Source organism: Limosilactobacillus portuensis (assembly GCF_014838735.1).
GTDB classification, from domain to species: domain Bacteria; phylum Bacillota; class Bacilli; order Lactobacillales; family Lactobacillaceae; genus Limosilactobacillus; species Limosilactobacillus portuensis.
This window is the reverse complement of record NZ_JABUXQ010000004.1, coordinates 1-57,671: the sequence shown is the minus strand read 5'-3', so window position 1 is coordinate 57,671 and position 57,671 is coordinate 1. Positions and strand designations below refer to the sequence as shown.

Genomic DNA, 57,671 nt, shown 5'->3' with positions numbered 1-57,671 from the left:
TAATCAAAGTCAATAACTTTTTAAAATTTTTTTGGATTTTTTGATACTCCACACTTGTGTTATACCACAAATGTGATATAATTATTAATGTAAAGGAAGTGAAAATATGCGGATTAATATTAAACAGTACTTGGAAGTCCATAACTTAACGATTTATCAGGTATCAAAACGTTCCGGATACGGTTACACCACTTTACATAAATCCTTTAATAAGCCACAGTCGAGCGCAACGCCACTGAATTTAAGGGATTTGGATGCTTTAGCTCAGGCACAGCATAAACATATGTGGGAGGTCCTGAAAGAATTAGAGGAACACTATTTAACATAGATAATGCGTTATATTAGCTTCGAGATATGAAAGCACCTATAATAAACATAACAATAAATTTTTTATTAATTTGATTAAAGGAAATTAAGGGAGGAATGTACTTATGGCACAAAATCCAATGAACCCATTTGACGGAGACATGAACGACATTTTTAACCAATTAATGGGTGGAATGAATGGTCTCAATTCTGATAACCGCCGCTACCTCATTAATGGTAGAGAAGTTACTCCTGAAGAATTTGCTCAATATCGTCAGACCGGCAAGCTACCTGGTGGGGCTGCTCCACAACAACCAGGGCCACAACCTAATGAAGGTAAGGAAAGCATCTTATATAAGTTAGGACGGAACCTAACTGAAGAAGCTCGTCGTCACGAACTTGATCCAGTTATTGGACGGAATAAAGAAATTCAAGAAACTGCTGAAATTTTAAGTCGGCGGACTAAGAATAATCCAGTATTAGTTGGTGATGCTGGTGTTGGTAAGACTGCTGTTGTAGAAGGACTTGCTCAAGCAATCGTATCTGGTGATGTTCCAGCAGCCATTAAGGATAAGGAAATTATTAGTATCGATGTTTCTAGTCTTGAAGCTGGTACTCAATATCGTGGTAGTTTCGAAGAGAACATGCAAAAGTTGATTGATGAAGTGAAGAAGGCTGGCAATATTATCCTCTTCTTCGATGAAATTCACCAAATCATTGGCGCTGGTTCTGCTGGTGATGCTGATGGCTCTAAGGGTATGTCTGATATCATGAAGCCAGCACTATCACGAGGTGAAATTACCGTTATTGGTGCAACTACTCAGGATGAATACCGAAACACAATTATGAAGGATGCAGCTTTGGCACGGCGGTTTAACCCAGTAACAGTTAACGCTCCAAGCAAGGCTGATACAATTGCTATCCTAAAGGGAATTCGTGACTTGTATGAACGTCACCACAACGTTAAGTTGCCAGATGATGTTCTTCAAGCTGCAGTTGACTACTCAGTTCAATACATGCCACAACGGTCATTACCTGACAAGGCAATTGACTTAGTAGATATGACTGCTGCTCACTTAGCTGCTAAGCACCCAGCACACGATGCAAAGCAAATTGAAAAAGACATCGAAAACGAAAAGAAGAAGCAAAAGGAAGCAGCCAAGAAGGAAGACTACAAGACTGCTCAAGCTGCTAAGGAGAAGATTGCTGATCTCGAAAAGCAATTAAAGGAAGGCTCCGAAAATGACAAGGTTACTGCAACCCCTGAAGATATTGCTAACGCTGTAGAACAAATGACTGGTATTCCAGTTTCTAAGATTGGTGCTAGCGATGTTGAACGGTTGAAGGACATGGACAAGCGGCTTGAAGGCAAAGTCATTGGTCAAGATAAGGCTGTTGAAGCAGTAGCTAGAGCTATTCGTCGTAACCGTGCTGGATTTGATGAAGGCGACTCACCAATTGGCAGTTTCCTCTTCGTTGGTCCTACTGGTGTTGGTAAGACTGAACTTGCAAAGCAATTAGCTCTCGACATGTTTGGTAGCAAGAATGACATTATTCGTTTGGATATGTCAGAATACTCAGACCGGACAGCCGTTTCTAAGTTAATCGGTGCAACTGCTGGTTATGTTGGTTATGATGACAATGGCAATACCTTAACTGAAAAAGTTCGTCGTCACCCTTACTCAATCATCTTGTTAGATGAAATTGAAAAGGCTAACCCTCAAGTTATTACCCTCTTGCTCCAAGTTCTTGATGATGGTCGTTTAACTGATGGTCAAGGAAACACTATCGACTTCAAGAACACGGTAATTATCGCAACCTCAAACGCTGGATACTCCAATGATGCTCCAGTTAAGTTAGGTAACGACAACGATGAAGAAGACTTGATTAAGAAGTTAACTAATTACTTCCGTCCAGAATTCTTGAACCGGTTCAACGCAATTGTTGAATTCCACAGTTTAACTAAAGAAGACTTGAAGAAGATTGTTGACTTGATGTTAGCAGATGTTAACAAGACTTTGGCTAAGAAGGGAATGGACGTTAAGGTTACCCCAACTGCAAAGCAATACCTTATTGATGAAGGTTATGATGAAGCAATGGGTGCTCGTCCACTTCGCCGGGTTATCGAACGTGAAATTCGTGACAAGGTAACTGATTACTACCTTGACCACCTTGATGCAAAGCACTTGGTTGCTGAAATGAAGGATGGTAAGTTAGTAATCGTTGATGCTAAGGATGCTGCCAAGGATGACAGTGACCAATACAAGTCAGAAAAAGCTGACAAAGACGAAGATAACGATAAAAAAGCTGAAGACGACAAGTAGTCATTAGGCTTTGATGAGGAAAGAAGATAGGGAACTTGTTTCCTATCTTTTTTCTTTTTAAAATGAAACTATAACGATGATAAACCTAAGGAGAAATTTACCGAATGAAGGCAAAAGAAGTAAAACGAGGGGACATTTTTTATGCCGATCTTTCACCGGTAGTGGGTTCGGAACAAGGAGGGCAACGACCGGTTTTGATTGTTCAAAATGATATCGGCAACCACTTTAGCACGACCGTTATTGTGGCACCAATCACCACGCATTCACAAAAGAAGCCAATGCCGACACACGTTCCACTGACGGCTGAAGTAACCGGGATTCCCCGAAATTCAGTTGTTTTGCTGGAACAAGTTCGGACGATTGATAAGCAACGACTAATGGATCGGATTGATCACCTTGATGCTTTGGTAATGAAAAAGGTTAATCATGGATTGCGAGTGAGTCTTTCTTTGTAATTAAAATGACGGGGTTAGAAAAGTATATCATTTTCTAGCCCCGTCGTTTTATTCTTTTATTATTTTAAGTGCTAATTAAGCAGCGTTCTTTTTTAGTTGGTTGATCTTAATTTCAATCAATCCAGCTCGTTCACCGAGATCAAAAAATTCTTTTTGAAGCCTAAAGAGGCGACTTTGGATTGCTGTACTAGTAGGCAGCCATTGTTGGTTTAAGTACATCTTCCAGAAGTCATCATCTGGCTTTAAGCCAATCCGCTTACTAAGTTGTTCGATTTCTGGATGAATCTTTTGGATCTTATTGACTAGTTCATTGTGTTGGCGAACTAAATGACCAAGATCATTTTTTGCGTACTGCATAAAATCCCTCCTATAAGTAAAGTTATATCTTACACTTTCTATTTTAGCAGTCCTTTCATAAAGTCGTTAGTAATTCTTGTAACTTTGTAGCCATGATTGAGATTTAGTTCAAAGGCAAGCCGTCTTGGGTCGTTTTTGTCATTAACAGTAACGTTGCCACAACGAACGAAGCCCAAATTGCGAGCCAACCTTTGCATTTGTTTATTCTTTTCGTGTGTATCAAGGCGGAAGTCATTACGTCCTTGGAGTTGACCAACAGTAATTAAATTACTAAACAGAAACTTAGCAAGGCCTTGACCGCGATAGCTACTGGAAATAGCGACCCGATGAATTGTGGCGTATGGAGCGTGAGGATGGCTCCACTGACCGTTACTAATATTCTGGTATGAAGGTTCAGGAGCAAGTTGGAGAACCGCGGTTCCAGCAATTCGATTGTTTACGATGAGAACCCAACTTATTTCCTGGGAAATATCACGACTAATCATTGCCCGATCAGGATGGCCATCTTGCCATTGTGGATTATCTGCTTCTTTAAGCGCTATACGAGCCTCTTCGATAATTTCCATAATGGTGTTTAAATCTGCTAATTTAGCGCGTCGAAGATAAATTGTTGACATAGTTAGGTTAACCTCAATTCATTAATAAATTGGCTATATTATAAAACAAAAAGAAAATCTTTGGAGTGGCCATTGGTTATCTAATTTTAATGAGTTAGAATTAAGGAGACAAAAAGGGGGTGCCGTAATTGATACTAACGTGGAGTGTTATTAAATGGCTGTTGCTAGCAATCGTTGTTATTAACGAAATTGCGGCACTATTTACAGTTTTTAGAGAAAAACGGGATATTGCTGCAACTTGGGCATGGTTGCTTGTGCTGCTTTTACTACCGGTAGTTGGTTTCATTATTTATGCGTTTCTTGGTCGAAAGTTGCCACAGCGGCGGTTAGAGAGGATTAAATCGCAGACACAGTTAAAACTAAAGCAGGCAGTTGATCGGCAAAAGGTTCAGTTTCAAAACATGCCGAAGCCTAAGCATTCAACTGCTCAGATGTATCGACGGACGGTAATGCTTTTTCAAAGTTTAGATAATGCCTTCTTAACTCGTCACAATAATGTCAAAGTTTATGTAGATGGTGATAAACTATTCCAACAACTTTTTGCTGACATTGAAGCAGCCCAAAAGAGCATTAATATTGAATTTTATACAATCTATAATGACCAGATCGGAAATGAATTGCGAACCTTGTTAGAGCAGAAAGCAGCAGAGGGTGTAGAGGTTCGTGTGCTTTATGATTCATGGGGTTCGATGGGGGTTCGTGCTGATTTCTATAACGGCCTTCGTAAGCGTGGTGGCTATGCAACACCATTCTTGATGACCCATAGCAACTTTATTGATTTTCGGTTGAATTACCGTGATCACCGAAAAATTGTTGTAATCGACGGCAAGATTGGCTATGTTGGTGGTTTTAATGTTGGTGATCAATATCTCGGGCGGGTGAAGAAGTTCGGCCCGTGGCGTGATACTCATCTCCGAATTATTGGTGGTGGCGTATATAGCCTGCAACAACGGTTTATTCGTGACTGGAATGCTTCAGTCAAACATCAAGAAAGCCGAATTAAGCATTTTCGGCGGTTCTTCCCTGAAATTAAATTAGATAAGAATCAACTTAAGAATGAAACATCGCTGCAGATTGTTTCTAGTGGTCCAGAATCACCACAGGAAAACATTAAATTAGGTTATCTGCGGTTAATTAACGCGGCGACTGATCATATTTGGATCCAAACACCATATTTAATTCCAGATGATAGTGTGATCGATGCGCTTCAAGTGGCTGCTCATTCGGGAGTAGATGTCAGGATAATGATTCCATGTAAACCAGATCATCCATTTGTTTACCGAGCAACCCAATATTACGCTCGGGTATTAGCAAATCATGGTATTACTATTTACTTTTACGAAAAAGGCTTTTTGCATGCCAAAACGATTATGATTGATGGCAGAATGGCAAGTGTTGGGTCTGCAAACCTTGATTTCAGAAGTTTTAAGTTAAATTTCGAGATTAATTCCTTTATTTACGATCGCGATATGACGGATAAGCTAGAGCAAATCTTTGTCAATGATATCCGTAGTTCAAGGGTGATTACTCCAGAAATGTTTGCTAGCCAATCGCGGTGGCTGCGGTTTAAACAGACGTTTTCACGACTGCTATCGCCGATTCTGTAAGATTTTATAAGTTAGTTTGATAGGGAGAGAAAAATGGCAGGAATTCCATCGATTGGAACGTTAATTTACTTATTACTTGGCGGTGTTGTTGCGGGAATCTTAGCTTCAGCAGCTTCTTTTGCTTCGCTGGCATCATATCCACTCCTTTTGAGTGTTGGTGTAGCCCCAGTTTATGCCAATGTGACAAATGATGCAGCACTGATTTGGAATAGTCTTGGCGCAGTATTTGCGTCTGGAAGGGAACTTCATGGCCACTGGCGTCAGGTATGGATCTATGGTTCCTTTACTGTGATCGGTTCAATTATTGGCTGCTTCCTTTTACTTGCTTTTCCGGGGAAGGTTTTTGAACGGGTGGTTCCGTTCTTTATCTTAATTGCGGGTGCAATGATTTTAATTTCAGGGAAGCACCAACCCGACTTAACTAAACAGAAACCCCAATGGCTAAAGAGTTTGTACATTTTTCTTCTGGTAGTTGTTGGAGGGTATGCAGGCTACTTTGGTGCCGCAAGTGGAATTGTGATTCTAGTATTATTAACATACCTGAGTGATGAGGACTTTCTAGTAGCAAACGCAATCAAAAATGCAGTTTGTGGTTTTACTAATCTTGTTGCCTTGATTATCTATTCGTTTACATCAAAAATTTATTGGTGGGACGCAATTCCAATGGCGGTGGGAATGTTTATTGGTGGTTATTTAGGACCAATTGTTTTACGTTATATCCCTGCTAAGCTGATGCGCTGGGTGATTGCATTACTTGCCTTAATTCAAGCGGTCATCTTCTTTAAGCAGGCATACTTATAAAAATTTTGGAGTGGGACCTTGCTACTAATATGGACTGCTCCTTTTTTAAATAACTTACCTAAACATTTGTTCGATGTCTATGGTAAAATAAAATCTGAATTTATGCGAAAAGGATGGATCATCATGGGAACTCTAGGCTTTGTTTTAGGCACTCGTGCAATGGATCATGAACAGGTAATGATCGATCAACTGGCTGACCAAATGAAGAAGGTCTCAGCTGAAGACCGGTTTTTCTACTTGGTTCCTAACCATATTAAATTTGAAACGGAAATAAATATTTTAGCAGGGTTACGAAAGCGGATGGGCCTTGATAATGACCAACGCTTTGCCTCAGAAAAGCTTCAGGTACTATCCTTTAGTCGATTAGCATGGTTCCTCTTACGTGATACACCAGCATTTCAAACGCCACGGATCTCTAAGATTGGAATGACTATGTTGACATCCCAAGTAGCCCAGGAGTATGCAAAAGAACTACACCTTTATGCAAGTGAAATTAAGCGACCGGGTTTTGGTTTTATTCAGAAACTGACGGAGCAATTAGAAGAATTAAAGGGTGCCAATATTTCAGCAGATGATTTTTCAATGATACTGGGTCAAATTCAGCAAGATCAATCATCAGGAGCTAACCGCGTCTGGTTAACCAAGATGCATGATATTGAGATTATTTACCATGCTTATGAGAAACAACTTCAGCAAAATTTCCTGGGAAATAATGAACTTTATTCGCAGTTGGTTAAGTATTTGCAAACTAATAAAGAAGTCCGTCACATGCACTTCTTTATTGATCGATTTGCACAATTTACTGCAAGCGAACAACAAATAGTTGATGCTTTAGTAGAAAATGGGGCAGCCACAATGGTTTCACTAGTTCTCGACCGGGGTTATCCTGATCAGAATCATCCTAGTCCGAGTGAAATTCCTGCTGAAAATGATTTGTTTTATTCCTCAGCGATGGTTTATCGACGTCTCTGGAAGCTGGCTCAGCAGGCTCCACAACAGATTAAACTCCAGCCGAATGTGTGGTTTGCAACACACCCGCGAGTTAATGATGATCTTCAAGAAGTTGACCATTACTTTAAGCGATATGCAGCAGGACCAATTTCAACAACAGAAATCAGCCGGTTAACAGTTCCTTCGACGGTTCAGTTTTATACAATGGCAAATCGTCGTGAAGAATTAGAAAAAGTTGCTACCAAAATTAGGCAGATGGTTGCTACTGGCAAGTATCGGTACCGAGATTTCTTAGTTTTGACTCGTCACCTTGACGGTTATCAAAACATGATCGCACCGATCTTTGCACAAAATCAGGTACCGGTTTTTGATGATCATGAGCGCAAAATGGATCAGCATCCGCTTGTAATCCTATTAAGCACGTTGCTTAGTATTGACAAACGAGGATATCAATTAGGGGATATTATGCAGCTGCTGAAGACGTGGTTATTGGTACCACGATTAGCGACTGGTGATTTAATGCCAATTAAGATTTTCCAAGAAGCAGTCTTTACCACCGAAAATTGGTGTTTAAAGCAGGCAATTCGCGGGAAACAGGATTGGATAAAACCAGATCTATGGACTGTTAAAGATGCCGATGATCAGCGAGAAAAAGCAACCGCATCACGAGTAGAACAATTAAACCAGCAATTATCGATTGTTCATAATTATGTTACTGAAATAATTGTGCCGTTCTTAAGCCAACTAAAGAAAGTAGAATCAGGCCAAGAGTTAGCAACGACGCTGTTTAACTTCTTGCAACAAAATGGGGTTACTGAACGACTATATCAATGGCAACAATACCAGAGTACTCGTGATCTTGATTTGGCACGTCAGCCGCAACAAGTTTGGGAAAAATTTTGTCAGATTCTCCAAGAATATGTTGAGATTCTTGGAAAAGATCGTCTGGACAAGGATAATATCAACGATTATCTTGAAAAATTTAATGAGATTATCCAAGCCGGATTTTCAGCAGCTCAATACTCCCAAATTCCAGCAACGCTTGACCAAGTGGTTGTTTCCGAAACTGGAATTGTGCAAAGTCAAAACAAAAAGGTTGTCTTTATGATTGGCTCGACTGATGATGTGATGCCAGAAGTGCGCGAAAACGATGGATTATTGACTGACCAAGATAAGCAGATCTTAGCTCCATATTTAGACGATGATTTTCAGTACTTACCGGCTGACATGATAACAGAGTTGAATAATGAACCATTTGTGCATTATTTAGGGATGCTTTCCGCAAAGCAACAGTTAATTTTCACAGCGCCACAAGCAACCAATGATGATAAAGAGTTAACAATTTCACCATACATGCGCGATTTGGCTGCCTATCTCCAGCGGCCGATTATCAATTCGCCACTAGTAACTAGTAAGGTTGGCAGAGAAAACGCCCAGCAGTTTATCAGCAGTCCGGAAGCTAGCTTAAGTCAATTGGTGCGTGTAGGTCGTCAAGTACGGGATGATCAAAAATCAATTGCTACTCCAGTCCAGATGCCACCAGCTTGGAAAAAAGTTGAACAGGATTTGATTTTATTAGCAAAGCAGTGGCAACTAAGTCCAGATGCTGTTGATAATGCTTTAGGAAAGAAGCTTCAACAGCGCCTAGAAATGGTAAATCAAGGATTTAATTACCATAACATTGTGGATGATATTGGAGCAACGTTAGCCCAAGCCTTATATCTTCATGCTACTCCAAATAAGAGTGGGCAACGGGTTTTGTATGCTTCGATCTCACAGTTGCAAAACTTCTACATTAATCAGTACGAATATTTCTTAAAGTACGGTTTACAACTTCAAAAACGGGATCGTCTTGAGATGTCCGCTGATCGGATCGGAACCTTTTTCCATAAAGCAATGGAGACGTTTATTAATAATACCCGTCAACAACAAGTTGAATTAAAGGAGTTAGTATCTAATTCACAGGAACTGAGAAGATTTATTGATGAAGCGTTGCGGACGGCTGAAAAAAGCCAGCCTGATTTAGTCCGACTAACAGAATCATCAGCCCAAGCGAAGTTTCAGTATCATCAGTTACGAACTATTGTGACGACGATGCTTGAAACAATGTGTCAACAAGCCCAATATACTGAGGCACGACCCTTTAAGACTGAAGCACAATTTGGCCGAATTGGCAGTCCAAACCAAGTTAATCTGAAAGCGCTAGACTACCCATTAGCTTCTGGAAACCGGATCTATTTGCGTGGCCGAATTGACAGAATTGATCGTTTGCCTAAGGAGCAGCTAACTGATCTCTTGCAGCCGAGTGATTTTCTTACCGTTGTTGATTACAAATCAAGCAACCATACCTTTGACCTTACATCAGCATACTATGGTATTTCTTTGCAGCTATTAACCTACTTAAACGGTCTACAAAACAATCTTCAAGAACTAGACGAGCCAACAGCACGGCTTGCTGGGGCATTATACTTGCACTTAAGTAATCCCAAATTTGATTGGAAACGAAACCAACATAAGGAATTAGAAGAGTTACAGTTAAGTGCTCATGAATACAAGGGAATCCTCTTGAATGAGCCAGCGATCCTCGACTCGCTCGATCAGAAACTTCAAGATAATCAGTCAGCCTTATATCCACTAAAAGTTACTAAAAAGGGTGGCATTTCTGCTAAAAAAGATGCGCTCCTAGTTACTTCCGATCAGTTGCAATGGCTTCAGGAATGGAACAAACAATTAATTGTTGACGCGGGGGACAAAATCCTTGAGGGACAAGTTAAACTAAATCCTTATCGGTTGATTGAGGGAAGTAAACGGGCAACGGGACTAGACTATAGCGACTTTAAAGATATTTACCAATTTGACAATATGTTAGATCAGCAACGTTATCGTCAGCTTGATCCGCAGAAAGCAAAGGAAGACTTTGATAATGCGAAGAAAGAAGGAAGGACTAAAGAGTAATGGCAACATTTAATCCAACACCGAGTCAACAACGGGCAATAGATGATCGCGGAAAGAATATTCTTGTTTCTGCCTCAGCAGGGTCAGGAAAAACAGCGGTCCTAGTTGAACGTGCTATTAAATTGATCAGAGAGGGAATTCATGTTGATCGAATGTTGATGGTGACCTTTACGGACGCCGCGGCAAAGAGTATGCGGGATAAAATTCGTGAAGCACTTCAAGAAGCGGTGCGTCAGCCAGTGCATAACGCGGAAGAACAGCAACAGCAGCGCCAAATGGTTAATGAAATTAATCGGTTAGCCACAGCTGATATTAGTACTATTCACGCTTTTTGCCTAAAGCTAATTAAACGCTACTATTACTTAATCCATTTAGATCCCCAGTTCCGATTATTAACAGATGACACTGAGCGGCTCCTCCTTCAAGAAGAAATTTGGCAACAAGTTAGTGAAAAACTATATGAATCATCACTTGAGCAAGCTAGTGACGAGCGGGCAAGTTTTAGTGAACTGGTGACTAATTTTTCTAATGACCGTGACGCACGGGGGTTAGATGATCTAGTTTTGAAGTTATATGAAACAGCAAATGCTCAACCAGAACCGGAGAACTGGTTACAAGGACTAGCTGATAATTATTTCCTGGGAAATGATTCAATTACGGATACCAAATTTTATCAGGAACAGTTAAAACCAGTTGTTAAGAATAATTTGGAACAGTTAGTGAATGACTACGCCGAGTTGAGTATCCGAATGGCAGACCTCGGTTATGATAAACCAGCTGAAATTATCAAAGGTGACCAGGAACACATCAGTAATTTGATCACAAGTTTGGATCAAGACCAGTGGGGAGACATCAGAGCCGCGTTTCAAGGAGTTAAATATGCCCGGATGAGTGGTGGCGCAAAGAAGAAAGATCCTGAATATGAGACTTACCAATCCTTAATAAAGACACGAAACGGACTTAAAGAACAACTGAAATCCTTAGTGACGGATTATTTTGAATACGATGAGCAACGGTTCCGACAAATTGCTAATCATGCGGCCGGGATTCTAAATGAATTATCAGCGGTTACAATTGAATTTTCACGAGCTTATCAACAAGCAAAATTGAACCGTCATGTTTTAGAATTTAGCGATTTGGAGCACTATGCTTACCAAATTTTAACGCCACCGGCAGATCAGCCAGATTGGGTTACCCTTGTTAATGAATTACGTGAACACTATCAAGAAATCATGATTGATGAGTATCAGGATACGAACCCACTTCAAGAAAAGATCTTGATGCAGTTAGCTAATCCAGATCAGCAAAACTTATTCATGGTTGGTGATGTGAAGCAGTCAATCTACCGTTTTCGTGAAGCAGATCCGACTCTTTTCCTTACAAAATATGAAAATTACCGTAAAGGAAAGGGTGGCGAATCAATTGTTCTAGCAGAGAACTTCCGGTCAATGCAAAATGTGACTGGTTTTACAAATGTTTTATTTGAACAATTGATGGATCGTCAGGTTGGTGAGATTGATTATGATAAGGATGCTCACTTAAAGTATGCCGCAACTTACTATGATGAAAATCCAGATAATCGAGTTACTCCTGCTGAGGTACTACTTTACGATGCTAATGTTAATCCTAAGCTTCCCCAAGAAGACGATAAGCTAACTGGAGAACTACGAATGGTTGCCATGCGAATTAAGCAGATGGTAGCTAATAAAGAATTAATTTACGATAAAAAGACACAGCAAATGCGGCCGGTTCAATATGGGGATATTGTTCTCCTCGAGCGAACAAAGAACATTAATAATACTTTAATGGAGCAATTTAACGAGCTGGAAGTTCCGTTGACAGTCCATGATGTTGAAAGCTATTTTCAAGCAACGGAAGTTAGGGTAATGATGGCATTGTTAAAGATTATTGATAATCCTAAGCAGGACATTCCATTAGTTGCAGTTCTTCGTTCACCGATTGTTGGCCTTAGTAATAAAGAGTTAGCTTTCATTCGTCTTCAAAACCGTCGAGCAGACTTTTATACGGCATTAATGACGTGTCAGAGTAACTTTGAAAATCACAGTCTTCAGCAATCATCAGCGTTGAATCCAGATCAATTAACACGTCTTCAGCAAAAAATAACTACTTTCATTGAGCAGTTAACCGAATTTCGGCAAGTAGCCCAACAACAAACTTTAGTTAACTTAATTTGGCACATTTATCAGGAAACTGGTTACTTAGACTATGTTGGTGCAATGCCTGGTGGGCAACAACGACAGGCCAATCTTCATGCACTATATGAACGGGCGCATACTTATGAGCAAAGTAGTTTTAAGGGGCTTTATCAGTTCACGCGCTTTATTGAAAAAATGCAGGAACATGATCAGGATCTCGGGGTGGCGCCAACACAATTAGACACGAATACCGTTAATGTAATGACGATTCATGGAAGTAAGGGCCTTCAATTTCCGGTTGTTTTCTTGATTAATACAAGCCACCATTTTAATAATGCGGCAGTTCGGGAAAATGCGGTTGTTGACCCGAATTCTGGAGTTGGTATTAAGGTAATGGATCAACAACGGCTGGTTTATGATACGCCCCAGCGACAAATTATTTTAAATAGTATTCAGCAGGGAGAACGAGCAGAAGACTTACGGGTCCTTTACGTTGCACTAACCCGAGCTGAACAGCGACTAGTCATTACGGCATCGTTTAACGAAACGCGAGGGGGCCAAAAACTAGTTGAAGCATGGAATAGTTGGCAAAAGGCATTTCAAAGCAGCCAGCAATTGCTTGGCTCGCAGTTACGGATAAACGCAAAGTCTTTTATGGACTGGATTGGTTTAGCTCTTGCACGGTATTCTAACCAGTTTAATGCCGCTAAGTTAAGCATTTCAGGGGATGACATAACAGATAAGGGAATTGTTCTGGAAGAGAGTCCTCTTAATACAGGGAAAAAGTTTACCGGGATGGCGACAGAACCATTTTTCATTGCCAAAACTTTCACCGCAACTGATGTTGATCAACAACTGGAAAAGTTAACTAGTCCAATCAACGTAACGGGTGATGAAGATTTGCAATCACTCAAGTCCCTGTCAGCAGAAGAAATTGATCAGATCCTTGCCTTTCGTTATCCACATGAAGTTGCAACCAAAACGACGGCCTACCAATCAGTTACGGATGTAAAACGGGTGTTTGAAGATCCGGATAATCGTGAAATGGGCCAGTGGGATTATGAACAACAACGAAAGGCGAAGAACCGTGGACTATATTTAAGAAACGATTTTGCGACACCACAGTTTATCCAACAGGGTGATCGGTCGCCAGCAGCAACAGAGGTTGGGACAGCCACCCACCTGGTATTTCAAAAATTGCCACTGGATGGCAAAGAAATCACGTTGGCTCAAGTTCGTAATGAGATCCGGCAGTTGGTCAAGGATCACCTAATTAACTCTGCAGTAGCACCGTTTATTAATGCGGAAGGGATTGCTGCATTTTTCCAAACAGATCCAGGACGACAGGTTATCGCTAATGGTCAAAAGTATCATCGAGAAGAACCCTTTGCGATGATAATGAATGGTCATGAACTATTTAAAGAGGTTCAAGCAAAGGATGATGAGCGGATCCTGATTCATGGGATTATTGATGGGTATTTAGAAACTCCCAAAGGAATTATTTTAGTTGATTACAAAACTGATCATATTGATCCCCAGTATCGAGAATTTGAGCTAGCTAAAATTACTGGTCGTTATCGTGGTCAGCTGGAGTTATACCGACAAGCATTAAATATTATGAAGCCAATACCGGTTGTTCAGATGGGACTCTACCTGGTAGAATTAGGTGAGTTTATTCCATTTGAAATCGAGGGACGGCCGTAATGGTAACAATTAAGGACATTGCAAAACATGCGGGAGTATCCGTTTCAACGACATCACGGGCGTTGAATGATAATCCGCGAATTAGTGCGGAAACACGAGAACGGGTTAAGAAGATTGCGGCAGAGTTAGGGTATCAACCTAACTACACTGCGCGGAACCTTACTCGTGGAGAATCGAATATGGTTGGGTTAATTTTTCCAGTTACGGAAGATACGGCACCAGCAAACCCATTTCATATTGACCTCATGCGGGGAGTTAGTACAGCACTTCAGCCACTACACTACGAAATGGTGGTAGCAATTGCTGCAACTCAAGATGAATTGCTTGAAGAGGTTCGTTCAATGGTTAATCAATCTAAAGTGCATAATTTCCTGGTTTTCTATGCAATGAGTAATGATCCTATAACAGCTTATTTACGACAGAATAACCTTAACTTTGTTATTATTGGTCACCCAACGGATCATTATCCGGATCGATTCGTTGATAACGATAACGTTGCTGCCGGGAAAGCAGCAACAGAACAACTGTTAAAAATCCATCATTTGACTCATCCGGCTTTTCTTGAATCGGTTGATCCTTGGCTGTTTGAACGAGAACGGGCTGCTGGTTATGATGAATGCATGAGTACTCATCATTTAGAAGCAGTTGTTTGGCAATTGGGTACGAATGCTGATTCGTTGGATGATTTTCTTAATAACCATCCAGAAACGGATGGTTTATTGTTCTCTGATGATTTGTTATTTGTTCGGTTTTCTCATGAATTACAAAAGCGCTCGTTGCCAGTATTTTGCTTTAACAATAGTCGGTTAATGGGAATGCTGACAAATAGTGATGGGCGGATTGATTTGCGTCCCCGTGAGTTGGGAAGAGAGGCAGTTAAGTTGCTTTTCGATCCAATGAGGCACCACAGTTATGTCACATTTCAAGTTAATTAATACGAGAACACACTAGTTAAAATTAAAGAAAAAATTAGGCTGAAATTATTGATATTTCGGTCTTTTTGTTTTTGTATAAAGAAAACCCTTCCAAAAATTTTGTGCAAACGGTTGCGCAAAAGTGAGGAATCTGGTATATTATTAATTGTAAAAAGTCATGAAGCGCTTTCATGACGAGAAGCATTAATTTTAAGATAATTAGGGGTGTAATTATGAGTCAAGAAAAGCCAGCGGGCGCAGGCTTGCCAACACTCTCCAAGAGTACGATTTGGATGATCAACTTCGGGTTCTTGGGTGTTCAGACTGCCTTCACCTTGCAAAGTTCACAAATGAGTCGGATTTTCCAAACTATTGGTGCCGATCCTAACAACTTGGGATGGTTCTTTATCCTACCACCTTTAATGGGACTTGTTGTTCAACCAATCGTCGGTTACTATTCTGACCGTACTTGGGCACCAAAGCTCGGTGGTCGTCGTCTCCCATACCTTCTTTTGGGGATGATTGTTGCTGTTATTGTTATGTTACTATTGCCGAACTCAGGTAGTTTTGGTTTCGGGTATGGTTCACTAGCTGCTTTGTGGTTTGGTGCTATTACCGTTGCCTTCCTTGATTTGTCATCTAATGTAGCAATGCAACCATTCAAGATGATGGTTGGGGATATGGTTAATGATGACCAAAAGAGTTATGCATACGGTATTCAAAGTTTCTTATCAAACACCGGTGCCGTATTAGCTGCTATCTTCCCATTCTTGTTCACTTGGTTTGGGGTTAAGAACATTGCTCCTAAAGGGGTTGTTCCTGATTCTGTTAAGGTTGCTTTCTATGTTGGTGCTGCTTTACTGGTTATTACTAGTTTGTTCACTGTTTTTCGGGTTCATGAATATGACCCAGCAACCTACGCTAAGTACCACGGAATTACTGAAGAAGATAACAAGGAAGGTGGAAACTGGTTCACCTTGCTAAAGACTGCTCCTAAGGCATTCTGGACTGTAACCCTTGTTCAATTCTTCTGCTGGTTTGCTTTCCAATACCTCTGGACATACTCAGCAGGTGCTATTGCTAAGAACGTTTGGGATACTACTAACGCTACTTCAGCAGGTTACCAAGCTGCTGGTAACTGGTACGGGGTTTTAGCCGCTGTTCAATCAATTGCCGCTGTTGTTTGGTCATATGTTTTAGCTAAGGTTCCTAACAAGTACCACAAGCTAGGTTATGCTGGTAGTTTACTTCTTGGTGCATTTGGTTTTATTTCTGTCTTCTTTATCCACGACCAATGGACATTGATTATTTCATATATCCTTGTTGGGATTGCATGGGCCGGAATGAACACTTACCCATTAACTATTGTTACCAACGCATTGTCTGGTAAGCACATGGGTACTTACCTTGGACTCTTTAACGGTTCAATTTGTTTACCACAAATCGTTGCCTCATTGCTTAGTTTTGCATTGTTCCCACTCTTTGGTCACTCACAAGTTAACATGTTTATCCTTGGCGGAATTGTGTTAGCTCTTGGTGCTCTTTCAGTTGGTACAATTAAGGAAACTTACGCTGAATAAGGCGGATAAGCTGAATAATAAAGTAAATTAAACTAAAATAGGACTGTGACGGGAATTAGCCACAGCCCTATTGTCTAAAGAAGGAAGGAATTGAATTATGAAACAAACATTTGAAATTGCTCCATGGCACGTTGCAACTCATAAATGGGATCCTGAAGATAAGCGTCTTCAAGAATCAATGACTAGTTTAGCTAACGAAAATTTGGGTATGCGTGGCTTCTTTGAAGAAGGATACTCAGCCGACCACATGCAAGGTGTATACCTTGGTGGTGTTTGGTTCCCAGACAAGACTCGTGTTGGTTGGTGGAAGAATGGTTATCCTAAGTACTTCGGTAAGATGATCAACGCAGTTAACTTCATGAAGTTAATTATCAAGGTTAACGGCGAACAACTTGACCTTGCTAAGCAAACGCCAAAGGACTTTAAGCTTGATCTTGACATGAAGCGTGGTGTCCTAGAACGTGAATTTACTGTTGAAATTGGTGGTACTGAAATGTACTTCAATTTTGAACGGTTCGTAAGTGCTACCCAAAAGGAATTAGTTGGCCAGCGCCTTCACATCAAGAACCGTGGTACTGGTGATGCTAAGGTAGAAATCACTAGCATGATCGATGCTGACGTTTACAACGAAGATGCTAATTATGATGAACAATTCTGGAATGTTCTTAATAAGTCTGCTAACGGTGAACATGCCGAATTAACTTCCATGACTAAGAAGAATGATTTTGGTACTCCACAATTCACTGTTGGAATGAAGACCACTTCCAAGACCGACCTTGACCATGTTGGTGATGGAACTGACGAAAAGGATGCTTACAACACCTTTGCTGGAACAGTTGCTGCTGGTAAGGAAGTTAACTTCGAAAAGCGGACAGTTGTTGTAACTTCACGTGACTTTGACTCTCAAGAAGCAATCGAAAAGCACCTTGATGAATTAAGTGAAAAGCTTGATGATCAAAGCTTTGACGACCTTCTCGAACCTCATGTTCAAGAATGGGCAGATCGTTGGGTTAAGTCTGACGTTGAAATTGATGGTGACGATGGAGCACAACAAGGAATTCGGTTCAATCTTTTCCAACTCTTCTCTACTTACTACGGTAACGATTACCGTCTTAACATCAGTCCAAAAGGATTTACTGGTGAAAAGTACGGTGGTGCTACTTACTGGGATACTGAAGCTTACTGTATTCCGGTTTACCTTGGGGTAGCTAACCCTGAAGTTGCACGGAACCTGTTAATGTACCGTTACAAGCAATTAGACGGTGCCTTTGTTAACGCTAAGCAACAAGACCTTGATGGTGCATTATTCCCAATGGTTACCTTCAACGGGATTGAATGTCACAACGAATGGGAAATTACTTTTGAAGAAATCCACCGTAATGGAGACATTGCCTTTGCTATTTACCTTTACACTAAGTACACTGGCGATAAGTCATACGTTCTCAATGAAGGTGCAGAAGTCTTAACTGAAATTTCTCGTTTCTGGGCTGATCGTGTTCACTACTCACAAAACAAGAACAAGTACATGCTTCACGCTGTAACCGGTCCTGATGAATACGACAACAACGTTAACAACGATTGGTACACTAACCTTCTTTGCCGGTGGACTCTTAAGTACACTCTTGAAATCCTGGACGAAGTTGATGATAAGGTTGCTAAGAAGCTTAACGTTTCCGAAGACGAAAAGCGTCGTTGGAAGGGAATCGTTGATAACATGTACCTTCCTTACGATAAGGAACGTGACATCTTCCCAGAAAATGATGGCTTCATGGATAAGGACTTAACACCAGTTTCTGAAATTCCAAGTGATCAGTTACCACTTAACCAACACTGGTCATGGGACCGGATCTTACGTTCACCATACGTAAAGCAAGGTGACGTTATCCAAGGTCTTTGGGACTTCATTGATGACTTTACTAAGGAACAAAAGAAGAACAACTTTGACTTCTACGAACAATTTACGGTTCACGAATCAAGTCTTTCTGCTTCTGTTTACTCAATCATCGCTGCTGATATTGGTTACGAAGACAAGGCTGTTGAATTATATGAACGTTCAGCTCGTCTTGACCTTGATAACTACAACAATGATACTTCAGATGGTTTACACATCACTTCAATGACTGGTTCATGGCTTGATATCGTTCAAGGATTCGCTGGCATGCGTGTTCGGGGTAACGAATTACACTATGCACCATTCCTTCCTAAGAAGTGGAACTCATACCAATTCCGTCAAATGTTCCGTGGTCGGATCTTAAAGGTTAAAGTTGACAAGCACGGTACTAAGATTGACTTGGTATCAGGTGACCCAATTACCATTGATCTTGACGGTAAGAAGCTTGAATTGAAGTAATTACTGGGGGAATTTCGATAATGAAGTTTGAAGATTTGAAAGGTTTTGCTTTTGACCTTGATGGTGTAATCGCTGATACTGCCCGTTTCCACGGTCAAGCATGGCACCAACTTGCTGATAAAGTTGGCACAGAATGGACTCCTGAACTTGCGGACAGTTTAAAGGGTGTTAGCCGGATGGATTCCCTAGAATTGATCCTGAAGGCTGGTGGTCACGAGAATGACTATACTCAAGAAGAAAAAGAAGCATTGGCTACCGAAAAGAATGACAACTACATTAAGTTAGTTGAAACATTGACTCCTGCGGATATTCTTCCAGGGATGAAGGACTTCTTGGACGAATTAAAGGAGAACAACTACCATATTGTTTTGGCCTCAGCTTCTAAGAATGCACCTAAAGTATTAAAGTACTTACAAATTACTGATTACTTTGAAGGAATTGTGGATCCTGCTAAGTTAACTCACGGTAAACCAGACCCAGAGATTTATAGTGAAGCAGCTAAGCTAATGAATCTTCCTGCTGATCAAGTAGCAGGCTTAGAAGATGCTCAAGCAGGAATTGAATCAATTAATCGTGCTGGTGAACTTTCCATCGGCTTCGGCTCAGAATTGAAGGATGCCGATGTTAAGTTTGCTGAAACTGGTGATGTTTCGCTGGCAGCAATTAAGAAACAAATGAACTAATGTTAACTCTCTATCAAATGAATAATTAAGAATATTAGTTCAGTTGGATAATTGGGAGGAGGATGGATGGTATTAACAGCTAAATCCATCCTTGCTAAAAGTGAATATCACTGCATAAGGGAAATGCAACGTTGAAATTCTTCGTTGTGTTTCCTTTTTTGGTTAGATCGAGGGGTGAACGATGAAGCGACAAAGGATAATTAAATTTTTAGGATTAGTGGTAGTTGTAATTGGAATAGGAGGAGCTGTAAGTGTTGCGCTAAAAGATAGTCACAGTGAGAAAACAAAAACCGTGCAGGAAACCAGTCAGAAGTCGCGGCTAAGGCAAACTGATCAACAGTTGAGCATTTTAGTTGGTTTAGAGATGGATCCAAAGTGGTTGACAGAACAGCTTAATAACAATCAACTAGTCTATGGAGTCGTTAAACCGTCAGATACCGTTCCAAAAGGAGTTGGGGAGAATGAGAGCTTCCTAATTGCAGCAGGTGAGAGGTAGAGAATCATCTACTTTTCAGTTAATGAAGATCAAACTGTTGAGATTAAAGATAGTCAAAATAACCAAATAAGACGAAAAAAGGAAGTAACGGTAAGACAATTAGCAAGGAGGTTTTATCAAACTTCGAAACAGCAACAACAAGTTAATGAGTTGGTTAGTGAGTTACGAAAAGAATAAAGAATAGGCTAAAAGTTAGTGAATAAATACTTAAATTTTATTTGTACTATTACCTAAACGACAGCCTAGTTCAGTAGTGAACTTAATAATCTTTAGTATTTATGGTTGAATATTGCCTTAGAGGAACATAACATGTATATTATTAGAAAATAATGAGAGAGTTATGAGGAGGGACAGCAATGTTCAGTCAAATTGGTCAATTAATCTTTGATAATGAGGCTGTTGCAAAGACTCAGGATTTTACAATGGGCCTTGAAATCGAAATGCAACGGGTGGATGAGAATGGCAATATTAGTCAGGAGCCGTATCCATCGGCAATTGGCGATGAAAAAACTAATCCATGGATTACCAATGATTTTTTGGAAACAATGTCTGAAACGGTAACGCCGTCTGCTCAACACGCGCTTGATGCAATGCACTACTTATATGTCATTAATAATTCGTTACGTTCAGCATTAGCTCCTGGAGAATTGCTTTGGCCATTATCAATGCCGCCACGGTTGCCAAAGGATAAGCGAAAATTACGGCTTGCTAAGATGGGCCCCGAAAAAGAGGCGTATTTAAAAGAATGGGCAAAACGTCATGGTTACTCACAAGGAACTCCCTGTGGCGCGCATATTAACCTAAGCATTGATCAGCACGTTATTGCACTAGTTCAAAAACATTTCCCGGGAAAGTTTAAAGATGAGCGGGAGGTTCGTAACTACCTCTATACAATATTAGCGCAAGGCTTTGTTCGCTATCGCTGGTTTATCACTTACCTGTTTGGCGCTAGTCCAATTGCGGAAGCAAACTACTTTGAAAATGGTCAGGGACCGCAGCACCCACTTCGGAGCATTCGCCAAAGTAAGTATGGATTCGGTACTAAGTTTACTGGTGACTTTACCAATCTTGATCGATACATTGCGCGAATTGAAAAGGGAGTTAAGGATGGTGTCCTAACATCAGATTATGAATTCCACGGCTCAGTTCGCTTTAAAGGTAATCGCAATCTTAAGGATTTGCCGAAAAACGGAATTGAATATCTTGAATTACGAATGCTCGATCTTGATCCAAGTAGTTCAGTTGGGATTCGTACAGGGACGTTACGGTTTATTCGGCTACTTGCTAGTTACTTCATCATGCATCCAGCATTAAATGAAGAGGAAGTTAATGATATCCTTAAAAACGCTGATAAGATGAATGAGGTTGTTGCGGAAGAAGATCCACGAGAAAATTGCAAGTACCAGGCAACTGCTCGGGCATTAGTGAAGAGCCTTGAGCGGTATGCAAATCAAATTCAATTGGGGCCAGAATATGCTGAAGTACTTGAAGATTTGGAGGACCGGGTTGAAAACCCATTGACAACACCAAGTGCTAAATTACTGAACTACGTCAAAGATGGTTCGTTAACGGAATATGCGCTTCGTCGAGCAAAACGGTATCAGGTTGCAGCCCAAGAATCGATTAATCCATTTAAGGGATTTGAAGATGGGAAAATTTATAGCTCAGACGAGTTACGAAAAGCATTAAGTAGATAAATAAAGAGAAGAGGGCGGGAAAAAACTTAACGTTTTTTCCCGCCCTCTATATATACTTATTAATCTCCGAACTTAGAGAGTCTAATCGCGGGAATCAACTGAGGGACTCGAGCCTAACTACGAACGACTCTGATGATTTCATCATCATTCATCGTTCTAGGTTAGTCAACCGTCCCTCCGAGAAAGTTAATTCCCAGCTCCCAGCTTCTCTCTTTATTTATTCTTGTGCTCGTTGAATTAGATCAGCGAAAAGCGCTTGTGAATAATCATAATGCTTAAACATGTTTTCTGGATGCCATTGAACAGCCAGAACACGATCATTATCGATCGATTCAATAGCTTCGGGAATTTGGTCATCAGCCCGTGCTGTTACTCTTAGGTCGTTTCCAATTTGGTTTAATGCTTGGTGATGACGAGAGTTAACATAGGGCCGTGAACCAACCAAGTTAAAGATTCGACTGTCTTGTTTCACATTAACATGATGGGATGGAAAGTTTCCCGGAGCATTTTGGGAGTGCTTTAGCGTTTGTCGAGGATCTTCTGATAAGTCTTGAAAAACAGTTCCACCGAGTGCAACATTGATTACTTGCATTCCGCGACAAATCCCCATTAATGCCTTATTTGCTTTTAGCGCAGCTTTAACTAACGCAACTTCAAATAGATCGCGCTTGAAGTATGTAGATCCTAATTCTTGATGCGGTTCTTCACCATAGAAAGTAGGGTCAACATCGCTACCACCTGCAAAAATAATCCCATCGAAAAGGTCAAGATAGTTGGGAATTAATTCAGGATCCACACTAGGAAAAATTACTGGGAGGCCTCCTGATTTAACAATTGCTTCGATTAATGGCCGAGGAGCATAAGCGGCATTGCGCTCATTAATGATATTAGTAGCCTCAGTTAAAGTGTCTGCTGGAATTGCAATTCGTGGTCGCATAGAAAACCTCCTTGAATTATTTTAATAGTATTATAATAGAATTTTAATGAAGTAGAAAGTCACATTTTAAAAATTACCCTAAATTGGGGAAAGACTATATAATAGTAAGTGAGAAGGAAGTGGACAAATTGATCGAATTAACAAACATTAATTCAAAGTTAAATCTAAATAACGGGACCCAAATTCCGTGTGTCGGTTACGGGACGTTCCGGACTCCTGCTGACGTTGCTGAAAAAGCGGTTGCGGATGCGATTAAGGTTGGCTACCGTCACATTGATACGGCCGCTGTATACGGTAATGAAGAAGCTGTTGGTAAGGGAATTAAGGATTCTGGAATTGACCGGAAAGACCTTTTTGTAACCAGCAAGTTGTGGAACGACAATCGGGGTTATGAATCGACAAAGAAAGCCTTTCAAGAAACTCTGGATCGGCTTCAAATGGACTATCTTGACTTGTATTTAATTCATTGGCCGGCAAACCAAAAGCAATTCGGTACTGATGCAAGTACAATCAACGCTGAAACATGGCGGGCAATGGAGGATCTGTATAAAGAGGGCAGAATTAAGGCAATCGGTTTAAGTAACTTTATGCCGCACCATATTGTTGACTTGATGAAGACTGCAACGGTAGCTCCAGCTGTTGACCAAATTGAGGTGCATCCTGGTTGGCCACATACTGAACAAGTAAAGTATTTACAAGCACATAATATTCTTGTGGAAGCTTGGGCCCCGCTTGGCGGACAAGGAGCAAGCGTAATGACTAACCCAACAATTCTGCAAATTGCTGATAAATATGATAAAACTCCTGCGCAAGTTAGCTTGCGATGGATTATTCAACAGGGGATTGTGCCACTACCAAAGTCAATTCATGAAAACCGGATGATTCAAAATACCGAAATCTTTGACTTTGCACTGACTGACGAAGAAATGAGAAAAATTAGTCTTCTAACCAACCTGGGTGGCCAATGTGCGGATCCAGACGAAGTTGATTTTTAAGAGCTGATATTTAACTAAGTGATCCTAGACATAGTTGTCGGGATCATTTTTTTTACATTTTATCGACCATTTGTTCGATTAAGATGTTATAATAAATAAAAATAGTGAAAGGAATATAGCTGATGAATGACCAACAGAGAATCTATATGGCGATTGATCTGAAATCATTTTATGCATCGGTTGAGTGTATTGCGCATCATTTGAACCCGTTAAATGCTAACTTAGTTGTTGCAGATCGGTCACGAACTAATAAGACAATTTGTTTGGCAGTATCACCAGCTTTAAAGCAATTTGGAGTTCCTGGACGACCACGCTTATACGAAGTTCAACAAATTGTTGATCGGTTAAATCGGGAGCGGGCAAAGAAAGCAACGTGTCACCACCTTTCGAAACATGATTCAATTTATCGGGGGAAGTTGTTAAAGTCACCTAATTTACGAATTGGTTTTCAAATTGTTCCGCCGCGGATGCACTTTTATATGGAAAAAAGCGCGGAGGTCTATGGAATATATCTACGGTTTATCAAACCCGAGAACATTCATACCTACTCAATTGATGAAGTAATGATGGACGTTACAGATTACCTTCATGATCATCAGGTATCGCCTCATACCTTAGCAAAACAGATTATCCAACAAATTCAGTTAGAAACCGGAATTACTGCAACAGCCGGGATTGGTACAAACCTTTACTTAGCAAAAGTTGCGATGGATATTGTTGCTAAACGAATTCCTGCTGATCAAGATGGTGTCCGGATTGCCCAAATGAATGAGTATCAATATCGTCGCTATCTTTGGGCACATCAGCCCCTGACAGATTTTTGGCGAATTGGTCGCGGTTATGCAAAACGGTTGGAAAAATTAGGCTTGCATACCATGGGTGACATTGCCCGTTGTTCGCTTGGTAAACTGTCGGATCCGTTCAATGAGGAAATCCTCTACCGTGAGTTTGGGAAAAATGCTGAGTTGCTAATCGACCATGCTTGGGGGCATGAGACGGCAACTATCGCGGATATTAAAAACTACCATTCAGAAGAACACGGAATTTATTCCAGTCAAGTATTGATGAAGCCGTATAAGTATCATGAAGGGTTAGCCGCGGCTCAAGGGATGGTTGATTCAGTTGCATTGAGTATGGTTAAGCGGCATGTAGTCAGTGCTGATTTTGGCATTGTCATTAACTACGATCCGCAGAGTCTTCAGTATGCGCCAAACTATCAGGGACCGGTAGTTGAAGATTTTTATGGCCGAAGAACAGCTAAGCCCAGTCACGCGCACAAAAAGCTTGATCTGCCAACAGCCGCTGGTTCAGAATTAAGGCAAATCTATAAAGAGTTGTATAAAAAATGCACTAATCCTAGCCTACTAATCAGGAAGATAACGTTAATTGTGACTCACATGATTGATGAAGATGTTGCAGCGCAAACCCCGCACTTCAAACAGGTTAATCTTTTTGAGGATCCACAAAGGGAGATTAAGCAGGAACAAGCAGCGGCAATTAAGCGGCAACGTGACCAAAAACTGCAAGCGACGATTCTTAAACTTCAGCAGAAACTAGGTAACAAAAACATTATCCTTCACCTAGCAGATTTGAAAAAGGGATCGACAACTAAGGAACGAAATGATCAGATTGGGGGTCACCAAGCATAGTAATGGAAGAGAAAGAGATAATTGAGCAAAAATTATTTACCGATACTTCTCAGTATAACGACATCATGAAACGTCCTTATCAACATTCAAGGGGACACATGCCGATGCCACAATCGGATCGTGCTGGTCAATTTTCACCTTTTGCAGCTTTGACGGGGTTTAATAATTTAATTCACCAAAAGGCAGTAATTTATTCTCATAAAAAGTATCTTCCTGCTAAAACACAAGCACATCTGCTTAATGTCCTCCAGACTTTAGCTGGGACGAAAAAAACAGTTGTGATTAACTACTTTAATGATGAAGTTGGCTACTATGAAGAATTCCGTGATCAGGTATCGGTAGTTAAGCTTGAGCGGGGGAAAGTCTTCTTTAATCACCATCCAGCCATTGCACTTGCCAATATTAAACAGGTTCGTCAATGATGAGTGCTGTATAATGGTGAGGACATAAAATACACTGACTGAGCAATTGAAGAGGGAGTAGTTTTGAAAGCAATTTGGCGTAACCTTTGCCAGTATTCAAAGAATTTTTGGCAACATTGGATATCTTTTATTATCTTATTTGTAGGGATAGATCTTGCTAACCAGCTGATCTTTATCCCGCTTTTTCGGTTAGCAACGACCTATATCTTGCAAGCGGGTGGAATCCCGTTTATCTCTTACCAAAATATTGGAATACTAGTGACACAACACACAATGGTAGTTATTGGACTATTAGTTGAATTAGTTCTCTTGCTTCTTGTGATCTATTGGCAGTTTGCATGTCTTTTATTGGGACTTCGGCTGATTTTGGGAAACCAAATTAGTTTCAAACGTTTGATGAAGGAGTCATGGTTGGTGATGCAGAATATTCGTCCTGGATCTTTGCCATTAATGCTTCTTTATTTTGTCCTGGTCCTCCCCTTTGTTGATCTAGTATTTCGGACACCACTACTATCAAAGGTTCAAATTCCTGAATTTATCTTTGATTTTATGACGCGAAGTAATATGCTTTTGGCTGGATTGATTGTTTTCTACGTTATTATTACGATTCTTGGTATTCGGTTAATCTTAACCTTGCCTTTGATGATTTATCAACGTTACCGAACTCGCGATGCTTTAGTTGTAAGTTGGCGACTTACCCAAAAATTAAAATGGTGGCAGTACGTTAAACAGTTAATTGTTCTTGGAATAGTGACCACAGTTAGCTTAGGGCTGTTTTACCTATTAATCTATGGATTGCAGACGGTAATGGATTTATTTCCCGGGAAATTAGCGTTTGGAATGGCAATATTTAATTTGACCTTAATTCAAGCTATTAGTGAATTATTGACAATTTGGATAGGAACAATTGCACTACAGGTGGTGATTCCCCTAATTGATGATTTTTCAGCAGATAAGAAGCAAATAAGGGGAACCAGCTGGTATGGTTGGACATTTTTCACCTTATTAGCAATATTTGCTGGAGGCCTTATCGTGGTTAATAATTACTATTATCTCAATGGTTCTGGATTAACGCGACCAGTTACCATTTCTCACCGAGGAGTTGCAGAAGAAAATGGTGTTCAAAATACAATTCCCGCAATGAAAAAGACCCATCGTCTGCAGCCAACGTATGTTGAGATGGATATTCATGAAACTAAGGATCATCAATTTGTCGTCCTTCATGACGAAAATCTAAAGAAGTTAACGGGAATTAACAAAACTCCTCACGAATTAACGTTAGCTCAACTAACTAGGTTGACAGCGCGTGAAAACGGGCACCGCGCAAAAATTGCGAGTTTTGATCAGTATCTTAATGCAGCGGAAAAACTTCATCAAAAATTGTTGATTGAAGTAAAAACAACTCCTGCAGATTCTAAAGGGATGCTTAGGCGGTTTAACCGTCAATATGGAAACCGAATTATTAAGGATCATGATTTAGTCCATTCACTTGATTATCGTGTTGTTGCGGGATTAAAACAGTTGAATCCTGGGCTAAAGGTCTTGTACATCCAACCGTATAATTTCTCCTACCCGCGGAGTGTTGCTGATGGCTATTCGATGGAATACTCCACGCTGAACTTCGAGTTTATTCAGCAGGCACATCATCAAAAAGATACGGTTTATTCTTGGACGGTTAACGATGCCGATGTTATGAAGCAGATGATGTATAACCATGTTGATGGAATCATTACTGATAATTTAGGTGAGTTAAATTCAACTATCGATGATTATTTAGGTACGAAGAGTTATGCTAACCGGATTCTCAACTTTATTTTAGCTGTACCTGCTAATGGGGGACTAGAACCATAAGTGAGTTAATTTAAATTGGTTAATCTCTGAAAAATTATTAATATTTCAGCACTAATTATTTGTCTAGCTTAATTCAATGGCATTATAATTATAATATAACTATTAATAATTTTATAAGAGATGGGGCGATCGTGATTAGTGCAAAACAAAAGATTCCGCGAAAACTTTCTTTCATGTCGATTTATTTTTTAGGAATTAATGGTGTCATTGGATCAGGAGCATTTTTACTGCCACAAGAAATTTATAAGGATATGAACTTGGCGGGAGTTCTGGTAATGTTATTTGCGGCAGTAACGGTTAGTTTAATTGCTCTTTGTTATGCCGACTTAGCCAGTCGTTTTTCTAACTCGGGAGCTGCTTGGATCTATTCCTATAATGCTTTTGGGCGTTTCTGGGACTACGAAGTCGGTATCTTTGTGTGGTTTTTAGGCTGCTGTACACTTGCTGCAGAGATTGTTGCCTTCCTAACAACCTTAAAGAGTTTTATTCCGGCATTTAATAATGATTGGTTGTATTATTCAAGCGTTTTTGGATTAATTATTTTCTTCTCAATTATCAACTTCTTTGGCCGAACGATTGTTAAAGCATTAGATAATCTTTCTTCGGCTGCTAAGATGCTGACAATTATTATCTTTATTGTTGTTGGGATCTTCTTTATTCACTTTACAAACTTCTCTCCTGTCATTCCACAGGTAGCAACTACTGGTTTAATGCCGTTTGCAAAGCATTTTGGAGCGGCGTTTAGTGTTACTTTTTACATGTTTTGTGGTTTTTCTTTTATTCCAATTGCCGCCAAACAAATGGAGAATCCAGAGAAAAATATTCCGAAAGTATTAGTAGCTGTAATGGTTACAGTTACTGTCTTTTATGCGTTAATGATGGTTGTTGCGATTGGGATTTTGGGACCAGCTACCGCAAAATATAGTACACCGATTGCTCATGCCTTTAGAACTGGAGTTGGTGAGTGGGGATATATACTCGTAATTGCAGGGATGTTGATTAGTATTTTTGGTGTAGCTTTTGCAATTTCTTTTGATACCCCATCATTAATTGCTTCTTTAGCTAGTGAGCACAAAATGTTGCCAAAGTGGATCGGGAAGAAGAACCGGTATGATGCCCCATGGGTAGCAATTCTGGTAACGGCGATTGTGGCTGCTTTTCTGGTAACGCAATCATACCTTTTCTTGGTATCTTGTATTGTGTTGGCTAGTTTTATTCAGTATGTTCCGTCAATTCTTTCGGTAATTAAATTTAAACACACGGGGCAGTTTCCTAATCACGGATTTAAGCTGCCGGGAAAAGATATAATTCCGGTAGTTGCCTTAATAATTTCTGCGTATATGATTACTAACTTTACTATTAAGACATTAATGGTTGCCGTAGTTGTGGCTACTTTGGCTGCGCTCTCCTATTTCTTTATGAAACGGTATAATGAGAAACAACACTAAATGTACCAAAAACTGTGATAAACTTAGTGTAATTATTTAGTAGTAATTGAGGAGAAATTAATGAAGACGGTTCTGGATAGACTGTTAACGGTTATTGATGCCGTTGTGACAGCGATAATAGAATTAGTTGCCAGTACGCTATAAAAGGTTGTTCTAAATAAAAGCAAGAAGCTGAAAATTTAATTTCAGATTTCTTGCTTTTTATAATTATATTAAGGATCCCTTATTACTAAAGTGTTTTCCGAAAGCTTGTTATAATAAAAACTAGTTAAAAGATAATAGGAGTGTTGATCATGTCGATCTATGGCCCTTATGAAGAAATATTAGAGGCAATTCTTTCTGACGTTGAAGAACGAATTCGCCAATTAAATCAACAAGAAATTGATAATCATCGACCAAAATTATATGAACACTTAATTGGGCGGGTCAAAACAGCCGCTAGTATGGAAGAGAAATGCCAAAGGAAAAATTACCCATTAACGGTCGAATCTGCATTGCGTCGGTGTCGGGATGCCGTGGGAATTCGAATTGTTTGCAACTTTATTAGTGATATCGACCGGTGTCTTGCGATCCTGCGTGATGCTGATTGGTGTTCAGTTGTTAAAGAGAAAGACTATATCACAAAGGCAAAGCCAAATGGATACCGGAGTTATCACTTAATTTTAGATGTAAGCGAGAACTATCAAGATGTTGATGGTCAAAATCCTGGTCATTTCTATGTAGAAATCCAGTTGCGAACAATTGCAATGGATTCTTGGGCTAGTTTGGAACATGAAATTAAATACAAGCACCAGATAAAGAACCCAGAACGAATCGGTAAGGAATTGAAACGGTGTGCGGATCAGCTTGCTTCCTGTGATATTCAGATGGAAACCATTCGACAACTAATTCAAGAAGATTAGGTGGTAATTGAACATGAGAATTTTACTTGCAGAAGATGAAGAGCAACTGGCACGGGTGTTAAAAATGGCCATGGAGCAAAGCGACTATCAAGTAGACGCTGTTGGTGATGGTCAGAAGGCAGTTGAGCTTTCAAACAAAAATGCTTATGACGTAATTATTTTAGACATTATGATGCCGGTAAAGGATGGTCTTGAAGCGCTAAAGGAAATTCGTGCCCGTGGTGACCGAACCTATATTATGATGTTAACCGCGATGACTGAAGAGGATGATCGAGTTAATGGGCTAGATTTAGGGGCTGATGATTATTTAACAAAGCCGTTTTCACTTAAGGAACTGCTTGCTCGATTGCGGTCACTAGAACGGCGAACAAAAGAATATAGTGATGAGAAGCTTCAGTTTGCTGATCTGCATTTAGATAGTAATGAGCAGGTTCTGGAAAGTAGTAACTCAATTAGCTTATCGCGAGAAGAAACTCAAATGCTAGAGTATTTTATTCTTAATGCAGTCAAGCAGTTAACCGCTGCTGACCTGCTTCACCATGTTTGGACTACTGATGATGAGGCTGATACTGAAGAAGTTTGGATTAATATTTGTTATTTACGTCAAAAACTGCAGTCAATTCAGTCAAAAGCAAAGATTGTTGGTGAAAAGGGCGGCCCATATCGGTTAGCGGGGTGAAAAATAGATGATTCGACATTTTCGGAAACAATTTATTGCCTTTTCAACGTGTGCGCTGTTACTAGTCATTGTCACGATTGTGGGAAGTATCAGTTCAATTACTTATTTTCGCGCGCATCAAGAAGTTAATTCAGTTTTACGGATTTTGAGTGATAATGAAGGTGAGATGCCGGCGCGGATGATTCCCAATCAACCCCAATTATTTTCGCAGCCTCACTTTACGCGTGAGAGCCTTTACCAGTACCGTTATTTTAGTGCCACGCTTAATCGACAAAATAAGCGAATGACCATTCAGGACGACCATATTCTATCTGTTTCTCCAGGAGAAATTCAAAAGTTAACACAGCGGGTATTAAAACGTCAACGAACTCAAGGCCGAGTATTTTATAAGCAAACGGTCTATGCTTATCGGGTAAAGAATAATGGTGAAAAATCTAATGTTGTTTTTTTGGACGAAAGCTTAATGTTAACGAAAGCGCGGGAGGTTACATATTTAGGAATCTTTCTCGGAACAATTAGTTTGCTGCTTTATACGGTTGTTCTTGTTTTATTCTCTAATTCAGCAATTCGACCAATTATTCAAGCAGAAAAACGGCAAAAAGAATTTATTACGAATGCGGGTCACGAACTAAAGACGCCATTAAGTGTTATTTCAGCGAATACTGAAATGCAGGAATTGTTAAATGGTGAAAATGACCTAACGAGAAGTACAAAAGAACAGGTTGGACGGTTAACGAAACTGATTAATTATTTTGTTTCGTTAGCACGGTTGCAGGAACAACCACAAATGATTCTATCTGTAATTGATGCAAGTCAGATTACTAATCAAGTTGCTGATAATTTTAAGAACGTTATTCTTCAGGACGGCAAACACTTTAAGAAGTCTGTCACTTCTGGCCTCGCAGTAAGGGCGAACGAACATTACTTTTATGAGTTAGTTAGCATTCTACTTGATAATGCTAATAAATACTGTGATCCGCACGGGGATGTTTTTTTGAACTTGAAATTGGGTAAACGAAAGAAGAATGTTATTCTCTCCGTAACTAACTCGTTTGTGGATGGTAAGGATGTAGATTATAATCGGTTCTTTGAACGGTTTTATCGCGAAGATAAGGCCCGAACAGTCAGTAAGAAGAAGTCGGGCTATGGAATTGGCTTATCAATGGCCCAAAGTATTGTTAAGAGCTTTGGTGGACAGATTAAAGCGAGCTATTCTAATGGAAAAATTTCGTTTATCGTCACAATTAAAAGGCAAATTAAAAATAAGTGATTGACATCTGGAAAAATCAGTGTAGTATTCTAATCAAGATTTAATGAAAGGAGCCAAAACAATGAAAACACGTTATCAAAACAGTTGGCAAGCTTGGTACACTTTTGATCGTATTTAGTGTTTTCACACGGGTACGGTCATTTTGAGGTTTCTCAAAGCGTACCTGTGTTGGCTCGATAAATTATCAAAGACCACACAGTTCATTACTGCGTGGTCTTTTTGGATCTTCCAAACCATTTACGCTTCGAGATCGGTTTTTGAACAGTAAATGATATTGGAGGATTTTTTATGTCTGGAGTAATTTCTTTAACAATCCTGCTAGTGATATATGCCGCTAGCGAATATGTTTCCCGAAAAACTAACGGAATTATTGACACGGTTCTAACGATTTCAGTTTTAGCGTTAATCGGCTTCTGGACTGGAATTTTGCCGAAAGATCTTTTCTCAAATAGTGGGGTTGAAGAATTTGGGATGGCAATTGTTGGATTGATGTTAGCCTCACTTGGAACCACGATTAACCTTGCTGAGCTAAAGCGTCAATGGAAGGTAGTTATAATTGCGATCCTTGGCGCCATCGGTTCATGTGTTTTAATTGTCGCTGTTGCCGTATTAGTAAAGCAGAAGAACTTTGGCATTGTCGGTGCCCCAATCTTTGCTGGTGGAAATGCAGCAACACTGGTCTTGCTGAATGCTATGCGAGCAAAGAATATGCAAATGCTGTCTACTTATGCCTTAGCAGTATTAACTTTCCAAAACATAATCGGAATTCCAATCGCTACTTACGCGATGCGGCGGGAAGCTCACCGTCTTCTTCAGGGGAGCGGATCAGAACTTCAGGAAGAGCGAACTGAAATTACCACGCGGCGCCGCCCATTACAATTATCTGCACTTTTTGATACACCAATTATTAACCTTGCTAAGTTGGGCCTCGTTGCCTCGTTAAGCTATGGGGTTAGCCTTCTAATTCATGGCACGATTAATTACTTGGTTTTGTGCTTTATTTTAGGAATTATTTTTAATCAATTAGGCTTCCTTGAAGACCACATTATGGATAAAACAGCTTCTAGTGGCATGATTACATTTTTGGTAACTATCGTGATTTTGGCAAGCCTTGCGAATACAACGCCACAAACTGTGATGTCTGTTTTACTCCCATTATCAGTTTGCTTGATTGTGGGAACGGTTGGGGTAGTGATCACTTCTTTCTTGACCGCAAGAATCTTCAATGTTTCACGTGAAATGGCAATTGCGTTGGGGATGACATGTACTTTCGGCTTCCCAACTACAATGATTTTATCTCAGGAAATAGCAGCAAGTGCCGGGCAAACAGAAACGGAACAAGTAGCACTAGAAAATTATTTCTTACCAAAAATGATTACGGCTGGATTAGTCACCGTTACTTTAGTGTCAGTTTTCTTTGCTGGTTTCGCAATTAATTATTTATAGAAGACGATCAGGCTCAAAATTAGGTTAATTAACTAAGTGGAGGAAATAATGATGGATCAAATTACGAATTATTTACAAGAACAATTTTCAGCGATGATTGAGTTAACAGAGAAGATTATTAATGTTGATAGCCCGTCCAATGACGTTGCTGGTATTCAGAAAGTAGCGGATATTCTTAGTGCGAAAATGAAAAACTTGGGGATGGAGACTCGTCAGCGAGATAGTGGAAAGCAGGGGATGGTTTTAATTGGTGAGCTACCAGGAGAAAAAGAACTTCAGCCAGTGATTTTACTTGGTCACATGGATACCGTTTTCCCAAAAGAAACCGTAAAGCAACGGCCGTTTAAGATTGAGGGGGATCAAATGACGGGTCCGGGAATCTTTGATATGAAGCCTGGATTGGTGATTGGCCTGTTTACAATTCAAGCTCTGGTAAAATTGAAGTTGAATCGGCGCCCAATTAAAATGATCATCGTGAGTGACGAGGAAAAGCTCCACATGGATTCAAATACGTACGATATTATTGCAGATGAGTGCCGAGGTGGTGCCTATGGTTTTAATCTTGAAGGGACAAAGGACGATCCAAGTCATGTTGGAACCCATAACCGTGGTGGAATGATTGTCGACGTTATTGTTCATGGTCGAGCTGCTCATTCTGGAGCGGAACCGGAGAAAGGACGAAGCGCAATTATTGAATTGGCTCACCAAATTATTAAATTAAGCGCACTCAGTGATTTGCAAGCGGGTATCCATGTGAATTGTGGAATGATTAAGGGCGGGACTAGTGAGAATATTATTCCGGATCGGGTAACAACTAGCTTGGGTGTTCGGTTTAGGACGAACCAGCAGCGAGATCGGTTACTGGAGCGAATTAAATTAATTGCTGCTACGCCAACCGTTCCAGATACAACCACTACGGTAAAAGTGCGGACGAAGATCGATAGTATGGAGGAGACGCCGGCGGATTGATTCAAGATCACGACCACCGGCGTATGAAATTGATGATTGAAGATCCTCCTGCATTTCGCGAAGAGTATCTTTAATTGAACCCCGGTAAGGAACGAGCATTTGTTTACCTTCAACGTTCCGGTAAGCACCCTTTTGGACTTCAGAAGCGGAACCCCAGTACTGTTTATAACGCTTACCGTCAATTGTGATGATGTGACCTGGTGATTCAAGGTGACCAGCAAGCATTGAACCGATCATTACCATTGAAGCACCGAACCGGACAGACTTAGCAATATCACCATTATGGCGGATCCCACCGTCAGCAATGATTGGCTTACGTGCGGCTTTAGCACAAAGGCGGATTGCGGCTAACTGCCAGCCTCCAGTCCCAAAACCGGTTTTTAGCTTAGTAATGCAGGCCTTACCAGGACCAACACCAACTTTAGTAGCGTCTGCCCCAGCGTTTTCCAAGTCACGAACTGCTTCAGGAGTCGCAACGTTTCCAGCGATTACGAATGCGTTGGGAAGATTTTTCTTGATGTATTGGATCATTTTAATAACAAAATCGGAATGACCATGGGCAACATCAATTGTAATGTATTCTGGATCTAAATGTTCGGCTTTTAGTTGATCGATAAAGTCGTATTCAGCATCCTTAATTCCGACAGAAATGGAAGCAAAGAGCCCACGCTCATGCATCCGCTTGACGAATTCAGCACGCTTTTCGGGTTCGAAGCGGTGCATCACATAGAAGTAATCATTTTGGGCGAGCCAAATAGCAAGGTCTTCGTTGATCACGCTTTCCATGTTTGCTGGTACAACAGGGATCTTGAATGTCTTTGGTCCAAACTTAATGCTGGTATCAGCCTCTTTCCGACTCTTAATAATGCACTTATTTGGGACTAGTTGGATGTCATCGTAATCGAATGTTTGCACGAGAACAGCTCCTTTACTTTCTTAAAAATTCCGTATGCTATTATGCACTGTTTACTGATTATCGTCAATAAAAAACATCGGACATTTATAAAAATTTTCAGAAAAATTGTTCGTTATCTCCTTGACGAAGATCCTGAAGTCCGGTAATATAGTGAAGTAAAAACGTCTTTTACAAATTAATAGTTTGAGGTGAAAGAATAATGTCATCAGTTGTGATTGTAGGTAGTCAATGGGGAGACGAAGGGAAAGGTAAGATGACCGATTACCTTAGTCAAGAAGCGGATGTTGTTGTCCGTTCCCAAGGTGGAAATAATGCCGGTCACACAATTGCGTTCGATGGCAAGAAGTTTGCTTTGCGGCTTGTGCCATCCGGAATTTTTGGTAAAGATAAGTTAGCGGTTATCGGTAACGGTGTTGTTATTAACCCGCCTGCATTATTGAAGGAATTACACTACCTTCAAGATAACGGAATTGACATCTCTGGCTTGCGGATTTCCAGCCGTTCCCACGTGACATTCCCTTACCATATTCTTTTGGATAAGTGCCAAGAAGCAGCTAAGGGTGATCACAAAGTTGGAACTACCAAGAATGGGATTGGACCTACATACATGGATAAGGTTTCCCGTGTTGGTATTCGGATGTGCGACTTGTTAGAAAAGGATACCTTTGAAACTAAGTTACGCCGGAATTTAGCTGAAAAGAACGAATTGTTCACTAAGTTGTACCACGTTGATCCAATTAACTTCGACGATATTTTCGAAAGTTACTATGAATACGGTCAAGAATTAAAGAAGTATGTTACTGATACTTCCCGGATCGTTAACGATGCCCTTGATGGTAACAAAAAGGTTCTCTTTGAAGGAGCTCAAGGGGTAATGCTTGATGTTGATCAAGGTACCTACCCATACGTTACTGCATCCAACCCAATCGCTGGTGGTGTATGTACTGGTGTCGGTGTTGGTCCAAACAAGATTAATACTGTTGTTGGAATCTGTAAGGCTTACTCAACCCGGGTTGGTGCTGGTCCATTCCCAACAGAATTAACCGATGAAATTGGTGATCAAATTCGTGAAACCGGTCATGAATACGGAACTGTTACTGGCCGTCCTCGTCGTGTTGGCTGGTTTGACAGCGTGGCAATGCGTCATGCACGACGCGTTTCAGGTTTATCCTGCCTTAGTTTAAACCTGTTAGACGTCCTTACTGGTTTGAAGACCGTTAAGATTTGTAAAGCCTACAAGCTTGACGGGAAGGAAATTGATTACTACCCAGCTAGCTTAAAGGAACTTGACCGGTGCGAACCAGTTTATGAAGAACTCCCAGGTTGGGATGAAGACATTACTGGTGTAAAGAAGTTCGAAGACTTACCAGTTAACGCTCAAAACTACCTTAAGCGGATTAGCGAGTTATCCGAAACCCCACTCGCAACTGTTTCCGTTGGTGCCGACCGGATCCAAACCATCATTGTAAAGGATCCGTGGGAGTTATGAGAGTGCCTTCGCTCCAAAGAGTTTTCGGAAAGCTAGCAATTTCTCCTGACGAAGGCGACTTGCGCCTAGGAAGGAGGTTGCTAGCTCTAGAAAACTCGAGCGAAGCACGTTTAAAATAGAGTGTGAGCAGGTAAAGAAGGTCCGTAAGACAACAATTTCTCTCGACTGGATGCTGAAAGCATCTGGGAGGGAGGTTGTTAGCTCTAGCAAGTTCCTGGCGAACAGATCTCGACTCAGTTGTCTAGAATAGCTAGGCGGAAGTTGCGGTCGCGGCGAGCAGTTCTTGACTATGTTGCCTAGAACGCTAGCTCACCCACATAATTCAAATAAACATTCTAAAAGGGAGCGAGACAGAAGTCATTTATGACTTCGTTTTCACGCCCCCGCGAGCGCAAATAGGGTTCCAGAGTTCGGTTATACCGGACACTGGAACCCATTTGCGTACCGCGCTGTTCGTATTTGAACTTGGTAAAAGTACTTATGTCACAATCCCTTTTTCTTTCATGTGCTATAATGCAAACGGATTAACAAGAAAATGTGGAGGATACTATGGCAAAACCAGTTTTAACGATTCAACGACACCATCTTGATTGGCCACTGGGACAGTCAATCGTCAATTCAGAATTGATTAACCAGTTTGGAATTAAAGCAACGAGTGATGGTCGTGACCTAACCGATAAGATTACATTTAACTTAACCCAAGTTAACATTAACCAGCAGGGTGAATATCCAATTGCCGTTACAGTAATGGATAGTGATGGTCAAACTGCATCAGATCACTTAACCTTAAATATTAAGCCTCGAGAACAAGTCCAATCACAATCGAATCGGGATCACCAATCAACTGCACTGAAAAAACATCATCGTGGCTGGTTAGTAGCATTGATCATTTTACTGGCAATAATTGTTGTATGGTGGGCGGTTTCAGCACATAACCGTAATCAAAATCAACAAGCCAATAATGCTGAGCAAAGCAGCCAAATTAGCAATAACTCCAGTAGCATTAGTGAGCTGAGTTCTGATAACCAAAAACTTGCGGAACAGGTTGCCGCGCTTCGGGGAGCTGCTCGGCAATACGAGAAAGATCATGACCAGCAAGAACTCCAAAACCATTTGAATAACATTTCAAACCAAAATCAACAGATCGAGAATCAGCTAAACAGTAATTCCGCTAAGCAAAAACTGAATGACATTGACCAGACTATTACTCAGGTTCAACAAGACCCTGATAATGCTACTAGCACAGTTAATAACCTTAAAAACAAGGATGGCTTCAGTCAGATTTGGGACAATATCACTTCCATGATGGAAAATTGGTTAAGTAAGCACGCTAGTCAGAGTAATAGTAACCAATGATAATTATTGACAGGCTTAGACGAGACGCTTAAAATACTGGTAATAAGAGAAATATCGCCTTTAACCTGATTCCGTGAAATCAAGAAGGAATAAATAAGTAATTAGACCCTTCCTCACAGTTTCAGTGAAGAAGGGTTTTGTAAAAATAAATTGATTAAGGGGAAGTGACCAGGATGGCCCATGAAATTGTTGATGGATCAAGTATGCAACGGGCATTAACACGAATTACTTACGAAATTATTGAACAGAATAAAGGGGTTGAAAACCTTGTCTTTGTTGGGATTAAGACCCGGGGAGTTTACCTTGCTGAACGACTAGCTAAGCGGCTGAACCAACTTGAAAATGTTGAAATCCCAGTTGGCGCGCTCGATATTACCTTATATCGGGATGATCGGCATATTCCCGATCACCATAAGGAACCAACAGTTAAGACATCTTCACTTGGAATTGATATTAACGATAAGCATGTCATCCTTGTTGATGATGTTCTCTTTACTGGGCGGACAGTCCGGGCGGCCTTAGATGCCTTGATGGATATGGGACGGCCACAACAAATTTCACTTGCTGTGTTAGTTGACCGGGGTCACCGTGAATTACCAATTCGGCCTGACTTTGTTGGCAAGAACATTCCAACTGCAATGAATGAAACAGTTCACGTTGCCGTTGAAGAATATGACGGTCACGAAGATATTACAATCGAACATCACGAATAAATTCTGGATAACCATTTAATCTGCTCCAGTGAGGGCGAAACGGTGTTATAAGCGGAGAACGCAAAAGCACCAGGCTCTCTTTTCTGAGGAGCACTGGTGCTTTTTTAGGAGGAAAATTATGGAACGCTTTGAACCAATTGTTGCTATTGATGTCCCTGATAAGCGGGAGGCTGTTCAACTCTTTGATCGCCTTTCTAACGATACTGATCATATGCCGATTATCAAAATCGGGATGGAGTTATTCTACGCTTTTGGCCCTGGAATCATTAAACAAGCCAAGGAACGTGGATTTAGGATTTTTCTTGATCTAAAGGCGCATGATATTCCGAACACGGTTGAACGGGCAATGGCACAGGTTGGTCGATTAGGAGTTGCGTTTGTCACTGTTCATGCTGCTGGTGGAAGTGAAATGATGAAGGCGGGGTTACGTGGGTTGAAGCAAGGAGCTGCTGAAGCACGCAATTCAGTTCCCAAGATGTTGGCAATTACCCAGTTGACATCAATTGACGAGGAAATTCTTCACAACGAACAGAAGATTAACGGTACCGTAATGGAATCTGTTCAAAACTATGCCCGGTTGGCCGATGAGAGTGGCTTAGCAGGAGTAGTTTGTTCCGCTAAGGAGATTTCTGCAATTCGTGAAGTTACCAACCCGGACTTTCTTTGTATCACACCAGGGATTCGGCCTGACTTGAATACTCATGATGACCAGAAGCGGGTAGTGACACCAAAGCAAGCCGCCGAAATGGGAAGCAACGGAATTGTTGTTGGTCGGCCAATTACCCAAAGCGACGATCCGGTAGCAGCATACAAGAAGATTCGTCATGAATTTCTTGAAGGAGAAAACGCTGATTAGGCTGTTATTCTAATAAAAACAAGGAACTGAGAAAATTTTGTTTTTCTCAGTTCCTTATTTTTATTTTTTAAGGTAATGAAATCTTTCTAGTAGTTCGCGTGAACGCTGGTCAGCGGGACGGTAGCCAATGTTGAAGGAGTGTTTGAAGTACATCATGTTGTAGAAAATTGCAAACACAAGTGAAGGCCACGGGAATTGCATTAACCAGTTTAAACCGAAAAAGAGAACTACTAATGCGTAATCAAGATCAAGGACGATCATTAAGAGAAAGTTATAGTAGTCGCCCCGGAATAGTGCTGGTAGGGGACCAAACCACAGCGTTGTCCATGAAATTCCCACTTTGGCGATCCTAATTTGCCCCTGATCGTTAACGACTTTGGCATAATTTGGCGGTAATGGGAGATTATTGAGATCAAACGGGTTTTGGTCATTATTATTGTTATTACCAAGTGGGTTTTGCATTAATCTTCTCCTTCTTTCATATTATAAGTATAAATTTTAACACAAACTGATTACAAGTCCTAATATCACTGCTTTTGTTATGGTACACTTAACCTGTTAACGTAGAAAAGCAATGTTATTCTTTCTGAACGATAATATTCAGCATAATAAGTCAGGCATTGAACACGCGCAAATCAAGCGGTTGCACCTGTTTGAGATGTTTGACGAACCAGCTAAGATCGTTACCCGGAAGTATTCAAATGAACTTCACATGGTAACTGAAGAAGCAGGGATTGCTGATGAAGACTTTGTAAACTTATTTGATTATTTCCAAGAAGCACGGGTTTTTCCACAAAAAGATGTCACCATTAAGGATGTTGATATCGATCCTACCTGGGACCGTAAAGCTGACGGAATCAACTATAACTACTATCGAAACGGTAACCGAATCATGTATGTTCGGCGGCGTAATGATAAGGAAAAGCATATCATTAACCTTCAGTACTTTGATCACTTTGGCAAGTTATTGAAGGTTAGCTGGTATGATAACCGTGGATTTATCTCGGTTGAACAAGTTTACGACTGGGATGGCAACATTGCAACTGAAAACTACCTTCGTCCTGATGGTTCTATCGCTATTCAATTAGAACACCAAAAGAATAAGCGGAATAAGGGAGTTGATACTTACCACCTTTTTAATTATAAGGGACAGGACTATCAGTTTGCTAATCTCGATGAACTGACACGGTTCTTCTATGATGAAATCGTAACTGATCCTGAATTAGTTGGGGATGGACCAGTCGGTTTGGTAGTTGACCGGACATACGAAGTTGGTTGGTCGGTACTCCACATGAAACACCGGGTTTTCCGGACAATGCAATTGCACAATGATCACGTTAATGATAACAGTGATATGTTGCACTCAACCTTAAATTACAACTATACTTGGGGACTTAACCACGTCAAAGATTGGGATGGGATCATCACTTTGACTCCCCAGCAACAAAAGGATGTTAAGGACCGGTTTGAAAAATACGGGACAAAGATTTACCGGATCCCAGGTCCAATTGTTCCTAAGGCGGTCTTAGAAGCTAAGCACATTCCGTTTGAACAGCGGACAAAGAACCAAGTCGTAATGGTCGCGCGGCTTTCACCAGAAAAGCAACAGGACCACTTGCTTAAGGCATGGCCAAAGATCTTAGAAAAGGTTCCGACGGCAAAACTGGACTTCTGGGGATACGCGAACGATAACTTCGATAAGACGTTAAAGAAGATTGTGAAGGATGAAGATCTCGGTAATTCCGTAACTTTCCATGGTTATACTAATGATCCGAATGCGGTTTATAATGACGCCCAACTACTGATTTTGCCGAGCCGTGCTGAAGGATTGCCATTATCATTAGTTGAAGCGCAGTCACATGGTTTGCCAATCGTGGCGAACGACATTAAGTATGGACCAGCTGACGTTGTGATTGACGGCCAAGATGGGATCCTTACCAAAAATGGGGATGTTGATGGCCTAGCTAAGGCAATTATCGATCTCCTGACAGATCAGGAAAAATTGGCAAAGTTCAGTGAAAATGCCTACCAAGATAGTGAACGTTACTCTGAACCAAACGTCATGAAGCTATGGAATGAACTAGTTGATGATATGAAAACAAAGGAGGCCGCTAAATAATGTTCTTTTTCGTTAACCAATACTTATTGAGCAACGATTCAAGTATTGAACACGCTGAAATGAAGCGGCTGAAGCTCTTTAAGGATCACAATGCCGAGGCCAAGTTAGTTACGCGGAACTATGACCAAATTATTCACGCAACTCTGCAACGGTTTGGCTTAACTGACGACCAGCTTGTTAATATGTATGACTTCTTTGCGGGAACAACCGATTATGTGGGGCATGATCTCCATGTCAGCGATCTCAACCTGCCGATTGAATACCAGGTAGGGACCGGGAATAACTACCAAGAAGTTAAGGACGGGGATCGCCTAGTCTGCATCGTATACTTTACCGGTGGAACCGTCGGCCTGGTAAACCATATTGATTGGTTTGATATTGCAGGGAACGTAACTCTTCGTCAACAGTACGACCTTCGGGGATTCAAGTCGGTTGATCAGTTTATCGGTGAAGACGGTCAAATTAGTTTTGAACGGTATTACCGCCCTGATCAAACAATTTACATGGAACGGTATTACGTTAAGTCGGTTCAGAATACCCCGATTAACTCGTTGAATGTTCTCAAAAATTATCAGGGACACGATCGCTTCTTCGATAGTGAAGAAGATCTTTTCGCTTTCTTCCTTGATGAAGTGAATAAGGCGAACGGTGAAAATAACATCTTCATTGCTGACCGGCCAGCAGTCGCAATCCAGCCAGTGATGAACATGCAAACTGCCGCTAAGAAGTACCTTTGGATGGCTATGAACCACGTCAATGATGGCAATAACCTGAAGAGTGGCCCGCTTAACCCAATGCTTCAAGGGCCGCTTACTACTGACCTTGATAAGTGGGACGGCATCATTACCATGACTGAAGCTCAGGCCGAGATGATTCAGAAGCGGATTGGTGACAAGAAGCCAGTCTACGCAATTAACGGTGTTCCGGTTAAGAGCAATAACCAACGGACTGACATGAAGTACCGGATTGCGGGACAAATTATTTATGTTGGTCGTCTTGGAGAAGACAAGCAGACCGGGAAGTTAATTGAAATCTTTACCCGGATTCACAAAAAGGTACCAACCGCTAAGCTGACTCTTTACGGCTATGGCAATCCTGACGATGTTAACCGGTACAAGAAGCAGGTTGAAGATGCTGGCTTGACTGGCATCGTTGTCTTTGCTGGGTACCAAGTAAAATTGGATCCAGTTTATAATACTGCTCAATTATTCATGGATACGAGCCGGATCGACGCCCAGCCATTAGCAATGGGTGAAGCATTATCTCATGGTGTTCCAGTTGTGACCTACGATTACATGTATGGCCCAAGTGAAATGGTCAAGTCTGGCGTCAACGGTGAGCTAGTACCATTAAATAACGCGAAGAAGATGGAAAAGGCCGCCGTAGACATCCTGACCAATCCAAAACTCCTGCAAAAACTCAGCACCGGCGCCTACGATTCTCTCGATAACATTAGTAATCTGAAGACGTGGAAACAATGGTCCAGAGTGTGAGCCAGCAAAGAACTTGCGGAAAGCTAACAATTTCTCCTGCCGAAGGCGACTAGCGCCTAGGCAGGAGGTTGTTAGCTCTAGCAAGTTCCTGGCGAACAGATCTTGACTTGGCTGCAGTAGAACATTGCTCGAGGAAGTTTAGGGCAAACCGATCTCGACTCAGCTTCAGTAGAACGTGTATAGCAACTGAACAGCGAGTCTCTGCTATACATTGATCAGTTTAATGTTATTTTAGTTAAATTTAATATACATCTAAATTTTAAAAAAGGAAGATTGCTTGTTTAATTAGCAATCTTCCTTTTTTTATCAGTAGATAAGTTCTATAATTTGTTTGATATATTATTTTATGCTTTAGGGGAGGATTAAGCGAAAATGCTATCAAAGAATAACAACTACGGACGGTTAATGAGGTCCAAATCAAAACAAGATCATTTCTCACTACGGAAGTTATCCGTTGGTGTTGTTTCCGTTGTGATCGGCACCACGTTGTACTTGGGGGGGGGTAAATTCCTCAGTCCTAGCTGACACGAACTCAAGTGACAATGTAACTGTAGAAACTAATAGTGAAGCAACAACCGATGGCAAGACAGCGGTATTGCCTAAAACAGCTAGTGATAATGATAGTCAAAAATTAGCTAGTTTAGCCAATAATACCAGTATAAACAATAATAAAACTCAAACTTCAACCGGTAATTCGCAGTCTGAACAAGTGCAAACTGAAACTGCCAAAGTAAATAAAGTATCGGATAAAATTGTATCAACGGTGAATGAAAGTAAAGCTGAAGTAACAAATTCTTCAACACTAAATGAGAATAATCCTGAGACTGCTGATTTATCGGGATTTGATAATTCTTCATATAGGAATAAATTGAAAAGTTTTCGGGTTGATAAGAAGGTAATTAGAACAGTAATCTTAAATAAACCCACTGGTCCTGAAACTGTGACAATGAGTTTGGAGATATATGTGAGCCCAAGAATGACCCCGTTTCATATGCCTGATGGAAAAGCTGTTATTAATTATATTCCTGTAGTTATGTCTGAAATAACGACATCTAATGAAAAAGAGCCATTATCAAAATCAGTTTTGCCGGAAATAACTTTTAAAGTAGTTGACAATGAATTTGTTACTCAACAGGATAAAGAGAACTATGAGAAATTCATGTCAGTTAATACGGATAATATTAGCTTACAATTACCAGCCTTTGCCATTAATGATATTGATGTTCCGGGTTATTCTCATCAAATTAATAAGCAAAAGTCAAATAGTCAAAATATAGGTGCAGAAAGCTTTCAACCATATACCGATACACCTCAAACAGTTGTCATTGACTATACCCGCGATGTCGAAGGTAATATAAACAAAAAGGTTACAGAGATTATCGACAAGTTGATAAACAATCAAATGACGACTGAACCAGCTAGAACAGTTATTCTAAAAAAGCCAACTGGTGATCAAACGATTGTACAAAAAGCTGATATTAGAGGAGCAATTAAAACAAAAGTTATAAAAGGCGCTGGCCCAAATGAAAAAACAAGAGAAGTATATATTGCGCCTTATGTTGAACCGAATAAACCTTCTAATAAATACCAAAAGAAATACAGTATCACATTTGATTCCGATACTGGACAGATAATTTCTGGTCAAGATGATTATAATCAATTAATGGCATTAAAACGTAGTGATTTTAAAGTAGATTTACCAGCAATTGATACTACTCAATTTGACATACCCGGTTATACTTGGAAAATCACCAGTGTAACCCCAACAGGAGCAGGTTTAGGAGCTGAAACATATACATTTGGTAATCCACAAACGATTATCATTGACTACACCAAGGAGCAAAAGCATACTGTAACCTACCAATTTAAAGATCCATTTGGTAACCAAGTAGGTACTCCAGTAGCAGTAAGCGGAGAAGATGGCAGTAGTCAACCAGTTAAGTTAACTCTTCCAGATGGTTACCAACTTGCTTCTGGTAGTCTTCCAACTAGTGTTACTATTCCTGATAGCGATAAACCTATTTCAATTCCTGTAAAACATCAACTTACAATCACTCTTTCAGGTGAAAGTACATTTAGTTATGCGGATGATAACTGGAAAAATTTAGTTGAGACTAATGAACTTCCTGCTAGTGGCTATAATGTTGGTTTTAATGATAAGAACGCTCGTGCCCAATTGACTGACGGCGATGTAATGTATGATGGAAATGGAAATGTTGGAACTTACAAAGTTAGTTTAACGGAACAAGGACTTGAAGATCTCAAACAGCAACTTGGCGATAACTTCATTTATCCAGATCTTAAGGATGTAACTAGTAACGCACGCTTAATTATAGACAAAGGACATAAAGAAATTGATCTTATGGGAGGAGACACAAAGGTATTTGATAATACTTCGACTCTTCCAGATCAGGGAACTTTCTATTCAGGGTTAGGTCTTGGTGATGATGATCAAGGTAAGATATCAATCTATAATTCTGACGGAACTCTTAAGCCAATTCAATTAACACCTAATGATGTAGAATTTTGGCTTAATGGGAAGAAAGTTACTAAAGACCAAGCTAAGAGTGTAGGCACATACGATCTTCGTTTAACTGATGCCTTTATTCAAAAAGTTAAAGATGCTGATGGTAATAACGGGAATAACTACGAGTGGACTTATGGTCCTGAATACGAAACTGCTCAATATAAAATTTATCAAGCAACCGGTAAGGCTAAGTTAAGTGGTGACAATTCTAAACTTTATGATGGTAATGCTGTAACTACTGCTGAAGTTAATAAAGATGGCAAGATTACTATTGATTTAACTTTACCAGTTTATAAACAAGCAGATGAACCAGGCGATGAACCACAATTATTAAGAACCGTTGATTTAGGAAAATACACTCTGCAAGATGGCGACTATACTTGGGCTAATGGAACTGCTCCAACTAAGGGTGGTATTTACACCATTAATTTAAATAAGGACAAGATTTTAGCTCACTTGCAAGATCGTTTGGTTGATTTAGCAGGTATGGGAACAGATCCTGACGATCCTACTAAGTCTTTAAGTAACGTAACTATTTCTACTGATGATATGGCTGGTCAAGCAACATTTGCGATTGAGACGACTACAGCTTACCAATTTGTAGATGATGACGATAATGGTAGTAAAGTAGGTACTCCCGTAAGTAAAACAGGTCTTAATGGTGAAAGTTCAGCTATTAGTTTAACTGTCCCAACTAACTATGTTTTAGCTCCTGGTCAAACTTTACCAACTAGTGTAACTTTTGGTGATACTAACAATACAATTGATATTCACTTGAAGCATGTAACTAAGCCTGTGGATAAGAATAATGTGCCAGATGGTTACACTAAAGATGATTTTGCTAAGGAGATTAAACGCTCAATCACTGCTAAAGAGCCAACTGGCGATGTTGATCTAAGTCAAAAGACTGAATTGACTAGAACTGGGACTTATGACGAAGTAACCAAGAAAGTTGTTTCTTATGACAATTGGACAACCGGTAGCTTTGACGAAGTTACGGCTCCAGAAGTTGCAGGTTATACTCCAAGTCAAGCAAATGTAGCTGCCGTAACAGGAGTAACAACTGACTATGTTGATCCTAAAGTTGTAATTACCTACGCACCAAATGATCAAACAGGTAAGATTTCTTACGTTGATAATAAGACTGGTGATGAAGTAGGCACTACTACATTAACTGGTAAGACGGATGAAGATGTAACAATTACTCCAGTTGCACCAACAGGCTGGGTGATTATTGACGGTCAAAGCATCCCTAAGACTGAAAAGGCTACTCCAAATGGTATTCCTACCGTAACTGTCAAGGTAGAACACAAGACAACAACAGTTCAACCAACCGATCCAAAGACACCAAAAGATAAGTTGCCTGACAATCCAGACAAGCACTATCCAGATGGCGTTGGTGAAAAAGACTTGACTAAGACCATCGTTCGTAAGATCACAGTTGTAAAGCCAGATGGGACTAGAGAAAATCACGATCAATCAGTTAAGTTAACCCGAACCGCTACAGTTGATGAAGTAACTGGTAAAGTAACAGGCTACAGCGACTGGACTACAAGTCAATTCGATGAATATGATGCACCAGTAGTTCCCGGCTACACTCCAAGTCAAGCTAAGGTTGATGGTGTAAAAGTAACTGCTGATAGTAGTTTTACTCCGGTTGAGATTACTTACACACCAAATACTCAACAGACAACCGTAACCTATGTTGATGAAAACGGGAATGAGATTAAGGATCCAGATGGCAGTCCAATCAGTGGTAGTCACTACGATGTCACTGGAGTTACCGACCAAAAGAATGTGCCAACTAATATTAAGAACAACGTACCAACAAACTGGCATATCACGGATACAAACGTGCCAGATGTGATTAGCTTTGGCGCTCAAGGGCATCCAGCAATCACTGTTCATGTTGCCCATAATACTAAGACAGTTGATAAGAATAATGTGCCAGATGGTTATCATGAAAGTGACTTCAGCAAGACTGTTACCCGGACAATTACTGCTAAAGAACCAACTAAGAATGTTGATCTTAGTCAGCATACTGAAGTAACTCGGACTGGAACATATGATGAGGTTACGAAGAAAGTTATTTCATTTGGTGATTGGACTACCTCTAAGTTTGATAAGGTTAACGCACCAGAAGTAGCTGGTTATACACCAAGTCAAGCAGAAGTTCCTGCAGTTGATCAGGTAACAGCTGATTACACAGATCCAAAGGTTGAGATTACCTACACGCCAAACGATCAAACCGGGAAGATCTCATACGTTGATCCAAAGGGTAAGGAAGTTGGTAATACCCCATTAACAGGAAAGACGGATGAAGAAATTCCAGTTACACCAAACATTCCTGCTGGTTGGCAAGTTGTTCCTGATCAAAAGATTCCAACAACGATCACCGCTACTCCAGACGGCATCCCAACAGTTACGGTTAAGGTTGAACATAAGATCATCACGGTAACACCAACTGATCCGAAGACGCCAAGCGACAAGCTTCCAGACAATCCTGGCAAGAACTATCCAAAGGGTGTTGATAAGAAAGATCTGAACAAGACTGTTAAGCGGACGATTACTGTTAAGAAACCAGATGGCTCAACTGTTGATGCTAGTCAAGAGACTACTCTAACTCGGACGGCTACTGTTGACGAGGTTACAGGTCAAGTTACGTATGGCAAATGGACAACTTCAAAGCTTGATAAGTATAATGCACCAGAAATTCCAGGTTACATTCCAAGTCAAGCAGAAGTCCCTGCAGTTGATCAGGTAACGGTTGATTACACAGATCCAAAAATTGAAATTACCTACACGCCAAACACTCAAACCGGAAAGATCACATACGTTGATCCAAACGGCAAAGAAGTTGGTACTACCCCATTAACAGGAAAGACGGATGAAGAGATTCCAGTTACACCAAATGTTCCTGCGGGTTGGCAAATCGTTCCTGGTCAAAGTATTCCAACAACGATCACTGCTACTCCGGATGGCATCCCAACAGTTACGGTTAAGGTTGAACATAAGATCACCACAGTAACACCAACCGATCCAAAGACACCAAGCGACAAGCTTCCAGACACCCCTGGCAAGAACTACCCAAAGGGTGTTGATACGACTGATCTGAATAAGACAATCACGCGGAAGATTACGGTTATCAAGCCTGATGGCACTAAGGAAGCCCATGATCAAACGGTCAACCTTACTCGAACTGCCACTGTTGACGAGGTTACGGGTCAAGTTACCGGCTACAGCGATTGGACAACATCAAGTTTCGCTGAATACGATGCTCCAGAAATTCCTGGTTATACGCCAAGCGGCAATGCTCCAGCAGTTGCTTTGGTTACCAGCACCAGCGACTTTACCCCAGTCGTAATTACTTATACCCCAACCGACCAAACAGTTAAGTATAAGTTTGTCGATCCACAAGGAAAGGTTGTTGGCGTTCAAACAGTGCCTGGCAAGACCGGGCAAACAGTCCCAGTTAATATCCATATTCCTGATGGTTATCAATTAGTTCCTGGTGAAAGTGTTCCAACATCATACACCTTCAAGGATGGTAACCCTGATCAAATCATTAAAGTGGCCTTGATCCCAACTAATGGCGGTCAACCAACCACTAATGATCATCAAGGACAAGGAACACCAGCTACTAATACGCCTACAAATACTACTCCTAATGGGAATGATGTTACTGGCAAACTAGAAGGTAATGTTCCTAATGTACAAACAGGAAAGACAATTACGCCTCGATCAACGACTGCTAATAAGGATAACCAATTACCACAAACAGGTAATGCTGGCGAAAAGAATGCTCAAATCTTCGGTGCTCTTTCAGCAGGACTAGCTGCCTTGGTAGCAGGCTTTGTACCAAATCGTCGTCGTGATAATAAGTAGTAATTTAGAACACAAAGAAGCGATCCACGGAAAAATCCGCGGACCGCTTTTTGGTTAGGAAATAAAATTATTGTTAGATTGATTCTACTGCAACCGAGTCGAGATCTGTTCGCCAGGAACTTGTTCGACTGCAACAGAGTAAAAACGTGCTCGCCGTGACCGCAACTTCCGCCTAGCTATCCCGGACTTGATTGTAAACAATCGTCGTCCGGGATTTTCTAGTGCTCAGTTGCTAGTTCGTCACGGCTCACACTCTTTGCGACAACTTCACCACCGCTTCGCAACGGGTGGTTTGGGGCATCATGTCGACTGGTTGAATATAATCAACATGGTAAACGCTGGTTAATCGACCGAGATTCCGGGCAAGGGAGGCCATGTTACATGAAACGTAGGCGAACTTAGCAGGGCGTTCTTTGATGATTTGTTCAATCAGATCATTGTCTAAACCGGTTCGTGGCGGATCGACTACTAGCGCGTCAAATTCGCCATTGCGGGATAACATCCTCTGCTGAGCCGACTTCGTAATGAGCGTTTGTAATGCCATTAAGGTTAGCGTTTTGTTTGGCGTCTGCAACGGCTTCGGGGATTGTTTCCATCCCCCAAACCTCCTTCACCCGGTTAGCCAAAGACAACCCGATTGTTCCAATCCCCGCGTAGGCATCGATCAAGGTGTCGTCAGGAGAAAGTTCCAGTGCCTTAGCTGCTTCTTCATACAGGGTTTCCGTTTGTTCTGGATTTAGCTGTAAGAAGGAGCGGGCGGAGAGATGGAAGTCCAATCCCATTAAACTCTCGGTAATATATTCTTGCCCAGCTAAGTGGATCATTTGATCACCCCAAATTAGCGGAGTATCGCCTGGATTAACGTTTTGCATTACGGAAACAACCTTTGGGAGCTGTTCTTGAATGGTTTCCAGTAGTTGACGCTTGTGGGGGAGTTTAGGCGTATTAGTAATTAGCGTCAATTGAACTTCGCCGGTTGCAGCTGATTCACGAACAACTAGGGTCTTAATAATTCCACTGTTACGTTCTTCGTCGTATACTGGGATTTGAAGAGCCTCGATTGCTTGGACGACTGTTCTAATAACCTTCATTGTGTTCGGCATTTGAACGGCACATTCTTGAATGTCTACGAGATCATGACTATTTGCCTTGTACAGACCAGCCGCAACGTGACCGTTAACCATCCGAACTTGGAATGAGGCCTTGTTTCGGTAGCCATATTCATGTGGTGCCGCAATGGTAGGGCGAACGTCATAGTTCCGGTAACCATATGGCTTAAATTTTTCGAGACTATCCAAAACGACCTGTCGTTTAAACCGCAATTGGGCTGGATAAGCCAGCTTTTCTAATTCAAATCCCCCCGCAACGTCGGCATAGCTATCGCGGGGTTCGACCCGATCTCGACTAGTTTTGCGAAGGCGGTGGATTTTGGCTTCAAGAAAGCGGGGATGGACCCGAGTTACTTCAGCGACAACAACTTCATGCGGAAGGGCGCCAGGGACAAAGCACACTTTATGCTTAAAGTAGCCAATTCCTTGACCATTAACCCCAAGCCGCCGAATCGTTAACGGAAAACGATCCCCAACCTGGACCTCAATATTTTGTTGTCGTTGTCGTGATTGAACCATGATATAATTTCGATCCTTTCAAAGATTATTGTCTTATTTTAGCATACCGCTCTTAATAAATGACTGCTGAACAATAATGTTATTATTTAAACTAACAATAATTAATCATTATTGGTTTAAACGGTTTGATTATAAGCAAAAATTTGGAAATTGTCTAAAAATAAGCAAAATACTAATAATCATATTTTATGATCAGTTAAAATATAGTAAAATGGTTGTGAATTAATGAATAAACTGAAAGAGGAAGTGACATACTTGAAAATTGCTGCAATTGCTGGGTCAAATGCTAATCATTCATATAACCGGATGCTATTAGAATTTATGGCTCAACATTTTAAGGATCAAGATCAGATTGACGTGATTGATATTCGCCAAGTACCAATGTTTAACGAAAGCTTTAAGGGCGATGCTCCCGAAGTAATCAAGGACATTGACCGCCGGATTAAGGATGCCGATGCCGTGATCATCGCTAGTCCTGAGTACAATCACTCAATTACCTCAGCGTTGAAGAGTATTGTTGAATGGTTGTCTTACAGTGTCCACCCCCTTACTGGGAAGCCAGTAATGACAATTGGGGCCTCAACGCATGATCAGGGGGCATCACGGTCTCAGGTTCAATTACGCGATATTTTAATTTCCCCAGGGATTAATGCAAGTGTCTATCAAGGCGATGAATTTTTCATGAGTAATGTGACTAGCCTAATGGACGAAAATGGGAACATTACTGATGAAGGAACAATTGGCTTCTTAGAAAAATGTATGAACGGCTTCCGTTACTATGCGAAAGCAATTGATCGAATGAACGAGGAGATGAGTAAGTAATGATGAAGATTCTCGCCTTTGTCGGTACTAATGCTGATTTTTCATATAACCGGTTACTGTTACGGTTCATGAAAAAGCACTTTAAGCAAATGGCTGATATTGAGATTTACGAAGTTGGCAAGCTGCCACCATTTAGCGTTGATACTCCATTATCAGAACAAACAGAAGTCTGGAAGTTAAAGCAAAAAGTCAAGGAAGCTGATGGGCTAGTATTTTCTACTCCCGAATATGATCACGGAATTCCTGCCGTTCTTAAGTCGGCTATCGAATGGCTTTCTTACAAGACTAAGGTGCTTTCAGAAAAGCCAGCAATGATCGTTGGGGTTGCTTATGGTCGTCAAGCCTCTGCTCGTTCCCAAGTTCAGATGCGACAAATTTTGATTTCACCGGATTGTAACACTAACCTGATTCCAGGGAATGAGGTCTTGATTGGGAATGTCCGGAACACCTTTGCTAAGGACGGCCGTTTGATAGACCAAGAAGCAATTGATAACCTAGAAAAGTGCTTTGAACACTTTATTGAATACATTCAAATTTTCCAAGACGTTGATAAGGGGGAACATAATATGGCCGTTAAACAACCAACGATCAGTGATGCATATATCCAATTTCCAACTGGTCGGTTGTCATTAAAGGAAGTTCAACAAATCTTTAGTACGATTCCGTTTGAAATTGATTTAATCGATAGCACTGATCATTTTGCTTGGTTCTCAGATAAACCAAACCGGGAACATGTTCGGAATACTGCATCCCTCGGTGAAACTGTCCAAGAATGTCATCCACCAATGGCTGTTCCAGCAGTAATGAGCATTATCAACAGCTTCCGTGAAGGAAAGAAAGATGTCGTTACGCGACCACTCTGGATGAATGGTCACCGTTCACTGATCCAATACTACGCTTTACGGGACATCAATGGTCATTACCTCGGTACAATTGAATTTACCGGAAGCGTTGAATACATTTTGAACCTCTTTGAAAATGGTGCTTGGAGCAAGGATGCCACGACTGGTGCATCAAAGAAGACTAGTGATACTACTAGTGTGGAGGATGAAAATACACCCGTTGATGCATCTACTGGTGCCTCTGAAAGTAACGATGAAGACAGTATAACGACTACCCCTACTGTAGACACAACTGATGCTGCTAGTGAAGAAACTGATGCAACTACTGGCGCTTCTGAAACGGGAAGTGTTGATGCAGACGACGAAACAGCAGATGCATCTACTGGTGCATCCGAAAATGAATAGTGAATTAATTCAACAACGCCATTCATTGGTGCATCACGCGCTGGGAACCAGAATTGTGCTGACGATTTATGGCGATCAGTACTTTCCAGTGATGGAAGAGTCAATGCGCTTGATTGATGGCTATGAAGATCGGTTGACCGTTAATCGTGAAGAATCAGAAGTGATGAATGTTAACCACGCGGCTGGTCACCATCCCAAAGTGGTCTCACCCTCAACCTATGAGCTGATTAAGATGGCGGTTAAATATAGTCGAGAGAATTTTGGCTTTAATGCTTTGATCGGACCGTTAGTAAAACTCTGGAAAATCGGATTTGCGGGTGCAACCGTACCTAAAGATGCTGATATTCAGGCACGGTTAAAATTGATTGACCCCTATAAGGCGATTTTGGATGACGAGCAGCGAACTGTTTATCTGGAAGAGCCGGGGATGGAACTTGACCTTGGGGGAATTGCTAAGGGTTACATTGCGGATCGAATTCGCGATCTTTGGATTCAACGACATGTGCCAGCAGGGATTATTAACTTAGGGGGCAACCTGCTATTTGTGGGGAAGTCGCCGCGTCGGGATGACGGTCAGTGGATTATTGGTGTTCAAGACCCGCGGCTTAAACGGGGGGAGGACCTTGAACTGGTTCGGAAGCCTGAGTGTTCAGCCGTGACGTCAGGAATTTATGAACGCTTCCTGGAAGTAAACGGGAAAAAATACCATCATCTTTTAGATCCGCGAACCGGTTATCCATTGCAAACCGACTTATCAAGTGTAACTGTTTTTACAAAGCAGTCAGTTATGGGAGAAATTGAGGCCAAACGTCTTTTCTTTAACGGGATCCCATCCGCTGATTGGATTGCGCAAGCAGGTAATTTAGGCGCCGTCTTTATTGATCAAAAAGGCGCTGCTAAAAGCTGCTAAAAATATTAATTAAATAGAAATGTAGAAGAAGCTGAGAAAAGTCCAAGTGCTTTTCTCGGCTTCTTTCTTTTTAAATTTTTGGGATGCTGATAAGTTCTTATAATTATATTAATTTCGTTTAATGCTTTACAAAAGATAAAGGAATAATAGCGATTATAGCATCCAGGTATGATTAGTTAATCATATTAACTATTTTAAATAATAGTATTAAATCCCCTGATTACAATATAAATATCCTATAACTTAAATAATAAGAGATTTATCGATTGACAAAAGAAAAAATAGTGTATTTTTTTAAAGTTAAATATTATAATAGTTATGGAGGCCCTCTTATGTTATCTAGTAATAACCAAAAAGAACAAATTCGGAAACAAGAGTTAAAAAAGCAGCGATTTACAATTAAAAAATTAACGGTTGGGGTTGCTTCGGTTTTAATTGGCTTCACCTTTATGGGATTAAGTGCCTCTGCTAATACTACAGAAACACCAGTAGTATCCAAACCAGCTATCGTTCCAGATAGTCCAAGTGGTGTTAATTTTAGTGATACTCCAGCTTCTAGTACGACTACAACCGTTCCAGAATCGTCTGCTGATTCAAGTACACCTAAGCATCCAGTAATACATATGACTTATCACTATAGTTCGATGGTAACGATTGAAACTCCAGATGGGCAAACGATTACTCCACAGCATCAGCAATTCGCAGTAAAAACTAATGGGACGGTACCAACTGAAGCAGATGTAGCCAATCTTTCTTTTAACAGCATTTCATTACCATCGTTTGAGGGATACACACCTGAAGTTTCAACTTTAACCGTTGGACTACCATTAGCTACCATTTCAGATGAAAATGGTCAACTGGTTTTGAACTTCCCAAAGATTCAAGCAGATTACCCAGATTACTTCTATACAGTTACTTATAAGAAAAATGCAGCTGCTCCAATTACTGATCAGGCGGAACAAGAATTCGATGTTCAGTTCCCAATTAATGCTGGTAATATTCAAATTAACGACCAAAATGCCTATTATTACAAGGATGCATACCAGAATACTGAATCAAGTGATAACGGACGAACTTGGACTCCTGTTTCCTATGAAGCTACTTCGTTAAGTGATGCTTTACAAGGCAACAATTACACAAATGCACAAACAGGGTTGCGTAATCAAACCTTGCCAAAATTTAATGGGTATATTCCATTCCTTTCTGCCGTTATGGTGACTGGTAGTAACAATGATGAAGCTACTGCTTTACTTAATCAGCTAACAGCAGCCATTAAGCGGAATCCATATGAAGTTCCGGCTTATAGCTTAACAGTCCTTTACTAGTTACTTTTCGTGTTTCGTACATGACTGAGACTTGGCAGCAACTCGATGTTCTTTTTTCTGGTCAACCAGGAGACAATAATTACTATTACAAGACAAACAATAAACAAGAGATTATTCAAGATGTTAACGGAAACAGCTGGAAGAAAGTATCTTATGGCGCAACGTCGCTAGCTGATGCCCTTCAAGGTACGTACACGAATGCAGAAACGGGCTATGGCAACCAAAACTTGCCAAATCATTCTGGATATACCCCATATCTTTCATTTGTGGTGGTAGCAAATGATCCTACTTATGAAGCTGAAGCGGCTGCTTTACTTAATGAATTAACAGCAGCCATTAAGCAGAATCCATATGAAATTCCTGCGTACACACTAACAGTACCATTGAATGTTACGTTTAATGTAGGCTATAAGAAAAACTCAACACCAGTAACACCTGTTCAAGATACAACTGTTAGTTATGTTTTTTATGATGAAACTGACAATAAGATCGTTGCAGGGGGTTCTTCTGTGACCGGCCAACCGGGAACAACTCAAAGCGTTGCATTAACTATTCCTACAGGCTACAAATTAGCTGCTGGACAGACGCTACCAACTAGGGTTGTAATGCCAAATGCTGATGAGACGATTACTATTTACCTTGTACATGAAATGAAGACGGTAACGCCAGGTGAACCAGGAATTACTCCTGAAAGCCCAGCTTACAAAGATTTGTTCCATACGGTAACACGAACGATTATTGTTAATAATCCAGTGAATGGTCAAGCGGAAACGACAACACAAACAGTTGTTTTTGGTCGAACTGGTACTTATGATGAAGTTGCAAAGAAGTTTACAAGCTTTGGTGGCTGGAAGGTTTACATTAATAATGCGTTGACTAACGAAACTACTGGTGTGTGGGCCAAATATGATACTCCTGAATTCAACGGTTATACTCCAAGTCAAGCTAAAGTTAATAGCGAGGATGTCACTGCTGAAACTCCTGATCAAACTGTAATAATTAATTACACCAAGACTAGTAATGGGGATAAGGGAAATACTCCAAATGGTGGTGATCAGGGTAAAACTAACCCAAGTGATCACAACAACAATACTAACCCAGGTAACAATGGTAACCATGATAACAATAACAACGGCAACGGTACTAATGGTGACAATAACCAACCTGCCGATAACGGTAACCACAATGGTAGCCATGATAACAATAACAACGGTATCAACAATGGCAACCAAAACGGCAATGGTAACAATGGCTTGAACACTAATGCTACTAATAATGGCAAAGGTGAAAATGGTCAAAATAACAAGCAAGCATTACCACAAACTGGTAATAACACTGAGAATAATGCGGCAATTGCTGGATTAGGATTAGTTAGCTTGATGGCAATGCTTGGGTTGGGCGGCTTGAAAAAGAAGAATAATTAATAATCTTCCTCCCAATAATTAAGTAATGAATTGAAGGCACCTAACAATAGGGCTGCTTGATGAGTAATCATTGAGCGGCTCTTTTTGTGTTTGGCAGATTGTAAAATTTAAGTTGAACATTTAAGTAGACAGAAAAACCCATCAAGGTCTTTAATGGTGTTACCACAACATTCCATTAGAAAGAAGGACCTTAATGGGCACCACTATTTTATCATTCCAGAACCGCGTTGTCATTGAAACGCTTCATAATGAAGGACGTTCCTTACGATACATCGCTAATTACTTAGGCTTTAGTAAAACCACAGTCTTTAACGAACTTCACCGGCTCAACGGTGAGTATCAAGCTGAACTAGCGCAAACTGACTTTGAACGCAAGGTTAGTCAACGGGGGCGGAAGTCTTCGCTCACTAAAAACCTTAAACACTTGATCGAGGAAAAGA

At 40.7% G+C, this 57,671-nt stretch carries 41 protein-coding genes and 2 pseudogenes; 37 read left to right on the top strand and 6 right to left on the bottom strand.

The genetic code is table 11. The annotated features are described in order from the left end of the window. The first annotated feature begins 106 nt into the window (after positions 1–106). From HUK49_RS02035 to HUK49_RS02025, 3 genes are all read left to right on the top strand, one after another. Positions 107–328, top strand: a complete 222-nt coding sequence (locus HUK49_RS02035; protein WP_102168518.1) for a transcriptional regulator — start codon at positions 107–109, stop codon at positions 326–328. Positions 329–431: 103 nt separating this feature from the next. Continuing rightward, positions 432–2,630: an ATP-dependent Clp protease ATP-binding subunit gene (locus tag HUK49_RS02030; RefSeq protein WP_326515718.1), complete on the top strand. Its 2,199-nt coding sequence runs from the start codon at positions 432–434 to the stop codon at positions 2,628–2,630. A gap of 104 nt (positions 2,631–2,734) precedes the next feature. After that, on the top strand, positions 2,735–3,085 hold the full coding sequence (locus HUK49_RS02025) for a type II toxin-antitoxin system PemK/MazF family toxin (protein WP_102168519.1): 351 nt from the start codon (positions 2,735–2,737) through the stop codon (positions 3,083–3,085). Positions 3,086–3,160: 75 nt separating this feature from the next. Here HUK49_RS02025 and HUK49_RS02020 read toward each other — a convergent pair whose 3' ends face one another. Both HUK49_RS02020 and HUK49_RS02015 read right to left on the bottom strand, forming a co-directional pair. Then, positions 3,161–3,442 (bottom strand): hypothetical protein, encoded by a 282-nt coding sequence (locus HUK49_RS02020; RefSeq protein WP_102168520.1) that lies wholly within the window; start codon positions 3,440–3,442, stop codon positions 3,161–3,163. Positions 3,443–3,480: 38 nt separating this feature from the next. Then, on the bottom strand, positions 3,481–4,059 hold the full coding sequence (locus tag HUK49_RS02015; protein ID WP_191912463.1) for a GNAT family N-acetyltransferase: 579 nt from the start codon (positions 4,057–4,059) through the stop codon (positions 3,481–3,483). A gap of 128 nt (positions 4,060–4,187) precedes the next feature. Between HUK49_RS02015 and cls the strand changes: the two genes are divergently transcribed. The 10 genes and pseudogenes from cls to HUK49_RS01965 all read left to right on the top strand — a co-directional run bounded on the left by cls (position 4,188) and on the right by HUK49_RS01965 (position 21,953). Then, entirely contained in the window at positions 4,188–5,666 is a 1,479-nt protein-coding gene (gene cls / locus HUK49_RS02010; RefSeq protein WP_102168522.1) for a cardiolipin synthase, read from the top strand. Positions 5,667–5,699: 33 nt separating this feature from the next. After that, positions 5,700–6,467, top strand: coding sequence for a sulfite exporter TauE/SafE family protein (locus HUK49_RS02005; protein WP_191912462.1), 768 nt, complete (start codon positions 5,700–5,702; stop codon positions 6,465–6,467). A gap of 123 nt (positions 6,468–6,590) precedes the next feature. Continuing rightward, positions 6,591–10,373: a PD-(D/E)XK nuclease family protein gene (locus HUK49_RS02000; protein WP_191912461.1), complete on the top strand. Its 3,783-nt coding sequence runs from the start codon at positions 6,591–6,593 to the stop codon at positions 10,371–10,373. Further along, on the top strand, positions 10,373–14,233 hold the full coding sequence (addA, locus tag HUK49_RS01995; protein WP_191912460.1) for a helicase-exonuclease AddAB subunit AddA: 3,861 nt from the start codon (positions 10,373–10,375) through the stop codon (positions 14,231–14,233). The genes HUK49_RS02000 and addA overlap by 1 nt, the downstream gene beginning before the upstream one ends. Beyond that, complete coding sequence (locus HUK49_RS01990) at positions 14,233–15,168, top strand: LacI family DNA-binding transcriptional regulator (protein ID WP_191912459.1); 936 nt, start codon at positions 14,233–14,235, stop codon at positions 15,166–15,168. Before addA ends, HUK49_RS01990 begins: the two co-directional genes overlap by 1 nt. A gap of 212 nt (positions 15,169–15,380) precedes the next feature. Continuing rightward, positions 15,381–16,727, top strand: a complete 1,347-nt coding sequence (locus tag HUK49_RS01985) for an SLC45 family MFS transporter (protein WP_102168527.1) — start codon at positions 15,381–15,383, stop codon at positions 16,725–16,727. Positions 16,728–16,824: 97 nt separating this feature from the next. Continuing rightward, the gene (locus tag HUK49_RS01980; protein WP_102168528.1) at positions 16,825–19,077 is read left to right on the top strand and encodes a glycoside hydrolase family 65 protein; all 2,253 of its coding nucleotides are present in this window, start codon (positions 16,825–16,827) and stop codon (positions 19,075–19,077) included. A gap of 20 nt (positions 19,078–19,097) precedes the next feature. Further along, on the top strand, positions 19,098–19,760 hold the full coding sequence (gene pgmB / locus HUK49_RS01975) for a beta-phosphoglucomutase (RefSeq protein WP_003716262.1): 663 nt from the start codon (positions 19,098–19,100) through the stop codon (positions 19,758–19,760). Positions 19,761–19,941: 181 nt separating this feature from the next. Next, positions 19,942–20,433: pseudogene (locus tag HUK49_RS11625) on the top strand (Lreu_0056 family protein). 179 nt (positions 20,434–20,612) lie between these two features. Next, positions 20,613–21,953 carry a glutamate--cysteine ligase gene (locus HUK49_RS01965; protein ID WP_098045200.1) on the top strand — a complete coding sequence of 447 codons (1,341 nt, stop codon included), beginning with the start codon at positions 20,613–20,615 and terminating at the stop codon, positions 21,951–21,953. A gap of 217 nt (positions 21,954–22,170) precedes the next feature. Here HUK49_RS01965 and HUK49_RS01960 read toward each other — a convergent pair whose 3' ends face one another. Then, positions 22,171–22,890, bottom strand: a complete 720-nt coding sequence (locus HUK49_RS01960; protein WP_102168531.1) for a gamma-glutamyl-gamma-aminobutyrate hydrolase family protein — start codon at positions 22,888–22,890, stop codon at positions 22,171–22,173. Between the two features lie 128 nt (positions 22,891–23,018). Here HUK49_RS01960 and HUK49_RS01955 point away from each other — a divergent pair, with 128 nt between their 5' ends. From HUK49_RS01955 to HUK49_RS01910, 10 genes are all read left to right on the top strand, one after another. Then, positions 23,019–23,885: an aldo/keto reductase gene (locus tag HUK49_RS01955; protein ID WP_191912457.1), complete on the top strand. Its 867-nt coding sequence runs from the start codon at positions 23,019–23,021 to the stop codon at positions 23,883–23,885. Positions 23,886–24,007: 122 nt separating this feature from the next. Beyond that, positions 24,008–25,534 carry a Y-family DNA polymerase gene (locus HUK49_RS01950; RefSeq protein WP_191912456.1) on the top strand — a complete coding sequence of 509 codons (1,527 nt, stop codon included), beginning with the start codon at positions 24,008–24,010 and terminating at the stop codon, positions 25,532–25,534. Positions 25,535–25,536: 2 nt separating this feature from the next. Further along, complete coding sequence (locus HUK49_RS01945; protein WP_191912455.1) at positions 25,537–25,956, top strand: hypothetical protein; 420 nt, start codon at positions 25,537–25,539, stop codon at positions 25,954–25,956. A 63-nt stretch (positions 25,957–26,019) separates the two neighbouring features. Next, complete coding sequence (locus HUK49_RS01940; RefSeq protein ID WP_191912454.1) at positions 26,020–27,807, top strand: glycerophosphoryl diester phosphodiesterase membrane domain-containing protein; 1,788 nt, start codon at positions 26,020–26,022, stop codon at positions 27,805–27,807. Between the two features lie 173 nt (positions 27,808–27,980). Further along, positions 27,981–29,255, top strand: a complete 1,275-nt coding sequence (locus tag HUK49_RS01935) for an APC family permease (RefSeq protein ID WP_191912496.1) — start codon at positions 27,981–27,983, stop codon at positions 29,253–29,255. Between the two features lie 293 nt (positions 29,256–29,548). After that, positions 29,549–30,157 (top strand): GTP pyrophosphokinase, encoded by a 609-nt coding sequence (locus HUK49_RS01930; protein WP_191912453.1) that lies wholly within the window; start codon positions 29,549–29,551, stop codon positions 30,155–30,157. Positions 30,158–30,170: 13 nt separating this feature from the next. After that, positions 30,171–30,836: a response regulator transcription factor gene (locus tag HUK49_RS01925; protein WP_191912452.1), complete on the top strand. Its 666-nt coding sequence runs from the start codon at positions 30,171–30,173 to the stop codon at positions 30,834–30,836. A gap of 7 nt (positions 30,837–30,843) precedes the next feature. Then, a complete protein-coding gene (locus HUK49_RS01920) occupies positions 30,844–32,106 on the top strand; it encodes a sensor histidine kinase (protein WP_191912451.1) in 1,263 nt (420 codons plus the stop codon). A gap of 288 nt (positions 32,107–32,394) precedes the next feature. Then, the gene (locus HUK49_RS01915) at positions 32,395–33,552 is read left to right on the top strand and encodes a 2-hydroxycarboxylate transporter family protein (protein WP_191912450.1); all 1,158 of its coding nucleotides are present in this window, start codon (positions 32,395–32,397) and stop codon (positions 33,550–33,552) included. A gap of 48 nt (positions 33,553–33,600) precedes the next feature. After that, positions 33,601–34,521 (top strand): M20/M25/M40 family metallo-hydrolase, encoded by a 921-nt coding sequence (locus tag HUK49_RS01910; protein WP_235980922.1) that lies wholly within the window; start codon positions 33,601–33,603, stop codon positions 34,519–34,521. Here HUK49_RS01910 and HUK49_RS01905 read toward each other — a convergent pair. Continuing rightward, on the bottom strand, positions 34,429–35,436 hold the full coding sequence (locus HUK49_RS01905; protein WP_328797248.1) for a GMP reductase: 1,008 nt from the start codon (positions 35,434–35,436) through the stop codon (positions 34,429–34,431). The two genes, HUK49_RS01910 and HUK49_RS01905, sit on opposite strands and share 93 nt — an antisense overlap. A gap of 200 nt (positions 35,437–35,636) precedes the next feature. Here HUK49_RS01905 and HUK49_RS01900 point away from each other — a divergent pair, with 200 nt between their 5' ends. From HUK49_RS01900 to pyrF, 4 genes are all read left to right on the top strand, one after another. After that, entirely contained in the window at positions 35,637–36,926 is a 1,290-nt protein-coding gene (locus HUK49_RS01900; protein WP_102168543.1) for an adenylosuccinate synthase, read from the top strand. A gap of 549 nt (positions 36,927–37,475) precedes the next feature. Then, complete coding sequence (locus HUK49_RS01895) at positions 37,476–38,282, top strand: DUF5011/hyalin repeat domain-containing protein (RefSeq protein WP_206705589.1); 807 nt, start codon at positions 37,476–37,478, stop codon at positions 38,280–38,282. 173 nt (positions 38,283–38,455) lie between these two features. After that, positions 38,456–38,995 (top strand): bifunctional pyr operon transcriptional regulator/uracil phosphoribosyltransferase PyrR, encoded by a 540-nt coding sequence (pyrR, locus tag HUK49_RS01890; protein ID WP_003716245.1) that lies wholly within the window; start codon positions 38,456–38,458, stop codon positions 38,993–38,995. Between the two features lie 118 nt (positions 38,996–39,113). Next, positions 39,114–39,851: an orotidine-5'-phosphate decarboxylase gene (gene pyrF / locus HUK49_RS01885; RefSeq protein WP_102168545.1), complete on the top strand. Its 738-nt coding sequence runs from the start codon at positions 39,114–39,116 to the stop codon at positions 39,849–39,851. Positions 39,852–39,911: 60 nt separating this feature from the next. On the opposite strand, the gene HUK49_RS01880 is transcribed toward pyrF, so the two are convergent. Next, positions 39,912–40,313: a hypothetical protein gene (locus HUK49_RS01880; RefSeq protein WP_191912448.1), complete on the bottom strand. Its 402-nt coding sequence runs from the start codon at positions 40,311–40,313 to the stop codon at positions 39,912–39,914. Positions 40,314–40,425: 112 nt separating this feature from the next. On the opposite strand from HUK49_RS01880, the gene asp1 (HUK49_RS01875) reads away from it, so the two are divergent. The 4 genes from asp1 (HUK49_RS01875) to HUK49_RS01860 all read left to right on the top strand — a co-directional run bounded on the left by asp1 (HUK49_RS01875) (position 40,426) and on the right by HUK49_RS01860 (position 49,875). Beyond that, entirely contained in the window at positions 40,426–41,970 is a 1,545-nt protein-coding gene (gene asp1 / locus HUK49_RS01875; protein WP_191912447.1) for an accessory Sec system glycosyltransferase Asp1, read from the top strand. Next, positions 41,970–43,463 carry an accessory Sec system glycosyltransferase Asp1 gene (asp1, locus tag HUK49_RS01870; protein WP_191912446.1) on the top strand — a complete coding sequence of 498 codons (1,494 nt, stop codon included), beginning with the start codon at positions 41,970–41,972 and terminating at the stop codon, positions 43,461–43,463. The genes asp1 (HUK49_RS01875) and asp1 (HUK49_RS01870) overlap by 1 nt, the downstream gene beginning before the upstream one ends. A 372-nt stretch (positions 43,464–43,835) precedes the next feature. Next, a complete protein-coding gene (locus HUK49_RS11620; protein WP_102168549.1) occupies positions 43,836–43,988 on the top strand; it encodes a YSIRK-type signal peptide-containing protein in 153 nt (50 codons plus the stop codon). Between the two features lie 70 nt (positions 43,989–44,058). Beyond that, positions 44,059–49,875 (top strand): mucin-binding protein, encoded by a 5,817-nt coding sequence (locus HUK49_RS01860; protein ID WP_191912445.1) that lies wholly within the window; start codon positions 44,059–44,061, stop codon positions 49,873–49,875. A 247-nt stretch (positions 49,876–50,122) separates the two neighbouring features. Here HUK49_RS01860 and rlmD read toward each other — a convergent pair. Next, positions 50,123–51,503 (bottom strand): annotated as a pseudogene (gene rlmD, locus HUK49_RS01855) (23S rRNA (uracil(1939)-C(5))-methyltransferase RlmD). A 255-nt stretch (positions 51,504–51,758) separates the two neighbouring features. On the opposite strand from rlmD, the gene HUK49_RS01850 reads away from it, so the two are divergent. The 6 genes from HUK49_RS01850 to HUK49_RS01825 all read left to right on the top strand — a co-directional run. After that, complete coding sequence (locus HUK49_RS01850; protein WP_191911538.1) at positions 51,759–52,325, top strand: NADPH-dependent FMN reductase; 567 nt, start codon at positions 51,759–51,761, stop codon at positions 52,323–52,325. Between the two features lie 2 nt (positions 52,326–52,327). Next, complete coding sequence (locus tag HUK49_RS01845; RefSeq protein ID WP_191912495.1) at positions 52,328–53,572, top strand: NAD(P)H-dependent oxidoreductase; 1,245 nt, start codon at positions 52,328–52,330, stop codon at positions 53,570–53,572. Continuing rightward, positions 53,565–54,482, top strand: a complete 918-nt coding sequence (locus HUK49_RS01840; protein ID WP_191912444.1) for an FAD:protein FMN transferase — start codon at positions 53,565–53,567, stop codon at positions 54,480–54,482. Before HUK49_RS01845 ends, HUK49_RS01840 begins: the two co-directional genes overlap by 8 nt. A gap of 332 nt (positions 54,483–54,814) precedes the next feature. After that, entirely contained in the window at positions 54,815–55,807 is a 993-nt protein-coding gene (locus HUK49_RS11125) for a YSIRK-type signal peptide-containing protein (protein ID WP_235980919.1), read from the top strand. 20 nt (positions 55,808–55,827) lie between these two features. Next, positions 55,828–57,231 (top strand): mucin-binding protein, encoded by a 1,404-nt coding sequence (locus HUK49_RS01830; RefSeq protein WP_191912443.1) that lies wholly within the window; start codon positions 55,828–55,830, stop codon positions 57,229–57,231. Between the two features lie 193 nt (positions 57,232–57,424). Beyond that, positions 57,425–57,671: helix-turn-helix domain-containing protein (locus HUK49_RS01825; protein ID WP_191912442.1), on the top strand; the 247-nt coding region annotated here is incomplete at its 3' end.

Coding starts and splice junctions, on each gene's coding strand:
- HUK49_RS01910 (WP_235980922.1), top strand. CDS start 33,601: ATGATGGATCAAATTACGAATTATTTACAAGAACAATTTTCAGCGATG.
- HUK49_RS01990 (WP_191912459.1), top strand. CDS start 14,233: ATGGTAACAATTAAGGACATTGCAAAACATGCGGGAGTATCCGTTTCA.
- HUK49_RS01915 (WP_191912450.1), top strand. CDS start 32,395: ATGTCTGGAGTAATTTCTTTAACAATCCTGCTAGTGATATATGCCGCT.
- pyrR (WP_003716245.1), top strand. CDS start 38,456: ATGGCCCATGAAATTGTTGATGGATCAAGTATGCAACGGGCATTAACA.
- HUK49_RS01950 (WP_191912456.1), top strand. CDS start 24,008: ATGAATGACCAACAGAGAATCTATATGGCGATTGATCTGAAATCATTT.
- HUK49_RS02000 (WP_191912461.1), top strand. CDS start 6,591: ATGGGAACTCTAGGCTTTGTTTTAGGCACTCGTGCAATGGATCATGAA.
- HUK49_RS02035 (WP_102168518.1), top strand. CDS start 107: ATGCGGATTAATATTAAACAGTACTTGGAAGTCCATAACTTAACGATT.
- addA (WP_191912460.1), top strand. CDS start 10,373: ATGGCAACATTTAATCCAACACCGAGTCAACAACGGGCAATAGATGAT.
- pyrF (WP_102168545.1), top strand. CDS start 39,114: ATGGAACGCTTTGAACCAATTGTTGCTATTGATGTCCCTGATAAGCGG.
- HUK49_RS11125 (WP_235980919.1), top strand. CDS start 54,815: ATGTTATCTAGTAATAACCAAAAAGAACAAATTCGGAAACAAGAGTTA.
- HUK49_RS01965 (WP_098045200.1), top strand. CDS start 20,613: ATGTTCAGTCAAATTGGTCAATTAATCTTTGATAATGAGGCTGTTGCA.
- HUK49_RS01830 (WP_191912443.1), top strand. CDS start 55,828: ATGACTGAGACTTGGCAGCAACTCGATGTTCTTTTTTCTGGTCAACCA.
- HUK49_RS02030 (WP_326515718.1), top strand. CDS start 432: ATGGCACAAAATCCAATGAACCCATTTGACGGAGACATGAACGACATT.
- HUK49_RS01960 (WP_102168531.1), bottom strand. CDS start 22,890: ATGCGACCACGAATTGCAATTCCAGCAGACACTTTAACTGAGGCTACT.
- HUK49_RS11620 (WP_102168549.1), top strand. CDS start 43,836: ATGCTATCAAAGAATAACAACTACGGACGGTTAATGAGGTCCAAATCA.
- HUK49_RS01895 (WP_206705589.1), top strand. CDS start 37,476: ATGGCAAAACCAGTTTTAACGATTCAACGACACCATCTTGATTGGCCA.
- HUK49_RS01980 (WP_102168528.1), top strand. CDS start 16,825: ATGAAACAAACATTTGAAATTGCTCCATGGCACGTTGCAACTCATAAA.
- HUK49_RS01840 (WP_191912444.1), top strand. CDS start 53,565: ATGAATAGTGAATTAATTCAACAACGCCATTCATTGGTGCATCACGCG.
- HUK49_RS01935 (WP_191912496.1), top strand. CDS start 27,981: ATGTCGATTTATTTTTTAGGAATTAATGGTGTCATTGGATCAGGAGCA.
- HUK49_RS01945 (WP_191912455.1), top strand. CDS start 25,537: ATGGAAGAGAAAGAGATAATTGAGCAAAAATTATTTACCGATACTTCT.
- HUK49_RS01920 (WP_191912451.1), top strand. CDS start 30,844: ATGATTCGACATTTTCGGAAACAATTTATTGCCTTTTCAACGTGTGCG.
- HUK49_RS02020 (WP_102168520.1), bottom strand. CDS start 3,442: ATGCAGTACGCAAAAAATGATCTTGGTCATTTAGTTCGCCAACACAAT.
- HUK49_RS01900 (WP_102168543.1), top strand. CDS start 35,637: ATGTCATCAGTTGTGATTGTAGGTAGTCAATGGGGAGACGAAGGGAAA.
- HUK49_RS01930 (WP_191912453.1), top strand. CDS start 29,549: ATGTCGATCTATGGCCCTTATGAAGAAATATTAGAGGCAATTCTTTCT.
- HUK49_RS02005 (WP_191912462.1), top strand. CDS start 5,700: ATGGCAGGAATTCCATCGATTGGAACGTTAATTTACTTATTACTTGGC.
- HUK49_RS02025 (WP_102168519.1), top strand. CDS start 2,735: ATGAAGGCAAAAGAAGTAAAACGAGGGGACATTTTTTATGCCGATCTT.
- HUK49_RS01845 (WP_191912495.1), top strand. CDS start 52,328: ATGAAGATTCTCGCCTTTGTCGGTACTAATGCTGATTTTTCATATAAC.
- HUK49_RS01985 (WP_102168527.1), top strand. CDS start 15,381: ATGAGTCAAGAAAAGCCAGCGGGCGCAGGCTTGCCAACACTCTCCAAG.
- asp1 (WP_191912446.1), top strand. CDS start 41,970: ATGTTCTTTTTCGTTAACCAATACTTATTGAGCAACGATTCAAGTATT.
- HUK49_RS02015 (WP_191912463.1), bottom strand. CDS start 4,059: ATGTCAACAATTTATCTTCGACGCGCTAAATTAGCAGATTTAAACACC.
- HUK49_RS01880 (WP_191912448.1), bottom strand. CDS start 40,313: ATGCAAAACCCACTTGGTAATAACAATAATAATGACCAAAACCCGTTT.
- asp1 (WP_191912447.1), top strand. CDS start 40,426: ATGTTATTCTTTCTGAACGATAATATTCAGCATAATAAGTCAGGCATT.
- HUK49_RS01925 (WP_191912452.1), top strand. CDS start 30,171: ATGAGAATTTTACTTGCAGAAGATGAAGAGCAACTGGCACGGGTGTTA.
- pgmB (WP_003716262.1), top strand. CDS start 19,098: ATGAAGTTTGAAGATTTGAAAGGTTTTGCTTTTGACCTTGATGGTGTA.